28 protein-coding genes and 1 riboswitch are annotated in these 40,523 nt (G+C 64.4%); of the genes, 17 read left to right on the plus strand and 11 right to left on the minus strand.

The features are described 5' to 3' along the window. Positions 1 to 369: 369 nt before the first annotated feature. On the plus strand, positions 370 to 1,041 hold the full coding sequence (locus tag JHD67_RS13625) for a hypothetical protein (protein ID WP_199099807.1): 672 nt from the start codon (positions 370 to 372) through the stop codon (positions 1,039 to 1,041). A 596-nt stretch (positions 1,042 to 1,637) separates the two neighbouring features. Here JHD67_RS13625 and ahcY read toward each other — a convergent pair. After that, the gene (gene ahcY, locus JHD67_RS13630; protein ID WP_199099808.1) at positions 1,638 to 3,071 is read right to left on the minus strand and encodes an adenosylhomocysteinase; all 1,434 of its coding nucleotides are present in this window, start codon (positions 3,069 to 3,071) and stop codon (positions 1,638 to 1,640) included. A gap of 37 nt (positions 3,072 to 3,108) precedes the next feature. Then, positions 3,109 to 3,221, minus strand: a riboswitch (S-adenosyl-L-homocysteine riboswitch). A gap of 130 nt (positions 3,222 to 3,351) precedes the next feature. Between ahcY and JHD67_RS13635 the strand changes: the two genes are divergently transcribed. The 3 genes from JHD67_RS13635 to JHD67_RS13645 all read left to right on the plus strand — a co-directional run bounded on the left by JHD67_RS13635 (position 3,352) and on the right by JHD67_RS13645 (position 10,062). Then, positions 3,352 to 5,847, plus strand: a complete 2,496-nt coding sequence (locus tag JHD67_RS13635) for a prolyl oligopeptidase family serine peptidase (RefSeq protein ID WP_199099809.1) — start codon at positions 3,352 to 3,354, stop codon at positions 5,845 to 5,847. Positions 5,848 to 6,324: 477 nt separating this feature from the next. Continuing rightward, complete coding sequence (gene ppc, locus JHD67_RS13640) at positions 6,325 to 9,030, plus strand: phosphoenolpyruvate carboxylase (RefSeq protein WP_199099810.1); 2,706 nt, start codon at positions 6,325 to 6,327, stop codon at positions 9,028 to 9,030. 69 nt (positions 9,031 to 9,099) lie between these two features. Next, the gene (locus JHD67_RS13645; protein ID WP_199099811.1) at positions 9,100 to 10,062 is read left to right on the plus strand and encodes a glutathione S-transferase family protein; all 963 of its coding nucleotides are present in this window, start codon (positions 9,100 to 9,102) and stop codon (positions 10,060 to 10,062) included. A gap of 186 nt (positions 10,063 to 10,248) precedes the next feature. Here the strand turns inward: JHD67_RS13645 and JHD67_RS13650 are convergent, their stop codons facing one another. Beyond that, on the minus strand, positions 10,249 to 12,120 hold the full coding sequence (locus JHD67_RS13650; protein ID WP_199099812.1) for an ATP-binding cassette domain-containing protein: 1,872 nt from the start codon (positions 12,118 to 12,120) through the stop codon (positions 10,249 to 10,251). Positions 12,121 to 12,430: 310 nt separating this feature from the next. Between JHD67_RS13650 and JHD67_RS13655 the strand changes: the two genes are divergently transcribed. Continuing rightward, positions 12,431 to 13,690 carry a serine hydrolase gene (locus JHD67_RS13655; RefSeq protein ID WP_343214365.1) on the plus strand — a complete coding sequence of 420 codons (1,260 nt, stop codon included), beginning with the start codon at positions 12,431 to 12,433 and terminating at the stop codon, positions 13,688 to 13,690. Positions 13,691 to 13,732: 42 nt separating this feature from the next. Continuing rightward, positions 13,733 to 16,492, plus strand: a complete 2,760-nt coding sequence (locus JHD67_RS13660) for a serine/threonine-protein kinase (protein ID WP_199099813.1) — start codon at positions 13,733 to 13,735, stop codon at positions 16,490 to 16,492. Positions 16,493 to 16,498: 6 nt separating this feature from the next. Here JHD67_RS13660 and JHD67_RS13665 read toward each other — a convergent pair whose 3' ends face one another. From JHD67_RS13665 to JHD67_RS13680, 4 genes are read right to left on the minus strand one after another with little or no spacing between them, the layout of a single operon-like run. Further along, positions 16,499 to 17,116, minus strand: a complete 618-nt coding sequence (locus JHD67_RS13665) for a DUF2894 domain-containing protein (protein ID WP_199099814.1) — start codon at positions 17,114 to 17,116, stop codon at positions 16,499 to 16,501. Beyond that, on the minus strand, positions 17,109 to 17,756 hold the full coding sequence (locus JHD67_RS13670) for an OmpA family protein (RefSeq protein ID WP_199099815.1): 648 nt from the start codon (positions 17,754 to 17,756) through the stop codon (positions 17,109 to 17,111). Before JHD67_RS13670 ends, JHD67_RS13665 begins: the two co-directional genes overlap by 8 nt. Beyond that, positions 17,753 to 20,140: a DUF802 domain-containing protein gene (locus JHD67_RS13675; RefSeq protein ID WP_199099816.1), complete on the minus strand. Its 2,388-nt coding sequence runs from the start codon at positions 20,138 to 20,140 to the stop codon at positions 17,753 to 17,755. The genes JHD67_RS13670 and JHD67_RS13675 overlap by 4 nt, the downstream gene beginning before the upstream one ends. Positions 20,141 to 20,146: 6 nt before the next feature. After that, positions 20,147 to 20,845, minus strand: a complete 699-nt coding sequence (locus tag JHD67_RS13680) for a DUF3348 domain-containing protein (RefSeq protein WP_199099817.1) — start codon at positions 20,843 to 20,845, stop codon at positions 20,147 to 20,149. Between JHD67_RS13680 and JHD67_RS13685 the strand changes: the two genes are divergently transcribed. Beyond that, the gene (locus tag JHD67_RS13685; RefSeq protein ID WP_199099818.1) at positions 20,828 to 21,223 is read left to right on the plus strand and encodes a hypothetical protein; all 396 of its coding nucleotides are present in this window, start codon (positions 20,828 to 20,830) and stop codon (positions 21,221 to 21,223) included. The two genes, JHD67_RS13680 and JHD67_RS13685, sit on opposite strands and share 18 nt — an antisense overlap. 225 nt (positions 21,224 to 21,448) lie before the next feature. After that, positions 21,449 to 24,145: an ESPR-type extended signal peptide-containing protein gene (locus JHD67_RS13690; RefSeq protein ID WP_199099819.1), complete on the plus strand. Its 2,697-nt coding sequence runs from the start codon at positions 21,449 to 21,451 to the stop codon at positions 24,143 to 24,145. Between the two features lie 107 nt (positions 24,146 to 24,252). On the opposite strand, the gene JHD67_RS13695 is transcribed toward JHD67_RS13690, so the two are convergent. The 3 genes from JHD67_RS13695 to JHD67_RS13705 all read right to left on the minus strand — a co-directional run bounded on the left by JHD67_RS13695 (position 24,253) and on the right by JHD67_RS13705 (position 27,529). Next, positions 24,253 to 25,455, minus strand: a complete 1,203-nt coding sequence (locus JHD67_RS13695; RefSeq protein ID WP_199099820.1) for a DUF2252 family protein — start codon at positions 25,453 to 25,455, stop codon at positions 24,253 to 24,255. Between the two features lie 192 nt (positions 25,456 to 25,647). Beyond that, positions 25,648 to 26,298 (minus strand): PQQ-binding-like beta-propeller repeat protein, encoded by a 651-nt coding sequence (locus tag JHD67_RS13700; RefSeq protein WP_199099821.1) that lies wholly within the window; start codon positions 26,296 to 26,298, stop codon positions 25,648 to 25,650. A gap of 10 nt (positions 26,299 to 26,308) precedes the next feature. Continuing rightward, complete coding sequence (locus JHD67_RS13705; protein WP_199099822.1) at positions 26,309 to 27,529, minus strand: helix-turn-helix domain-containing protein; 1,221 nt, start codon at positions 27,527 to 27,529, stop codon at positions 26,309 to 26,311. A 110-nt stretch (positions 27,530 to 27,639) separates the two neighbouring features. Between JHD67_RS13705 and JHD67_RS13710 the strand changes: the two genes are divergently transcribed. From JHD67_RS13710 to JHD67_RS13735, 6 genes are all read left to right on the plus strand, one after another. Continuing rightward, complete coding sequence (locus JHD67_RS13710; protein ID WP_199099823.1) at positions 27,640 to 28,404, plus strand: DUF899 domain-containing protein; 765 nt, start codon at positions 27,640 to 27,642, stop codon at positions 28,402 to 28,404. Between the two features lie 91 nt (positions 28,405 to 28,495). After that, positions 28,496 to 29,236, plus strand: coding sequence for a DUF2182 domain-containing protein (locus JHD67_RS13715; RefSeq protein ID WP_199099824.1), 741 nt, complete (start codon positions 28,496 to 28,498; stop codon positions 29,234 to 29,236). A gap of 105 nt (positions 29,237 to 29,341) precedes the next feature. Beyond that, positions 29,342 to 30,265 carry a Dyp-type peroxidase gene (locus JHD67_RS13720; RefSeq protein ID WP_343214366.1) on the plus strand — a complete coding sequence of 308 codons (924 nt, stop codon included), beginning with the start codon at positions 29,342 to 29,344 and terminating at the stop codon, positions 30,263 to 30,265. Positions 30,266 to 30,518: 253 nt separating this feature from the next. Then, entirely contained in the window at positions 30,519 to 31,994 is a 1,476-nt protein-coding gene (locus JHD67_RS13725) for a M20 family peptidase (RefSeq protein WP_199099826.1), read from the plus strand. 171 nt (positions 31,995 to 32,165) lie between these two features. Continuing rightward, positions 32,166 to 34,529: a TonB-dependent receptor gene (locus JHD67_RS13730; RefSeq protein ID WP_199099827.1), complete on the plus strand. Its 2,364-nt coding sequence runs from the start codon at positions 32,166 to 32,168 to the stop codon at positions 34,527 to 34,529. 107 nt (positions 34,530 to 34,636) lie between these two features. Further along, positions 34,637 to 35,293 (plus strand): TetR/AcrR family transcriptional regulator, encoded by a 657-nt coding sequence (locus JHD67_RS13735; protein ID WP_199099828.1) that lies wholly within the window; start codon positions 34,637 to 34,639, stop codon positions 35,291 to 35,293. Positions 35,294 to 35,361: 68 nt separating this feature from the next. Here the strand turns inward: JHD67_RS13735 and metK are convergent, their stop codons facing one another. Next, positions 35,362 to 36,561: a methionine adenosyltransferase gene (metK, locus tag JHD67_RS13740; protein ID WP_199099829.1), complete on the minus strand. Its 1,200-nt coding sequence runs from the start codon at positions 36,559 to 36,561 to the stop codon at positions 35,362 to 35,364. Between the two features lie 329 nt (positions 36,562 to 36,890). Further along, positions 36,891 to 37,412 (minus strand): GNAT family N-acetyltransferase, encoded by a 522-nt coding sequence (locus JHD67_RS13745; protein WP_343214367.1) that lies wholly within the window; start codon positions 37,410 to 37,412, stop codon positions 36,891 to 36,893. Between the two features lie 415 nt (positions 37,413 to 37,827). Between JHD67_RS13745 and JHD67_RS13750 the strand changes: the two genes are divergently transcribed. The 3 genes from JHD67_RS13750 to JHD67_RS13760 all read left to right on the plus strand — a co-directional run bounded on the left by JHD67_RS13750 (position 37,828) and on the right by JHD67_RS13760 (position 40,344). After that, positions 37,828 to 38,043 (plus strand): DUF3820 family protein, encoded by a 216-nt coding sequence (locus JHD67_RS13750; RefSeq protein WP_199099830.1) that lies wholly within the window; start codon positions 37,828 to 37,830, stop codon positions 38,041 to 38,043. Positions 38,044 to 39,468: 1,425 nt separating this feature from the next. Beyond that, a complete protein-coding gene (locus JHD67_RS13755; protein WP_199099831.1) occupies positions 39,469 to 39,693 on the plus strand; it encodes a hypothetical protein in 225 nt (74 codons plus the stop codon). Between the two features lie 351 nt (positions 39,694 to 40,044). Beyond that, on the plus strand, positions 40,045 to 40,344 hold the full coding sequence (locus tag JHD67_RS13760) for a hypothetical protein (RefSeq protein WP_199099832.1): 300 nt from the start codon (positions 40,045 to 40,047) through the stop codon (positions 40,342 to 40,344). The last annotated feature ends 179 nt before the right edge of the window (positions 40,345 to 40,523 follow it).

Here is a 40,523-nt window from a genome sequence, read left to right on the forward strand (position 1 = left end):
AGCAGCGACCGCACAGCTCGCATGGCTATAAGCCGCCGGCCACCATCCGGCGAAACTGGTCCCAACCCGATATCATCCCCGCTGAACTCACTGCCTGATTGGACACAAAGTTCGTACGCAGGTCAGTCAGCAAATGCCGGGGCAGCCATTTGTCTACTACGAAAACATCTCCTTCCGTCGAGTTTCATGTTTAATCAATTTGCCTTCGCACATCGATCGCCCCGAGCCCAGGCTCAATGGACTCATAGATCGATATCACTCGCACGCATACGCACAGGTTCTTCTCTTTGACGAACCCACGTTCCCGAATGGGGCAGGCAGCATGCAATTTCTGCCGGAAGACTATCAGGTAAAGGACGGACTGGGCCGATGAGCCATGCTCCCATTGCCCGACTACTGATCGCTGGACTGTGGTCAATGTTGGGTACTAGCCAAGCATTTTCTCAAATAGCAAACACAAGGAATGATGAGGTCACACCCGCTTTAGCGATGGAAAAGCGACGCTATCTAATACCGATGAAGGGGTGTGCCGTTGAGATGGTGGCAAGAAAAGGCGGGCGATCTGGCGTCAATTCCGGGAGCCCTGATGCGGGCTTCTATGTCGACGGCAATTATTATTACCTATCTAATGATAAGGATCAAAAAGAACTGCTTATTGACATTAAATGTGTTAAAGGAAGCGCTTCTGAGTTATGCCCCAAATTGATGCCGCCGGAGCCCGAGGGAAACGTTCGTTATTACAGTATTAAAGTTATTAATGACGTTAACTCAAGATATTTTAATTACGTGGAGATATCGTCATATCCCTTGAATAGTGGCGATCCAGGTCAAGTGCGGCGGGTGTCATTCTGCATGGGAGACGGTTCTCGCACTCTGCTAAGCAGAGAGAGCATCTATGTGGGCTACGATCCTCGGGATGTGAGCGACACCGCAGGTCAGATACTACCTCCTACCTCAGAGGCCGGCTTGCCAGAGGTAATTGAAATCTTGCGTTCGATTCGTTTTGTTTCGCAAATCGAAAGTCCAACGCCAAAGTCATAGATTTTTCGCCAGAGTCCTGGCACACGCCTTCTCGCGACGCCATCACGCCGCGCTGTCGTTCTGAAAGGACTCCAAACAGGCCGGACTGGAGTTGGACCTAGTGTATGTGCACCTTCATTCGGGATAGTTCATTACAAAGTTGCCAACAAAGGAACAGACGCATCGTCGCCTAACGTAAGGCGCGCGTTAACATTGAGCTGAAAAAGTCAGAAGAAACCTGGAGAGGGGTTTTCGTACTATGAGAGCGAATCCTATCGTCGTGTTTCGTGTCTCATAAATCTCCCAGGACACATCAGTAGTGCGAACCATCCTTCGGCGTGGAGTTCGTCGATACGCCGCCTGCAGTCAACACCCCGGCCAAGCCGTAACGATGGCAATTCGAGCGGCGATCCTGACGGAATGGAGCGGTGGGACGTCGGGACGTCAGGAGAAACCCAGAGACTGGTCGGCACCGATGAAGCCACTAAAGAAACAGAAATTCTTATTACGTGCTGCATCGTAAAGATGCACCCACCCCGACTATTTCCAACTGCTGTGCTCTGAAACAAAAAAGGCCGCCCGAAGGCGGCCTCTTTTTCATCGCACAACAAGCATGCTCAGTAGCGGTAGTGATCCGGCTTGTACGGGCCGTCCACGGGCACGCCGATGTAGGCGGCCTGTTCCGGGGTGAGCTTGGTCAGCTTTACGCCGATCTGCTCCAGGTGCAGGCGGGCCACTTCTTCGTCCAGTTTCTTGGGCAGGCGGTAGACCTTCTTGTCGTAGAAGTCCTTGTTGGCCCACAGGTCGAGCTGGGCCAGCGTCTGGTTGGAGAAGCTGTTGGACATGACGAAGCTCGGGTGGCCGTGGGCGCAGCCCAGGTTCACCAGGCGGCCTTCGGCCAGCATGTAGATGCTGCGACCGGTCTGCTCGAAGGTGTAGCGATCCACCTGCGGCTTGATGTTTTCGCGCGTCACGCCCTTGGCGGCGTTGAGGCGATCCATCTGGATCTCGTTGTCGAAGTGGCCGATGTTGCACACCAGGGCATTGTTCTTCATCGCCGCCATGTGCTCGAGCGTGATGATGTCCTTGTTGCCGGTGGTGGTGACGTAGATGTCGCCCAGGCCCAGGGTTTCTTCGATGGTGGTGACCTGGAAACCTTCCATGGCCGCCTGCAGGGCGTTGATGGGGTCGATCTCGGTAACGATCACGCGTGCGCCGAAGCCCTTGAGCGAATGGGCGCAACCCTTGCCCACGTCACCGTAGCCGCACACCACGGCGACCTTGCCGGCCACCATCAGGTCGGTGGCGCGCTTGATGCCGTCGGCCAGCGATTCGCGGCAGCCGTACAGGTTGTCGAACTTGCTCTTGGTGACCGAGTCGTTGACGTTGATGGCCGGCACCAGCAGCTTGCCGGCTTCGGCCAGCTGGTAGAGACGGTGCACGCCGGTGGTGGTTTCTTCCGATACGCCCTTCCACTCGGCGGCGACCTTCTTGAACCAGCCCGGACGCTCGGCGTGCACGCGCTTGATCAGGTCCTTGATGACCTGTTCTTCGTGGTTGCCGCTGGGCGTGTTGACCCAGTTGTCGCCGTCTTCCAGCTCCACGCCCTTGTGGATGAACAAGGTGGCGTCGCCGCCGTCGTCCACGATCAGCTGGGGACCCAGTTCGCCCGGGTGGCTGAGCATGTCCAGCGTGCACTCCCAGTATTCCTCCAGCGACTCGCCCTTCCAGGCGAACACCGGCAGGCCGCCGGCGGCCAGTGCGGCGGCCACGTCGTCCTGGGTGGAGAAGATGTTGCAGGAAGCCCAGCGCACCGAGGCGCCCAGCTCGCGCAGGGTCTCGGCCAGCACGGCGGTTTCCTTGGTGACGTGCAGCGAGCCGGACAGGCGCACGCCCTTGAGCGGCTTGTCCTTGGAGTAGCGGGCGCGGATCTGCATCAGGCCGGGCATTTCCTCTTCGGCCATGCGGATGCGGCGGCGGCCCAGTTCGGCCAGCGAGATATCGCGGACCTTGAAGTCCTGCGTGGCGGTGTCTTTCGTAACTGCGTTCATGGCGTGGCTCCGGGTGTTGCGGTCGTAGAACCGCATCGTTAACCGGGCGCCGTTACAAGAAGATGCCGTCGAGCCTGGCCGTGGCCTTGGACAAACGCACGCGAGACGCGGTGTTGTCCGGGCCGAGCGGTCGCAGCGCCCCTCGATGGACCCTGGAGTATAGCGGCTGAGGCGCGGCGTTTCCGCTTGGGCGCCCCCGCTGGGGCATGACTGATGGAGCTGGTGCCGGCGCCACGGCTGGGCTAGGTTCGTAAATTCCTTCGATAACGGTTCGTGCCCCATGGATTTCAAGCTCCGTCACCTGGCGCTCGTTGCCCTGCTGCTCGTTGCGCCCCCGCTGGCCTTTGCCCAGGACGCACCCGGCGCCGCCAGCAGCGCCGCGCGCGGCTACATCACCCCGCCCGCGCCGCTACAGGCGCTGGTGGATGCGCCGCGACCGCCGGCACTGTCGATCAGCCCGCATCGCGATCTGCTCGCACTCACCCAGATGCCCTCGCTACCCGGCATTGACGTGGTAGCGCAGCCGGAGCTGAAACTGGCGGGCGTGCGCATCCATCCGCGCACGTTTGCGCAAAGCCGCTTCTCCTTCGGCACGGATCTTTGGCTGATCGATGTGGCCAGTGGCAAAGAGATTCGCCTGCAGGGGCTGCCCAGCCCGCTTTCGATCGCCAGCTCCAGCTGGTCGCCGGATCAGCGCTACCTCGCCTTCAATCAAGAGGACGCGGCGCAGGGACGTAACGAGCTATGGGTGGTGGAGATAGCCACCCATACCGCGCGCCGGCTCACCACGCTTCCGCTGAATACGGTGGCCGGACGCGGCTATCGCTGGATGCCGGATGGCAAGCAATTGCTGGTGCAAGTGCAGCCGCAAGGGCAGGGCGCGGCCCCGGTGAGCCGTGGCATTCCCACCGGCCCCAACACCCAGCAGACCCAGGCGGGCGGTGGCGTTAAATCCATCCGCACCTACCCGGATCTGCTGCGCAACGAAGATGACGCGCGCCTGTTCGAGTACTACCTGCGCTCGCAGACGGCGCTGGTCGACCTGGACGGCAAACTCACCCCGCTGGGCGCCCCCGCGCTCACGCTATCGCTTACCCCCTCGCCGGATGGCCGCTACCTGCTGCGCGAGCGCGTGGAGCGACCGTTCTCGTACCTGGTGCCGCTGGACAGCTTCCCGCGCAGCATCGAGGTGCTCGATCGCGAAGGTAACGTCGTGAAGGAGATCGCCAGCCTGCCGTTGGTCGAGGGCCTGCCCACCGGCAACGACGCGGTCACCACCGGCGTACGCGATATCCAGTGGCGCGCCGATGCGCCGGCCACCCTGGTGTGGGCCCAAGCCCAGGATGGCGGCGACCCTGCGCGCCAGAGTGAGGTGCGCGACGAAGTGCGCATGTTGGCCGCGCCGTTCGCGCAGGCACCGGTCACGCTGGCACGGTTGGGCGGCCGTTACGCGGGTGCGCAATGGGGCAATGGCGAGCTGGCGTTGATCGACGAGTTCTGGTGGAAAACGCGCAAGGTGAAGGAATGGCGCGTGGCGCCCGATCATCCGGAACAGGCACCCACGCTGGTGCACGAAGGTTCCTCCGAAGACCGCTATGGCGACCCGGGCAAGCCGGCCACGATGCAGGACGAGCGCGGCCAATCGCGCCTCATGATGGCCGCCGATGGCCAGAGTATCTATCGCCTGGGCGAAGGGGCTTCGCCGGAGGGTGACCGCCCGTTCGTGGACAAGGTGAATCTCGCCAGCGGCCAGAGCACCCGGCTGTTCCGCTCGCAGGCGCCGTACTACGAAGCCCCCCAGGTGCTGCTGGACAACGAAGGCCGCCGCGCGCTCACCTCGCGCGAATCGCCCAGCGAACCCACCAACTTCTATGTACGCGATCTCGCGGCAGCCAGCGCACCGCGGGCGCTCACGCACATCCCGCATCCGCTGCCCCAGCTCAAGGGCGTGCAGAAGGAGCAGATCCGCTACACGCGCAAGGATGGCGTGGAACTCACCGCCACCTTGTACCTGCCGCCGCACTACGACCCCAAGCGGGACGGCCCGCGCCCGATGCTGATGTGGGCCTATCCGGCCGAGTTCAAATCGGCCGATGCGGCCGGCCAGGTCAGCGACTCGCCGTACCGCTTCAACCGCATCAGCTACTGGGGGCCGCAGGCTTTCCTCACCATGGGCTACACGGTGCTGGACAATTTCTCCGTGCCGATCGTGGGCGAGGGCAGCAAGGAACCCAACGACACCTATATCCCGCAGTTGATCGCCAGTGCCGAAGCGGCCGTGGACGAAGTGGTGCGCCGCGGCGTTGCCGACCGCAACCGCATCGCCGTCGGCGGCCATTCCTACGGCGCCTTCATGACCGCCAACCTGCTCGCGCACAGCCGCCTGTTCAAGGCCGGCATCGCGCGCAGCGGCGCCTACAACCGCACGCTCACCCCATTCGGCTTCCAGTCGGAGGAGCGCAATTACTGGCAGGCGCAGGACGTGTACCAGGCAATGTCGCCGTTCAACTACGCCGATCACATCAAGGACGCGTTGTTGATGATCCACGGCGAGCAGGACAACAACCCCGGCACCTTCCCGATTCAGAGCGAACGCTTGTACGCCGCCATCAAGGGCCTGGGCGGCACCGCGCGCCTGGTGATGCTGCCCAACGAGTCGCACGCGTACCGCGCACGCGAGTCGATTCTGCAGATGTTGGCGGAGATGAATCTGTGGTTGGAGCGCTATGTGGGAAAGGCGCAGCCGGAAGCGGCTGACGCGAAGAAGCGAGGGTGACTTTCGCTTTTGATCTGGTGTTATCGCGACCTGGCGCGCTGCGACCGAAGGGAGTCCCGGTGGGAGGGCGGGCTTCCGTCCCCCTGCCGGCGGCCAGGTCGCTTTCTCTTGCGTGCCCCACAGAGAAGTAACCAAAGCGAAGGGCACCCCAGCGTGGCGCTTGCCGAGCTATTCGCTCGGCTAGTCCGTGAGGGGTGGCGACACTGGGGGCCACCATCCGACAGGCGCGTGCCGCCAAGGCGGCACATCGCGATGGGCGGAACCCACAAGCAAAGCATTCGCGATGTCGCATGGCAGGTCGAAAACCAAGTTTGACTTGTACAAGTTGAACCTGGATTTCCGCATAACGCGCACGGACTGCCGTGGATGGGGCGCCGCTGGCCTGCTGCGTGCTCTCCACCCAAAACGTTTGCGGCAGTGCACAAAGCATCTGCGCTTCGGGTAGTCTTGGACGTCCAAACCCGCAACGTGGCATCGATGAACCAGCACCGCAGTCCTGAGTTCGCCCCGCACGACGCGCCCCTGCGCGAAGACGTCCGCCGCCTGGGCGCCCTCGTGGGCCAGATGCTCGCCGAGCAGATTTCCCCGGCATTCCTCGATGAAGTAGAGCGTATCCGCATGGCCGCCATCGAGCGTCGCCAGGAGGATGCGCCGCTGAACGTGCTGTCCGGGCTGCTTACCGGGCTGGACACCACGCAGGCGGAAGCGCTGGCGCGTGCCTTTGCCACCTACTTCCAGGCGGTGAACATCGCCGAACGCATCCACCGCATTCGCCGTCGCCGCGACTACCAGCGCGAGGGCGGCGCGCCGCAGCCGGAATCGTTGCTGGATGCACTGACGCAACTGAAGGCGCAAGGCGTGCAAGCGGGCGAGTTGCTGGAGTGGCTGGAACGGTTGCAAGTGGAACCGGTTTTCACCGCGCACCCCACGGAGGCCGTGCGCCGCTCGTTGCTGGAGAAGGAGCAATCCATCGTGCGCGCGTTGGTCGACAGCTTCGACCCCTCGCGTACGCCGCAAGAGCGCAAGGAGGACGACGACCGCATTTTCATGGCGCTCAACGCGGGCTGGCAGACGGCGGAAGCCTCCACCATCAGCCCCAGCGTGCAGGATGAGCATCATCACGTCGGCTTCTACCTCGCCAACCCCATTTACCGCATCGTGCCGGCGCTGTACGAATCACTCGCCGATGCGCTGCAAGCCGTCTACGGCTTAGCCGTTCCGCTGCCGCGCCTGCTTGGCTTTGCCACCTGGGTGGGTGGCGACATGGATGGCAACCCCAACGTGGGCGCCGCCACCATCGCCAGCAGCCTGGCCACCCAGCGCGCGCACGTGCTTGAGCACTACATGGAAGACATCGCCGGCCTGGCGCGCTTGCTCAGCCAGACCGAAGACCGCGTGGATGTGGATAGCGCGCTGGCCCAGCGCCTGTTCCATTACCGCGTGCGCTTTCCGGAGGCGGCGGCCAAGATACGCCCGCGCCACGCGGACATGCCGTATCGCAGCCTGCTCACCATCGTCGGTGCGCGCCTGGAGGCCACCCACGATGACGATCATCCCGAGGGGTATGCCAGCGTCGCCGACCTGCTCGACGACCTGCACCTGATCGCCGCCAGCCTGGTCGATCATCGCGGCCTGCATGCCGGCGCCTATGCCGTGCAACGGTTGATCTGGCGCGTGCGCACCTTTGGTTTTCATCTGGCGCGCCTGGATGTGCGGCAGGATTCGCGCATGCACGACGATGCGCTGGCGCTGCTGTTGGACGACAGCGAATGGAGCGCCCGCGACGCCACCGCACGGGCACACGCGCTGCGCGACTATGCGGGCGGCAAGCAGGCGTTTGCCGTGAGCGAGGCGGCGGGCGTCGTCGACTTGTACGACGTGTTCGCGACCTTGGGCGATGCGCGCCGCCGATACGGCGCGGAGGCGCTGGGCCTCTATATCATCAGCATGGCGCGTTCCGCCGCGGATGTACTGGCGGTGCTGGCGCTGGCGCGCTATGGCGGGCTGGTGCAGGATGGACACGTGCCGTTGGATATCGCGCCGCTGTTCGAAACCGTGGACGACCTCGCCAACGCGCCGGCGACCTTGCGCGCCTTGTTGGACGACCCGGTGTACCGCGAGCACCTCGCCTCGCGCGGCGGTCGCCAGTGGGTGATGCTGGGTTACTCGGACAGCGGCAAGGATGGCGGCACGCTGGCCTCGCGCTGGGGCTTGCAGCGTGCCCAGGTGGAGCTGCTGGACGTGGCGGCCCAGGCCGGCATTCCCTTGTCGTTCTTCCACGGTCGTGGCGGCTCGGCCAGCCGCGGCGGCGCGCGCATCGCGCCGGCGCTGATGTCTTCGCCGCGCGGTTCGGTGGCCGGCGTGCTGCGTATCACCGAGCAGGGCGAGGTGATCCATCGCAAGTACGGTATTCGCGCGCTCGCCTTGCGCAACCTGGAGCAGACGGTAAGCGCGGTCCTGCGCGCCTCGTTGCGGCCGCGCATCCTGGACCCGCGCGAGGAGGTATGGCGCGAACGCATGGCCCAGCTTTCCGCGCGCAGCCGTCAGCACTACCGTGCATTCGTGGATCGCGAAGGCTTTGTCGACTACTTCCGCGCCGCCACGCCCATCGACGTGATCGAACGCATGACGCTGGGTTCGCGCCCGTCGCGTCGCCGCAGCATGCGCGGCGTGCAGGATCTGCGCGCCATTCCGTGGGTGTTTGCGTGGACGCAGTGCCGCTCGATCCTTCCCGGTTGGTACGGTCTTGGTTCGGCGCTGGAACACGGCGCACGAGCCTTCGGCGAAGCGGCGATGATCGAGATGGCCCGCGACTGGCCGTTCTTCGCCAACCTGATCGACGACGTGTCGATGGTGCTCGCCAAGTGTGACCTCGGTATCGCCGAGGCGTTCTCGCAATTGGCCGGCCCATTGCATACGCCGTTCTTTGGCTTGATTGGCGAGGAATTCGAACGCACGCGCGTGTGGCTGTTGCGCTTGAAGGGGGCTGACAGCCTGCTGCAGAACGCGCCGCGCCTGGCGGTGTCGATCGATCTGCGCAACCCCTATATCGACCCGATGAGCCTGTTGCAGGTGGATCTGCTCAAGCGCTGGCGCGCCGGTGGCGAAGACGACGAGGCCCTGCTCACCGCGCTGGTGGCCTGCGTCAATGGCGTGTCGCAGGGCTTGCAGAATACGGGTTGAGGTCTCTCGGGCACTTGAGTGCGTGCCGCCCGGCCGCATGTCGTTCTCACCAACGACATGGGAGTCGGGATGATCGAGCTATACCAACTACGCTGGTCGCACTATGTGGAGAAGGTGCGCTGGGCGCTGGATTACAAAGGCCTGCCCTGGCGCGCCATCGATATCGTGGCGTATCGAAAGGAGGAAATGCGTCGCTTCGATTGCGCGCAAACCGTACCCCTGATCCACGATAGCGCCACGGGCGTGGCGATCAGCGATTCCTCGCCGATCATCCGCTACCTCGATGAGACCTATCCCGAACGCCCTTTGTTTCCCAGTGATCCATCGGAGCGGGATAGGGTATGGCAATGGATGCTGCGCCTGGATTCCACCCTGGGCCTGTATGCGCGGCGCCTGGGCTATACCCAGTTGATCATGGAGTGCCCGCAGGTATTGTCGCGGCTGTTTATGCCCGAGGTCTGCGGCGGCCTGTTCACGCGACGTGGTTGGCGCAACCTGGCCGCGCCGGTGCTCGGCATGATGCTCACGCGGCGCTTTCGCTTCGACCGCAATCGCCAGGATGGCGTCTACGAACAACTCGAGTCGCTGCTGCTTCCCATCGCCGAGCGACTGAGCAAGTCCGCGTGGCTGGTTGGCGAGCGATGCAGTGCGGCGGATATCACCCTGGCGTCATTGTTGCGACCACTGCGCATCGTGCCGCATTTCAGTCACCATCCACGGCTGCAGGCGCTGTTCGCATGGCAGGCACGGCTCTTTCGCGTACATGGTCGCGAGCCCGCGCTGCTGTATGAAGCATGGATCGATGCGCAGCGCCGCCAGAGCGGGCGCATGCGCGGTCGGGTCAGTTGGCTGGCGGCGTCGGCGCCCGCCTCCGCACTGTCGGACGAGCCCTTGCGGGAAGCCGTGAACGACCTGCATCCGGTCAGCGCACTGACCCTCTTCAAGGCCTTGCCCGGTTATGTGCGGCTGCGCTGGTTCAGCGGCGTGCACACCGTGGCGTATGCGCCGGCCGTCCATGGGGACGTCGCCTAGCGCTGCCTTGATTTGATCGTCATTCCTGCGGAAGCAGCTAGCGCCTTTTCAACAGCCGCAGGGCGGGTCATCCAGCGTCTTTACGCGCAACGGTTGACGGGCACGGCATCCCAGCTTTCGCTGGGATGCCCAGTAACAAGTCGTTACGCCATGCCTTCCCCACGGCTATCTACCCTGGGTTGGCATTTAGCCGTCCAACTCGCTCCAGCGCTGGTAAGCACGCTCAAGCTCGGCTTGCACGCCGGCCAGCGCTTCATTCGCCTTGACGATGCTGTCGCTGTCTTGTTGGTAGAAGGTGGGCTCGTTCATCGCCTCGGTGCGCGCGGCGATGTCCGCTTCCAGTGTTTCGATACGCGCGGGCAGCTGCTCCAGCTCGCGTGCTTCCTTGTAGCTCAGCTTGCGCTTGTTTTCCGCCGGTGCAGGCGTCGCGGCCGGGGTGGCGGCGGGCTTGGTGTCCGTCGCCTTGGCGGGTGTGGCCGAGGAGCTGGGGCGCTGGCGCAGCCAGTCGGTGAAGCCGCCGACGTATTCGCCGATCTGGCCGTCACCTTCCAGCACCAGCGTGCTGGATACGACGTTGTCGAGGAACTCGCGATCGTGGGATACCAGCAGCAAGGTGCCCTGGTATTCGGTGAGCAACTCTTCGAGCAGCTCGAGCGTTTCCACGTCCAGGTCGTTGGTGGGTTCGTCCATCACCAGCACGTTGGAGGGCTGCGCGAACAGCTTGGCCAGCAGCAGGCGGTTGCGTTCGCCGCCCGACAGGCGGGTGATCGGCGCGCGTGCGCGTTCGGGGGAGAACAGGAAGTCCTGCAGGTAGCCGATGATGTGCTTGCGCGAGCCGTTGAGCTCGATGTACTCGCGGCCTTCGGCCACATTGTCCAGCGCGTTGAGCTTGTCGTTGAGCTGCACGCGATGCTGGTCGAAGTAGGCGATCTGGATGCCGGTGCCCAGTGTGGCGTGGCCGCGCTCGGGCTTGAGGTCGCCCAGCATGATCTTGAGTAGGGTGCTTTTGCCGGCGCCGTTGGGGCCGATGATGCCCACGCGGTCGCCGCGCATGATGGTGGTGCTCAGGTTGCCGATCAGCACGCGGCCGTTGTAGGCCTGGTGCACGTGCTCCAGGTCGATCACCTTCTTGCCCGATGCTTGCGCGCTGGCGAGCGTCATCTTGACGTTGCCGGACAACTCACGGCGTTCGGCGCGTTCCACGCGTAGTGCCTTCAATGCGCGCACGCGGCCTTCGTTGCGGGTGCGGCGCGCCTTGATGCCCTGGCGAATCCACACTTCTTCCTGTGCCAGCTTTTTGTCGAACAGGGCGTTGGCCTGTGCTTCGGCGTGCAGACGCTCTTCGCGGCGGCGCAGATAGTTGTCGTAGTCGCCGGGCCAGTCGGTGAGCTGGCCGCGATCGATCTCCACGATGCGTGTGGCGAGTGCGCGGAGGAAACTGCGATCGTGGGTGATGAAGATGATGCTGCCGTCGAACTGGCGCAGGAACGATTCCAGCCAGGCGATAGCTTCGATGTCGAGATGGTTGGTCGGCTCGTCCAGCAGCAGCACGTCGGGCTTGCGCACCAGCGCCTGGGCCAATAGCACGCGGCGCTTCATGCCGCCCGAAAGGGCGGCGAAGTCGATGTCGGCGGGGAGTTCGAGGCGGGTCAGCACGTCGTTGACGCGGCGGTCGAGGTCCCAGCCGTGGCGTGCCTCGATTTCGGCCTGCACATCGCCCAGGGCATCGAAATCACCTTCGGCCAGCAGGTGGTGATAGCGCGCCAGCAACTGGCCCAGGTCGCCCAGGCCTTCGGCCACCACGTCGAACACGCTGCCGGCGGTGTCTTGCGGCACCTCCTGCGCCATGCGGGCCACCACCACGCCGTTCTGGACGCGGATTTCGCCATCGTCCGGCTTTAGCTCGCCGGCAATCAGCTTCATCAGGGTGGATTTGCCTTCGCCGTTGCGACCGACAATACAGACACGCTCGTTCGCCTCGATGGAGAGGTCGACATGTTCGAGCAGGAGGGGGCCGCCGATGCTGAAATCGACGCGATGCAGTTGGATCAGGGACATTTCTCTATTGTAGCGAGCCGCCCCGCTTCTACACGCGACTCCAGGCAAATTCGGTGCCGGGATGGGCGCTTACATGACAAAAAGCCTTTCCCTTCATGACTTTTGCGGGCAAACTTGGTCGCGTCGTAGACAAAACCTTCACGGCGGAGTCCACGACGATACGGCGCCTCGGGCGCCGTTGCTATTTTATCGTCCGTAGAAACATGGACTTATCCAGGTAAATTCAAGTATTGTCTATGCCGTGGTGAGCACGCTGCTCGTCCAGGTCGTGCAGCGCGATGAAGCGGCGGGCCAGAAGTGAGGATTCGGGGTGGCTATCAAGTCCAAGACGCCGGGCAAAGGGGCAAGCTGGCTGCGTAGCCTGCTGGCATCGCTGATGCTTACGGGCGCGGCCTGCGCCATGAACGTGGCTCATGCTGGCTATGCGGCCATCGTGATCAACGAGGCCGACGGCCAGGTCATTACGGCCGTGAACGTCGACGATCCGAATCATCCGGCCTCGCTGGCCAAGATGATGACGCTTTACCTCACCTTCCAGGCACTGGAGAGCGGCAAGCTCAAGCTCGATCAGGAACTGCCCGTGTCCGCCTGGGCCGCCTCGCGCGCGCCCACCAAGCTCGACCTGCGCAAGGGCCAGACCGTTTCGGTGGAAGATTGCGTGCTCGGCATGATCACCAAATCGGCCAACGATGCCGCCACCGTGGTTGCCGAAAGCCTGGGTGAGAACGAAGGCCATTTCGTCGAGCTGATGAACGCGCAGGCGCTCAAGCTGGGCATGAAGAACACCCATTTCGCCAACGCCTCGGGCCTCCCTGATCCGAACGACACCACCACCGCGCGCGACATGAGCAAGCTCGCGATGGCGCTGTACCACGATTACCCGCAGTACTCGCATTACTTCTCCACCAAGCAGTTCATGTTCCGTGGACGCCTGGTTCGCGGGCACAACAATCTGATGGACAAGTACCCGGGCATGGACGGTCTGAAGACCGGCTTCACCAATGCCTCGGGCTTCAACCTGGCCTCCACCGCCGTGCGCGATGGCCAGCGTCTCTTCAGCGTGGTGATGGGTGGTCACACCGCCGGCACGCGCGATCGCCTGATGGCCCGCCTGCTGGACGACGGCTTCGAGGATCGCGAAACCCCGGCCATGCTGGTGGCCCAGGCGGGTGGCGCGTCCACCAAGCCGGGCGCGGCGTCCAAGATCCTGCATGCGCTGTCGCCGATCAGCACCGCCGAGGCGGAGACGGCCCCGGTGTCGCGTCGCCATCATCGTCGCGGGCAGGTTGGTGCCGTGGCCAGCGCTGGCTGCACCCCGCGCAAGGGCAGCAAGTGCCCGGCCAGCGCGGCGCCCAAGCGCAGCACCACCAAGGCCGCTGCCAGCCCCACCAAAACGGCCAGTGCCACCAAGACAGGCGGCGCCACCAAGACCGCTGGTGCTGCCAAATCGGGCGCTGCTACCAAGACGGCCAGCACGGCCAAAGCGGCCAGTGGCACCAAGAAGGGTGGCACCACCAAGGTGGCGAGCAGCACCAAGGTGACCCACAGCGCCACCCCCAAGCAGCCCTAAGCGGGCCTGCCTATACTGTCCCCCTGCGCCACAGGGGGACGCATGAACGAGCCGCCCAAGGACCGCTACGTGCAGGCCAAGCGCATCGCGCTGGCCGCGGTGGAGCTTTCGCCGTCGGCGCGCGAGGCTTTCATCGCCGCGCAGACGGATGGCGATGAAGCCCTGCTCGGCGAAGTGCAGTGGATGGTCGCGGCGATGGAAAGCAGCCGCACCGCCGACTTGCCCTTGATGACCCTGCCGGCGGTCGACCTGAGCGGTCACGACGCACAGGCCACCTCTGCCCGCCATTACCGCATCCTGCGCCGCCTGGGCGAAGGCGGCATGGGCGTGGTCTATCTGGCCGAGCGTCATGACGGTGACGTCGAGCAGCTCGTCGCGCTGAAAATGCTGGGCGCCGCCGCCCTGGCTTCGCCCTTGTTGCTGGAGCGCTTCACGCGTGAGCGCCAGATGCTGGCGCGCTTGCAGCACCCGCGTATTGCGCGCTTGCTCGATGGTGGCGCACTCGCCGATTGGGGGCCGTTCATCGCCATGGAGTACGTCGATGGCGAGCGCATCGATGCGTGGTGTGGGCGGCATCGCCTGGGGCTGCGCGAGCGCCTGGCGTTGTTTCTGAAGGTGTGCTCGCCGGTGGCATACGCACACCGGCATCTGGTGATTCATCGCGACATCAAGCCCGCCAACATCCTGGTCAGCGCGGATGGCGAGCCCAAGCTGTTGGATTTCGGCATCGCCCAGGCCTTGGAACTTGGCGAGGGCACGGCGGCTAATGATCGCCTCTATCTCACCCCGCGCTATGCCAGCCCCGAACAAATACGCGGCGAATGGCCCACGGTGGCTTCGGACGTGTATGCGCTTGGCCTGTTGCTGTACGCGCTGATCGTGGATCGGCCGCCGCCGCACGGCGAGGGTGTGCAGGCCGGCCCCTTGCCGCTGCAGCCCAGTCGCGACGCCGCGCGGGAACTGCCGTGGCGCCGCCAGCTGGCCGGTGACCTGGATGCCATCTTCGCGCGAGCCTGTGCCTACGACCCGGCCGAGCGCTATGCCTCGGTGGCGGCGCTGGCCGATGACATCGAGCGCCGGTGCGCGCATCGACCGGTGCAGGCGCGCGGGCGAGGCTGGGGCTACGTGGCCGCACGCTTGCTGCGTCGCCGCTGGCCTGCGTTTGCCGTGGGTGCGCTGGTGCTCGCCATGGCGGCCGGCTTTACCTGGCGTCTGTGGCATGCCGAGCGCGAAGCACTGGCGCAGGCGGCGGAGACCGAGCGTGTGGCCAGTTTTCTGGTCTCCGTGTTCGGTGCCTCCGACGCCAACCTCAACAAGCAATTGCGTCATGACCTGACCGCACGCGAGGTACTGGACACGGGTGCCGCGCGCATACGCAGCGAGCTCGGTGACGATCCGCGCGTGCGCGCGCGTTTGCTGGAAGCGCTGGGCAACGCTTATCGCCATATGGGTGCCGACGATGTGGCGGCGCCCATGCTGCGCGAAGCCGCCACGCTCGATCTAAGCCCCGCGGTGGATCAGCCCCTGGCGGCGGCGCGATGCCTGGAGGCGCTGGCCAACACGCTCGCCAACGGCGGCTTCTCCGCCAAGGAGGCCGAGCAGGCGGCGCGCCAGACCCTTGCCATTCGGCAGCGCGTGGCGCCGGATGAGGGCGAGTCCATCGCCAACGCCTGGATGGTGTTGTCGCTGGCGTTGGACGCCGGCGGCAACTACCGCGATGCGCGTGCCGCCGCGCAAACCACCTACGACATGCTCGCCAAGCTGCACGCACCGCCGCAGCGCATGGCCGTGGCACTCAACAACCTGGGCCTCATCATCTCGCACGGTGGCGATGCCGCCGAGGCCGTGGGTTTCTATGAGCGCGCGCTGGCGCTGGACAAGGAAGATGGTGACCTGCACACCGCGGGGCACTTGGTGCGCCTGGGCAACTACGCGCACGCCGTGGAGCGCAATGGCGACCTGCCGCGCGCGATCGGCCTGGGCCAGCAAGCACTGGCACTCAACGATCAACTGTTCGGTGCGGGCGCCGGCTACGCCATCCACTACGAAACCGAACTCACGCGCATGCTCAATGGGGCGGGGCGTTACGACGAAGCCCAGCACTACCTGGCGCTTGCGCTTGCCACCCAGCGCAAGCAGACCGGCGAGGACAGCCCCGAGTACGCCAGCATCCTGTTCCAGGTGGGCAATCTGCGTAGTGCCTTGGGCGATACCGAGGGCGCGCTGCGCGCCATGCGCGACGTGCTGGCCTACCGCGGCCGCATCCTGCAACCGGACGACCTGCGCGTGGCGCGCGCGCAGGAGGTTACCGCCACCGTGTTGATCGACGCCGGCCGCGCCGATGACGAAGCGGCCGCGTTGCTGGACAAAGCCGAGGCGTCCTATCGTCAGCACGACGCCCAGCCTGATCTTGCCTACGCCCGCGTGGCGCGTGCGCGCTGGCGTTACCAGCATGGCGACCGTAGCGGTGCGCTCGCTTTGCTCGATCAGGTCGACGCACCCGGGGCCACGGCCGAGTACTGGCCGCGTGCCCACGCTGCTGCCTTGCGTGCCGCTATCGCCCACGATGGCGGTGATATCGCCACCGCGCTGGGCAAGGACGAGCTGGCATGGCAGATACTCAAGGACCGCCTGGGCGCCGCGCATCCGCAAACGGCACGGTATGCCTTGCTGTGGTCGCATGACCTGCGCGAAGCCGGCAAGCTCGCGCAAGCCCAGGCCCTGGAACGGGATGCGCAGCCGGTATTCGAGCGCACGTTTCCCGCCGATTCCGTGTGGCGTACGGAGTTGGCGAAGCGCTGAGCGAGACTATTCGCTGCGTGCTGGCGCTTTGCGTGGGCGCTTGCGCGGGTTGGCGGGCTGGGGGGCATCGGTGGCGGGCGCGCCGGCGCTGCTCATCTGCTCCAGCCACGCCAGGTCGTCCACGTAGGCCAGGAAGTGGTGCAGGTATTCGGGCGACAGTTCGCTCATCAAGGCCATCGAACGATGCACGAGCGCGCTGGAGTTGAGCGGCCCCGTCGTTTCCGGCACCTGCTTCAACGAATCGCGCACCTGCTTGGCCCGACGCAGGCGGGACCATTGCTCGCGAAAATGATCCAGCGTCAGTATCGCGGGGTAGGCGGCGCGGCGCGCGGCGTGGGCCGCATCGAACGGTGTGGCGAGTGCGTCGAGCAGCTCACGCATGGGGCTGCGTGCGGCCGACGGGCGCTTGTCTGCCGGGGTGGATGCTTTCGCCACGCGCTCGGCGTAGGCCGCCAACAGGCTTGCGAGCCTGGCTTGCAGCACCTCGTGCGCCGCGCCACCGAGTGCGGCGGTGCGCCGTTCCAGCGCGTCGATCAGGTGGAAGCCGAGCGGATCCAAGCGATCGGCGCCTTGTTCGCGCCACGCCTCAATCTGCGTGCGGGCGGTGCTGCCGGCATTACTCATGCGCGGGTGCGGCCTCGGCGGTGGGCCTGGGCATGGGGGCGATTTCCACGCGGCGGTTCTTGGCGCGGCCTTCGTCGCTGTCGTTGGCGCTCACCGGTTGTTCCGCGCCGAACGCGGCGGCGAACACGGACGAGGCCGGTACGCCTTCCGCGATCAAGGCGCGCGTCACCGTGAGCGCGCGCTCGGCCGAGAGCTCCCAGTTGTCGGCGAAGTGACGGTTGCCATCGCGCACTTGCTGGTCGTCGGTGAAGCCGCTGACCATCAGGATCTCGTCGCGGGACTTGAGGTACTCGGTGAGCGGGCCGGCGAGGCTCTGGAGCAGTTCGCGGCCTTCCGGTTGCAACTGGTCGGAGTTGAGCGCGAACAGCACGCTGCCGCGAATGCCGATGCGGCCATTCACCAGCGTGACGCGGCCCGCCGCCAGCGGCACGGCCAGCGCCTGCTCCAGGCTCATGCGGCGCTGCGCTTCGGCCTGGTGCTGCTTCACTTCTTCATCCAGTCGGCTGGTGAGCTGCAATTGCACGGCGATCACGCCGACCAGAATCAGCACGAACGCACCCAGCAGCACCGACATCAAGTCGCCAAAGGCGGCCCAGATGGGTGCGTTTGACTCGCCCTCGAGCTCGATCTCCTCGTTCATGCCGTTTCGGCCTCGGCGGCGCGCTGGCTGGCGAGTTGTTGCAAGTCGTCCATGATCTGCTTCTGCGAGAGCACGCTCAGGTCGATCACCTCGCGTGCCTGCGCCACGTAGTAGGCCAACTGTTCATCGCTGCGGCTGAGGGATTTGTCCAGCGCCCCGGCAATCTGCTCCAGGCGTTCCATCAGCGCTTCGTTGCTCTGGCCGAAGGCCTGCACGGCGGCACCGAAGGCTTCGCCCAGGCTCGCTACTTCCACTGCGCTGCCGGTGAGCTGCGCGGCAGCGGCGTCGAGCTTGCCGGTCTGCGCCTCGATATGGTCGCTGAAGCGCGTGCCCACGCGTTCCAGCAGGTCGGCCGAAGTGGCCACCAGTGCATCGACCGCCGTGCGCTGTTCGGTGGATGCGTGGTTGACGGCATCCAGCAGCGTTTCCAGCGTGGCAAGCAGGCGGCTGCGTTCCTCCAGCATGGCGGTGTCGCGCACCATGCTGTCGGATAGCTTCTGGCGCAGCTCGCCCACCACTTCGGCGGCTACTTTGGGCGCTTCGGAAGCGGCCTGCACCAGATGCGCGATTTCCGCGATGGTGGCGCTGGCCTGGGCCTGCGTCTGCGCGGCGATGGTGCTGGCGGTTTGCTCCAGGGTGTCGCAGATGGCTTGCTGACGGGCGGCCGCGTGTTCGCTGGCCTGTTCCCACTGCCGGCCCAGCGAGGCGGTGAGGGTTTGGAAGGTGTCGGACCATAGCGCGAGACGCTGCTGGTCGCGCGACTCCAGGGCGGCCTGCTGGTCGGCGTGCGATTGACGCAGTTCGCCGACTACCTCAGCGGCCAGGCGCGGCGCCTCCGCGGCGGCCTGTGCGAGCTGGGCGATCTCGGCGATGGTGTCGCGCGCATGCGCCTGGGCTTGCGCGGCGATGCTGTCGGCGGTTTGCGCCAAGGTGTCGCAGATGGCCTGCTGACGCTGCGTGGTGTGTTCGCCGGCCTGCTTCCACTCGGCGCTCAGCGCCTGGGTGAGTTGGCCGAAGGTCTCGCTCCACTGGTGCAGGCGCGCCTGATCGCCCGACGCCAAGGCGGCTTGCAGTTGTTCCTGCGATTGCTGCAACTGGGCGATCAAGCCGCTGGCCTGCTGCTCGAAGGCGGCCGCGGCCTGCGACAGCGCTTGCTGGTGGTGCGCCGCCAGCGCCTGATGCGCGGATTCCTGGCGGGCGATGGTTTCCTGCCAGGCCTCGGCGGTGCGTGCGGTGCTGGCGTCCAGGCGGCCGGCCACCTGATCGATCATGCTGGCCGAGCGCTGCTCGAAGGTGGTGGTGAAATGGGCCAGTGCCTCGCGCAGCGCGTGTGCCTGGGCGTCGTTGGCCTCGCGCTGATGGGCGACGGCGCCGCTCCAATGCTCGCCCACGGCGTGGGTAGTGGCCTGGAAACCGCGTGTGAGCTGCTCAAGCTGTTGCTGCACGGCATGCGCCACCGTCTCGCGTAGCGCAGATGTTTCGCGCGCAAGCCCCGCCAGGGTAGCTTCGGCGATGGGTTGCAGCGTAGCGCTGGCGGCGCGCGCGCTTTCGGCCACGCTCCCTTTCAGCGACGCTTCCACCGAAGCGGCCAGGCGCGTGTGCATGGCTTCGGTGCGTGTGTGGAAGGCTTCCTGCTGCGTCAGCTGGCGTTCGTTGGTGCGGATGCTCTGCTGTTCGATGGTCGCCATCATAGTGTTCAGGCGCTCAACCAGCGTGGGCATCCACTCGGTCTGCTGTTGCAGCAGTTTGAATGCTTCCTCGCGCTGGTGCGCCTGGGAATAGATGCGCAGGGTGCTGGCGATCTTGCTGTCCAACTGCTGCACGGCCTGCTGGCGCTCACGGCGGCAAAGGGCGGAAAGCAGGCCCAGCATGGCCGAGGTGGCGACGCCCGCGATGGAGGTGCCGAACGCAAAGCCCAGGCCTTTCACCGGCGCGGCGAGCGAGCTGCGCATGGCTTGCAGATCGGTGGCGCTTTCCAGGGCGATGCCGGTGCCGCGCAAGGTGGCCATCATGCCGAGCAGAGTGCCAAGCATGCCCAGCAGCACCAGCAGGCCCACCAGATATGGCGTAAGTGCGGGTGCCGGCATCGCTACGCGCGCGCCTTCCACGCGCTGGCGCACGGCATGGCGCAGGCTCGGATGCAGGCGATCGAGCCAGCTGCCCAGGTCGGTCGGTGCGGTGTCCAGTCCGTGGATGGCACCGCTCAAGGTGGCCGTGGCCTGTCGGTAGCGGAGCAGCTCCAGCGCACCGGCCAGGTAGCCCGCGCCGATCAGGGCGGCGACGGCCACGCCCAGGGGATTGGTGGTCACATAGCCCGCGCCGATCCAGCACACCGCGGCGAGGCCCACGACGAATACAACGAGATTGAGCAGATTTCGCAACATGATTTCTCAGTGAGCCGTTCGAAGCGCGGCAAGCAGCGCTTCGATGGGTTGAAAACGAACGTCCAGTTCGGCGAGCAACACGCTCTGCATGTCCCTGCGGAAGAGGTCCAGCCACGCGTTGGGCGCGGCCTGATCCGATGACGATGCATCGGCAAGGTGGTTCAGTTCGGCTTGGTGCAGACGTTCAAAGCGCTCGCCAAGCAGCGTGGGGATGCGTGCCAGCAGGCCGTGCTCGCGCGGGCTCAGCACCGCTTCCATGACCGCATCCACAGCGCCCAGCCGGGCGGCAGTGTCGCCCTGCTGGACGAGCCTGTCGCGCAGGCGCCCGCGCAGCTTGCCGGCGGTGGCCTGCATGGCGCGCTGGTGGGTTTGGTAACGACGACGGAACACGGCGTAGTCGGCGCCCTGAACGCTGCTTTCGGCGCCCGTCAATGCGGGATCGCTGGTGATGGCGTCCGCCAGCGCCGCCCGCAGGCGTGCGCATTCGGCCGCTTCGGTGTCATCGAACGCGGGGCCATCGGCGGCGGCGCCGGCTTTGCCGTCCAGCGCCGTGGACAGGGCAATGGCGTGCGTCCAGTCGAGCCACTGGCTCAGCCGGTCCGGGAGGGATTGCCTGGATGGGGGAACCCCCACGTCCGTCAGTCTCGCAAGTAAGCGGATGAACGTGGGGCCACGGACTGCCGCCCGTTGAGCCATCTGCGCCATTCTGTTGGTCAAAAAACGACCATTTTACACCGGATTGGCGGGGTGTCTGCCTCCCATCCTTCGGCGTCCCGTCGGTGGGCGAACGAGGAATCGCTGTATGGCGTGCCCGCCGCCGTGCCGGGGTTTCGGGGGGCGCTTGCCTCGCAGGTTCTTTTTGACCTGAAACGCCCAGGCGAAGGGGGTGCGGTGGCCATCGCTCAGGTGCCACACGCTGCCTGGGAGGGTGCATGGGTACGGCCCATCCAGAACTTGTCCGACACGCGATGCATCGCCGGGTTCTTTCATCGGCATCTCGACGGCTTCACCTGGATGGCGCTGCTTTGCAGTGCCATCCCGTTGTGTCACTTCCCAGCTTTTACCGCGCGCTTCCGGGGCTAACGCCTGATACGGCCGTGCAGATATGCATTTAGGCATCGTCAGATATAGCTGGAAGGTAGCCAGTTTTATCTTGCTTCTTGTGGCCAGCAGCTTGCATCGCGCCTTGACCGGCGAAACCACGGAACGCCGGAACGTCTCCCCTAGTTGAGAGACATGGCACCCACCTCACTGCATGCAGAGCTGTCGCGCGCCAACGCCCCCCCCTTTGATCGGAGACGCAAGACTATGAACATTTCCTACCGAGTGATCTGGAACGCAACCCTTGGCAAGTGGGTAGTAGCGTCGGAACTGGCCAAGGCCAACGGCAAGTCGGCAAGCCGACAGAAGCGCGCTCTGTCGCTGTCCGTGGCGGCCTCGCTGCTCGCGCTGCCGATGCAATTTGCGATGGCACAGACGTCCGAGGTCGCCGATACCGCGGCGCCGACGTGTGCGTCACAGGAACTGAACCAAACCGCCGAGTGCACTGCGCAGCTTACGGGCGGCAATGCAGCCTTCGGTGGCTTCGCTGGCGCGTCCCTCGCCGTACCGACGGCCGCAGCCATGCTCGACGACACCTATGTCAAGGTTAATGCCGTCGGTGGTGGCAGTGCCGCTTCGAACACGGCTACGGGCTCGATTGCCATCGGTGCGAGTAGCAGCAGCGTCGGCAACGGCGATATCGCCATTGGTCAGAGCGCCTACGCGAATGGCAATGCCATCAACGCAACCGCTCTTGGTACGTTTGCCTCCGCTCAAGGCCAGGGCGCTACGGCGCTAGGCGGTCGCGCCTCGGCAGTGGGCGATCGCTCGGTGGCTATTGGTCGATACAGCGCAAGCAACGCGGTGGACTCCACGGCGATCGGCGGCTATGCCACCGTCACCGCGGGTTCCACCAACTCGATCGCCTTGGGTGCGAACGCAGTCGCTGATCGAAGCAACGTGATCTCGGTGGGCGCCGCCGGTAGCGAGCGCTCGATCATCAATGTCGCCCAGGGCGCGGCGGACACCGATGCGGTGAACATGTCGCAGCTCAACGCCACCAATGCTCGCGTTGGCGCCACCGAGTCGTCGATGGCTAACCTGGATACCCGCGTGGTTGATACGGAGAGCAAGGTCGGCACGCTGCAGGGCGATGTGTCGGGTCTGGACACGCGTCTGGGTTCGGCGGAAGGCGCTCTCTCCACCGCGCAAGGCAACATCGGCGCGTTGCAGGGCAGCGTGAGCAACCTGGATGGCCGCATGACGCTGAACGAAGGCACCATCACGAATCTGCAGACCAACATCAGCAACGTCACCACCCAGCTCAACAGCGGTAGCGTGGGTCCGGTGCAGCAGGCGGGTGCGGGCAGCAAGCTGACCGTGGGCGCCGCGCTGGACGGCGACGTGGTGGACTTCACCGGCACCGCCGGTGCCCGTCAGTTGACGGGTGTGAAGGATGGTTCGGCCGATAGCGACGCGGTGAACATGTCGCAGCTGAACGAGACCAACGCCAACGTTACCGCCGCCAACACGGCCATCTCCGGTCTGGGTTCGCGCATGACGACGGCCGAAGGTTCCATCGGCCTGCTGACCAGCGATCTGAGCGTGCTGAACGGCGTGGTGCAGACCCATGACACCAACATCACGAACCTGCAGGCCACCGTCGATACCATGACGAGTGATCTGAGCAGCGGCGCGATCGGTCTGGTGCAGCAGGCGAATGCGGGCAACAAGCTGACCGTGGGCCGCGATATCGACGGCGACGCGGTGGACTTTGCCGATAAGGATGGGAAAACCCGCTCGCTGAAGAACGTGACGGCCGGCAGTGATGACACCGATGCGGTGAACGTGTCGCAGCTGCGTGCCTCGGGCCTGCTCGACGCCAGTGGTGCTCCGCAGGTGGCGTTGACCTACGACAGCCCGAGCTTTGCCTCCATGACGCTGCGCGGCGCCAACGGCACCGTGATCAACAACGTTGCGGCCGGTGAGATTGCGCAGGGCAGCATGCAGGCGGTGAACGGTGGTCAGCTGCACACCCTGCAGCAGGGTCTGCAGACGCAGGTGGATCAGCTGGGCAGCAACGTTGCCTCGCTGGGCAGCAGCGTGCAGACGCAGATCGACCAGCTGAACAGCAGCTACGTGACGCTGGGGGATACCGTGCAATCGCAGTACTCGCAGCTCAACGCCAACATCAACACGCTGACGAACAACGTGCAGTCGCAGTTCGATGCAGCGGGCGACCTGGCCGGCGCGCTGAACAGCCGCCTGTCCTCCATGGAGGAAGATCTGGCCGGCGGCAAGCTCGGTGGTGCTGGCTCGGGTGAGGGCAGCGCGCAGCTGGGTTTGGGTGCGGATGCCTCGGGTAGCAACAGCACGGCCGTCGGCGAAGGCGCCAAGGCGAGTGGCAGCGAAAGCATGGCGATGGGCAGCGGCGCGGCCGCGACCGGTAACCAGAGCACGGCGATGGGCAACGGTGCCGTGGCATCCGCCAGCGGCAGCACGGCGCTCGGTAACGGTGCCAGTGCGACGGCGGACAACGTGGTGGCCCTGGGTGCCGGTTCGGTGGCCGATCGCGCCAACACCGTCTCCGTGGGTTCGGTGGGCAACGAGCGTCAGATCACCAACGTGGCGGCTGGCACGCAGCGTACGGATGCTGCCAACTGGGGCCAGGTGCAGGATGCCGTGGGCGGTGTGCAGGACTGGGCGAACAACAAGTTCAACGAGGTCAACCGCCGCACGAACGCGGTGGGTGCGATGGGTGCCGCTTACGGCCAGATGACCTTCAGTGCGCAGGGCATCAACACGGCGAACAAGGTCGGCGTGGGCGTGGGCAGCATGAACGGCAAGAACGCCATCGCGGTGGGTTACAGCCGCCAGCTGGCTCCGAACGTGAACGTCTCCTTCGGCGGTTCCGCCTCGGGTAACGACGCGTCGGTGGGTGCGGGCATGAGCATGGGTTGGTAAGCCATCCCACGATGGAGTAGGAAGAACGGCGCCTTCGGGCGCCGTTCTTTTTTGGCGGGTATCGGTACGCAACGGTCCCGGCGGCCTGTTGCGCGCCAAGCGCCCCTTCACAGTGCCAGCGCGTAACGTCGACAGTGCTCCAGATAGGCCTTTTCGTGGATGGCCAGCAGGTTGACCGTGTGTGTCCACAGCCAGCTGGGTGCATCGATGCGGCGGGAGCGCGTGGCCGAGATGTCCGCCAGCCAGGCAGCGCGAGTGGCGGCATCCATCTGGCGGCTATGCGCCTTGCCGACCACCGCCGCCAGATAGAATGCTGTTTGCAGCGCCTTGCGTTCGTTGAGTTGTTCCAGCTCCAACTTGAGATCCTGCGGCAGCAGCTCGCGGATAAACACCGCCTTGTTCTGGAACCGACCCGCCAGCATGCGTTTGCCCAGATGAGGCGAGAGCTGACGTGCGCCTGCCAGTACACGCTGTCCGGCCTGGCGCGGCATGGGACGGCCCGTTACCACGGGGGCCACCGCGGTCACGGCTTGCTTGATGTCCAACAGACAGTAGTCCGGGGCGTCACCCTTGCAGGGCGCGATTTCCAGCAGGGCGGCATAGCGCAGGCGACCGAGCGAGCTGCAACCTTTCACCCAATAGGCACCGTCCACCAGTCGCACCGCGGCATCGCTTTCGCGCGAATGCAGCATGGTCACCAAGGCGCGAACGGCTTCGCTTTGCGCCATCGCTTTCATCTCGCTGCGCTCGCTGGCGCTGAGCGGCCAAAAGCGCTTGCCCAAGGGGATGCGTGGCGAGGTGTCCTCGATGCGCTCTTTTGCCAGGGTTTGCCAGTTTGCGTTGCGCGAACGCCGTACGGCGCCCAGCACGGGCTTGGGCGCGGCCAGGTCCACGGTAATGTCGAATGCCGGATCAAAGGCATGCCGGTAGCCGGCCATGACTTGTTCGAGCATGCGCGCGGTAGTGACGCCAGGCAGATCGAAGCCGCGAAATGCGGAGGCGAGCGAGAGACTCAGCCGCACCAGGTCAATGGCCGGGTTGCCTATCACCGTCTGGTCAAGGTCGCGGATCTGCACCTCTACCTGACCTGCGTGGTTGGCGAGCGGGCCGAGGTTACCTACGTGGCAGTCGCCACAGATCCATATGGCAGGCCCTTCTGGCATGGCGCCGTGTTCCAATGCATCCAACCACTCATAGAACTTGTCGGTAGAGCCGCGTACGTAGCGATGCGAAGAGCGCGCCATCTTGAGATTGCGAAGCCGGTCGAGGGCTTCCGCTCGGCGCGTGGGCGTCGTGAATCGCTTCTTCATGAGGTCTCCCAATGCAGCACTCCGTAACGCGCGATGCTCAGCGCAGGCCAAGCATCGCGGAGTGGAGCGTCTGGGTGAGATGAAAGAGATGTCATGGCAACGAATTTCGTTCATGCGCAATTTGTTGCGTCGCCCTGCGCGCACGGCCTTCGTTGAGTGAGGGCAAGGCTTAGACCCTGCGGCGAGGGTCGGCTAGCTGGCTGGGCGTTTACGCCCGGGGCGCGCCACCACGCGCACTTTCGCGCTATTGCCGCCGCCACAGAAGAAGCGGTCACCACCGTCCGACTCCAGCCCGGATACCCATAGACCCGGTGGCATCTGGAGGCTTTCGCGTACCTCGCCCGTTTGGGCGTCTATATGCCGCAGCTCGCTCTCGTCGTTTTCCCAGGTGCCGTGCCACAGCTCGCCGTCGACCCAGGTAACGCCGGTCACGAAGCGATTGGATTCGATGGTGCGCAGGATGGCGCCCGTGTCGGGGTCGATCTGGTGGATCTTTCGTTCGCGGTACTGCCCCACCCACAGCGACCCCTCGGCCCAGGCGAGCCCGGAATCGGCGCCACCACCCGGCGCGGGAATGGAGGAAAGTACATGGCCCGTTTTAGGGTCCAGTTTTTCGATGCGATCCTCGGCAATCTGGAAAAGGTGGCGGCCGTCGAAGGCCGTGCCGGCGTGCGCCTTGGTCGGGATCGAGCGCTGCACGGCGCCGCTCTGCGGATCGAACGCCTGCAGCGCCTCTCCAACGGCGATCCACACGAGTTCTCCGTCGTAGGACACGCCGGCCACTTGGGAAACCCCGGGAAAGGGACCGTGTTCGCGGATAACGCGGGCGGTGGATCGTTTCATGGGCCACATCCTAGTCGGCGGCCAGTACGGAGGGGAGTAACAAAGTTGTCGGGACTCCGGTGATGGGCGGCGTCATCCAGCGGCGTGAACGTCCACGGCCGATGGATTGAACCTTGCCTTCCTCGCCCAGCGTATCCAGGGCGCGCTGCACGCTGCGTTGGCTGAGTGCCAGCGCGAGCGCCAATGCCGAGCTCGACCAGGACTCGCCATCCGCGAGCAAGGCGAGCACGGCGGCGTGCTTCTCGTCGACCGGTCGTGTGAGTACCGATACATGCGTGGCATCGTGCGGTGCCAGTACGAATCCACGCGTGGTCGCAAGCACGCTGGCGAGGGGGCGGAGCGCGCGGCGAAGGCGCCCCACTTCCACGCGCAGGCGCGCGCGGTGTGACTCGTCCGCATGCCGGGTGTGAAAGACGCGTTCCACCAGCGCATGTCGGGGCAAATCCTCCGGCCATGCTTCCGCCAATGCGTGGGCGATTGCAAAAAGGACCGGGCGCCGTTCGAGCGAGACGACCGTGCCTTGGCATCGCACAACATGGCGACACCCGTCGACGATCCATGCGTCGGAGGCCAACAAGGCTTCCACGTCGGCGAGTGGAAGGGCGTACTCCACGCCAGCCTTGCGCATGCGCGCCACGGGGGCCTCCAACTCGCGGATGGCGCGCTCGATCTCCGCCACCAATGCGGGTATGCCTGCGTGGCGTGCCGCGTAGGCGGCACGCGCCAGCGCACTGCGCGCTTGCTTGCCGTGGATGCGCCGCGCGGCGATGCCTGCCACCACCAGTTCGAATGCCGCCCGAGAGGCGAGTGGCAGGGGAGCGTTGTCGAGCTGCGGCAGTGCGCGCTCGGCCTGGTCGAGGTGGCCGATCAGGAACAGGTGGCGAACCTCCAGATAGCGCGCATGCGCCGCATTGGCGCGATCCCCGTGCGTTTCCAGCGTGATCCGTGCTGACTCCAGTGCCTTTCCCGGCCAGGCGAGATCGCGTGAAACCAGCGCGATCTCCGCCTCGGCCAGCACGCATCGCGCACGGGCCACGACTTCGTGCGGGCCAAAGGAACGTGCGGCGCGGCGCAGTAGGGACTTGGCACGGGGCAGGTCGCCCAGCTGCGCCATGGCGATGCCGCGCAAGGCAAGCGCCGGCGGATCATCGCGCAGCGCGACGCGATTGAGTGCCCCCAGCGGATCACCGCTCGCGAGGGAAAGCGCAGCTGCCGTGATCAATGAATCCATCGCAATACCGCCACACTTGTTACTCCCACCTATGGAGGGGCGCGCCTAATCTAGCTCCCGCACGTCGAATCGGGAACGGCTCAAACGTCATGGCAATGGGAGGTACGGCGATGAACACGCACACGGTGGGAACACGCGAGGAATGGCTGGCGGCGCGCCTGCGGCTGCTGGAGGCGGAAAAGGCCCTGACGCGGCGCGGCGATGAGCTGGTACGGCAACGCCAGGCACTGCCCTGGGTGCGCGTCGACAGGCGTTATCTGTTCGATACCGACAAGGGCACCGCGACCTTGGCCGATCTGTTCCAGGGCCGCTCGCAGTTGCTGGTGTATCACTTCATGTTTGGTCCGGATTACACGGCGGGGTGCCCCTCTTGCTCGGCGATTGCGGATGGTTTCGATGGGTTTGCCGTGCACTTGGCCCATCACGATGTGGCACTCGTAGCCGTGTCGCGTGCGCCGCTAGCGAAGTTGCTGGCGTACAGGGATCGGATGGGCTGGTCGTTTCCCTGGGCATCCGCGCGTGGCGGTGAGTTCAACGTCGACTTCAATGTCTCGTTCACCGAAGAACAACAGCGCACGGGCGAGGTGGAATACAACTACCAGCGCGGCGGCCACGCGATGGATGCGCTACCCGCGCCCGCCCCGGTGGTGGAGTTCGCGGCCAGCTGCGGCGTCAATGCTCCCACCTATGCGCGCGACCGGCCAGGCCTGAGCGCCTTTGCGCTGGAGGATGGCGTGGTCTATCACACCTATTCCACCTTCGCGCGTGGTCTTGATGGCTTGTGGGGCATGTACCAATGGCTCGACCGTGCCCCCAAAGGCCGCAATGAAACCGGCATCTGGTGGCGGCGCCATGACGAATACCGTGCCGGCTAGGCAACCTCAGCCCTCGTCATGCGAGCAGGCTCACGCAGCGGGCCGGGCGCCGCGATGGTCCTTCGCATGTGGGTACGGTGTGATGGGGGTGGTGTTTGCGTTATGCGTGGTGGTGACCACGGCGCAATGCCTTTCCATGTCCGGCATGGGCGCCATGCCCATGCCGGGTGGATGGATGATGTCCATGCCTTGGCTGCGCATGTGCGGGCAGGGTGCGCTGGGTGCCCTGGCGTCTTTCATGTTCATGTGGTCGACGATGACGGTGGCGATGATGCTCCCCTCGCTGGCGCCCCTGCTGCGCCGCTATCGCGATGCCTGCCATGCCGCGGGCGTGCCGTCTCCCGATGGATTCGCCGCACTTCTCAGTGCCGGCTACTTTCTGGTGTGGCTCATGCTCGGGTTGGTTGTGTATGTCGCCGGGTTAGTGATGGCGGGTGCGTTGATGCAGTGGCCCCTGCTGGCGCGTGCGGCGCCCGGGTTGGCGGGTATGGTGGTGATGGTCGCTGGCGCCCTGCAGTTCACTGCGTGGAAGGCGCGTCGGCTGGTGTGTTGTCGCGCCATGCCCGCAGCGAAGCACGCCACGGTGCTCGATGCGCGCTCGGCCTGGCGTTACGGATGGCGCCTTGGGTTTCACTGCGTTTCCTGTTGCAGCGGCATGACGGCGATTCTGCTCGTTACCGGTGTGATGGACCTGCGCGTGATGCCGGGCGTCACTGCCGCCATCACGCTGGAACGCCTGTCACCCTCGGCCCATCGTGCTGCCTGGGCGGCGGGGGCACTGACGCTGATTGCCGGCGCCACCATGACGATCCTGGCCACCCGCGTCTGGTGACGCGTTCGGGAAGGACCAGCGGTACGCCGCATGGCGGGCTGGTGCGCCTGGGGCCCTGTCGCACTATCCTCGGGTTTTTGAACTAGACCGACCCAGGAGCGAATGGTGCCTTCTGTAACGACGCAACCGATTACCGCGCAGCTGACCCATTCGGCGATCTTCCTGGTGGTAACGCTCAAGCAAGACGGGCGTGAGCGTGACCTCGTGCGCGCGCTTTGTGGCGATATGCCAGCGCTGCTCCGTGGCATTGGGTTTCGCCATCCGGATCGGCGCTTGTCGTGTGTCGTGGGTTTTGGCTCGGACGCCTGGGACCGGATCTTCGGCGCACCCCGGCCGGCGGAGTTGCACCCGTTCCGCGAGATAAAGGGCGTGCACCATGCGGTGTCGACGCCGGGCGATATGCTTTTCCATATCCGCGCCACTCATATGGACCTGTGCTTCGAGCTGGCGGCCCAGATCATGTCGCGCATCGGCGAGGTGGTCGCCACGGCCGATGAGGTGCATGGCTTCAAGTATTTCGACGAGCGTGACCTGCTCGGTTTCGTCGACGGCACCGAGAACCCCGTCGGCCAGGACGCCCTGGACGCGGCTGTTATCGGTGATGAGGATGCGGCGTTTGCCGGCGGCAGTTACGTGATCGTGCAGAAGTACCTGCATGACTTGAAGGGGTGGAACGCCGTGCCGGTGGAGCAGCAGGAGGGGATGATCGGCCGCAAGAAGCTTTCGGACATCGAGCTGGACGATGCCGCCAAGCCGGCGTATGCACACAACGTGCTCACCAGTATCGAAGAGAACGGCGAGCCGTTGGAGATCGTGCGCGACAACATGCCGTTTGGCGACGTGAGCAAGGGCGAGTTCGGTACCTATTTCATCGGTTACGCCCGTTCGCCGGCGCGTATCGAGAAGATGCTCAACAACATGTTCGTGGGCCTGCCGCCCGGGAACTACGATCGCCTGCTCGATTTCAGCACGGCCGTCACCGGCAGCTTGTTCTTTGTGCCGTCGCTGACGTTCCTGGCGGACCTCTAGAGGCTCGATGAGCCGGAGCGGTGCGGGGCGCTCAGGTTTCAAGGAAGCGCCACGGGCACCCGGCGTGGGCCTAAGGCCCTTGGCGCATGGGCTTTCGGCGTCGTGCAGGCGCGGTTGCCATACGGTTGACGCTCGAGGGTGCTCAGATCTTCGCGTTGCTCCTCCCGGCGCTGGCTCCGTAACGTCGGACGCCATAGACGTGGTCCATGCCGCACCTGTGGCATGAGAAGTTCCCTGGGGAGGGATAGTTCGCATGAAGAACGTGGTCAAGGTAGCGCTCGGGTTGGTGCTCTTGGTGGTGCTGGCGGTCGCCGCCGTGGTGTTGTTGCGGACCTGGGCGACACCGCCGTTGGCCGCGGCTGACGCCAAGGGTTCGTACACACCGCTCAAATTCGATCAAGACCAGGCCGTGGCGCGTTTCGCGGGCGCGGTGAAACTGCATACGGTGTCCACCGGCGAGGCGCCGCCGTCGACCGAGGATCTGGCCGCCTTTCATGCCTACCTTGCCGAGCAGTTTCCCCGCGTGCATCACGCACTCCAGGTGGAGGAGGTCGGCCACGGCGGCCTGCTCATCACCTGGAAAGGGCAGGACACGTCGGTGGCGCCGGTCATCCTGATGGCGCATCAGGACACCGTGCCGGTCGATCCGGATACGCGTGCACGCTGGACGCGCGATCCCTGGTCGGGTGAGGTGTCCGATGGCGTGATCTGGGGCCGCGGCGCGCTCGACGACAAGGCCAGCGTGGTGTCCATACTGGAGGCGGCCGAACAGTTGCTGCAGCAAGGCTTCGAACCCAGGCGCACCCTCTACTTTGCCTTCGGCAGCGACGAAGAGCGTGGTGGCGAAGGTGGCGCGGTGGCCATCGTGGCCTTGCTCAAACAGCGCGGCGTGCATGCGCAGCTGGTACTGGACGAAGGCGGGGCTTATACGAATGGCCTGATGCCAGGCGTGGCGGGCGATCTTGCCATGGTCGGCATTGCGGAGAAGGGCTATGTCTCGGTAAAGCTCAGCGTGCAGGCAGCGGGCGGTCACTCCTCGCAGCCGCCGCCGCAATCGGCCATTGGCATCCTCAGCCATGCGCTGGTGCAACTGGAAGCCAAGCAGATGCCGGCCAAGCTGGCGCCCACGGCGACTGCGATGTTCGACGCGCTGGCTCCGCTGCTGCCCTTTCCCGCACGTATGGCGGTGCGCAATCGTTGGCTGCTGGGGTCCGTGTTGATCGGTGAGTTGGAGAAGACACCATCCGGCAATGCGATGGTGCGCACCACCACGGCCGAGACCACGTTCAATGCCGGCGTGAAAGACAACGTGCTGCCCACCGTGGCCAACGCCACCATCAACTTTCGCATCCTGCCCGGCGATACGGTGGCCGGCGTGCTGGAACACGTGCGTCGCGTGGTGGCCGACCCCCGCGTAACGATCGAGCCGGGTCAGGAGCAGAACGAGCCGAGCCCGACCTCGCCCATCGACGGCGAGGGTCTGAAGCTGGTGCGCCAAACCATTCAGCAGGTATCGCCAGGGGTGCCGGTAGTGCCGTATCTGGTGACGGCGGCGACGGATGCCTCGCACTACGTGCCGGTATCCACCGAACAGCTGCGCTTTGTGCCGTATCACCTCACGCCCACCACGATCCAACGCTTTCACGGTATCGATGAGGGTATTCCGGTGAGCGACTACTTGAACTGCGTGCAGTTTGCCGCCCAGTTTATGCGTAACGCCGCGGGTTGAAGCGGTGCGGCGGGGCAGTGGGTCGCCACGTCAGGGGCGAGTCGCGCGGTAAGTAATCACAGTGGCTGCTTCGGCGGCATGCGTGCGCATGCTGTCGCGGGGAGTCGTGTCTTTGACCGTTGGCGCCATCAGCCGCGCGAACGACAGCAATGCAGCAAAGGGGAGAGTGCGATGGTGCGTGTGATCAAGCAGGGTGGTGGGGTGATGGCCAGGCATCCGCTGTGGGCGGCATTGTTGGTGGCAGGTGCATGGACGCCGATGATGGTGCATGCGCAGGCGGCAGCGGCTACGTCGCCGGACGCAGCGGTAAGCAGCAAAGGCAAGGCACCCTCCAAAGACGACGCGACCTCGCTCGGTGCCATCACCGTAACAGCGACCAAGCACGCCACGGCCATCGATAAGACGCCTATTGCCATCACGGCGGTGCCCGCCGAAGTTCTGGCTGACAGCGGCGCGCTGACCATCAACGACATGTTGAAGATGGCGCCGGGCGTGAGCGTGCAGAATGCCGGCGCGGGACAGTCGCGCATTTCGATTCGCGGCATCTACGCGGCGGGCGAGCCGACCACCGGCATCTATATGGACGAAACACCCATCACCGGTTCGGTGGGCACCACTAACGATGCCGGCGGTCACCAGCCCGATCTCAACCTGTTCGACATCGATCGCGTGGAAGTGCTGCGCGGTCCACAGGGCACCTTGTACGGCGCCAGTTCGATGGGTGGTGCGATCCGCCTGATTACCAACAAGCCCGAGCTGGATCGCGTGGATGGCAGCGTCGAGGCTGGCTACGCGGTGACCAAGGGCGGTGGCGCCTCGTGGCTGACCAACGCGATGTTCAATCTTCCGCTGATCCAGGACAAGCTGGCCGTGCGCGTGGTGGCGGACAAGCAGGACACGGGTGGCTATATCGATAACGTGGTGCTGGGCCGCACGCATGTGGGCGAGGCCAAGCAAGGCGGCGGGCGCGTGATGCTGCGCTATCAGCCCATCGACAAGGTGACGCTGGATGCCAGCTTCTCCGATCACATCACCAACGCCGAACCTAATTTCTGGACGCCTTACCCGGAACGCTGGGCGCTGCAGCCGCTGTACCCGGTGGACTTGCCTTCGCGCTACGGCTCGGAAATCGCCACGCTGGTGCCTTACCGTGACCACACCAAGATTTCCAACGTGACCCTCACAGCGGATTTGGACTGGGCGACGCTGAGCGTGATCAGCTCGTATTTCGATCGCGCCAGCTTCTACAACCAGGACGCCACGCCGCTGTTCCAGTACGCCAAGTACCTGCTGGGTGAGCTGGGTCTGGGCCATGTGTACAACGCCGATCAGTACATCCCCTCGTATCTGTATTACCCCGGACATACCACCAACTGGTCGAACGAGTTGCGCCTGAGTTCCAAGAGCAACGACACGCTGGACTGGACCGCCGGCCTGTATGAAGAACAGCGCAAGAGCAGCCTGTTCAGCGAATACACCTACGCGGATGCGGCCACCGGCGCGGCGCCGTCGCCGTCGCAGATCTTCTTTCGCCGCCATATTGCCGATGACCTGCGGCAGAAGGCCGCCTATGGCGAAGCCACCTGGCATGTCACCTCGGCGCTCAACATCACCGGTGGCCTGCGTTACTACAACTACAACAAGGACATCACCGGCTATACCGACCTCAACTTCAACTTCCCGTTGATTGGTGGCGGCACTATCCCGCCCGCCACGGTGAGCGCCGGCCAGAGCGGTTGGTTGAAGAAGCTCAATATCTCCTACGACCTGGCGCCCAATGTCATGGTGTACGGCCTGGCGGCCGATGGCATGCGTCCGGGCGGTGCCAATCAGCTGATCAACCTGCCGGTGAACCTCACCACCTACCAGGCCGACTCCCTGTGGAATTACGAGTTGGGCATCAAGTCCAACTGGTTCGACCGCAAGCTCTACCTCACGGCCGATGTCTACCAGATCAACTGGCACAACATGCAGGTCAGCGCGATCACCCTGGACGGCACCTCGGAGTTCATCACCAACGCGGGCGCGGCGCGCATGCGCGGGCTGGAGTGGGAAATGCTGTATCGCCCGGTGCCTGGGCTGGATCTCACCGCCAACTTCAACTACATCGATGCGGTGCTGACCAAGGACCAGGCCAGCAATAGCTACGAGGAGCAGGGCGTGCTGGGGCAGGCTGGTGATCGCGTGCCCAACACGCCCAAGTACACCGGTGCCGTGGCCGCCGATTATCGCTGGCCGCTCAGCCCGGGCCTGGGTGGCATGGTGCGGCTGGACGCAAACTATGTGGGCAGCTCGTACTCCACGTTCCGGCCGAACGACCCCACGCGCACGCGCATGGGCAACTACACCCTGGTGGACGGCCGCCTGGGCGTGGAGGACGCCAATGGGCGCTGGTCGGCGTATCTGTACGTCAAGAACATGTTCAACCAGCTCGCCTTTATCTCCACTGGCCTGCAGACCTATTACGCACCGTTCGGCGAGGCCTATACGGCGCCGCCGCGCACGGTCGGCATCGATGTGAAGTACAACTTCTGATCGGCATCCGGCCACGCCGGACAGGCTTAGCCATGCGGAACGGGACTGGACTTGCAGCGGGCGATGGGGGAGCCTCCACGGGTCACCCTCGCGCCCCGCTGTGTTGCATGGCCAGTGAATCCCAACCCAAACCCGTGCCCAAGCGGCGTGCGCCGGCCCAGGCACGTGCGCGGCAAACGCGGGAGCTGATTCTGGAGGCGGCCATCCAGTTGCTGGAAAAGCGCGGACTGCGCGCATTCAGTACCAATCGCCTCGCGGCGGCGGCGGGTTTCAGCGTGGGCACCCTCTACCAGTACTTCGAGAACAAGCAGGAGATTCTCGACGCATTGGCGCGCCACGAGCGCGATCGCCGCCTGGCACGCATGACCGAGGCGCTCACCTCGCGCGGCGCGGAGAAACTCAGCCTGCGTGATCGCATCCGCATCGTGGTGCGCACCGAGCTGCATGCCTTCGATGGGCGTCAACGGGCGCGCAAGATCATGTTCGACCTGGCATGGCGCAACCATACTCACCGCGACATGGATCGCCCGGTCACCACGCTGGCGGCCATGCTGGCTGCGGGAGAGGTGGCCGATGGCTCGCAAGGCGTGGTGCGGCTGTCGCCCACCGATGCCTTTGTGCTTACGCAGGCGGTGGCGGGCATCGTGCGCGCGGGCCTGGAGCGCGACGAGCACATGTTGGTCACGCCCGAATTCGAAGACGCCGTGGTGGAGCTGGTGGCGGGCTTTGTGGACGCGCGGCGGCAACCGCCACGGCCGGCCTAGCGAGCGCATCGTCACCAAAGAAAACGGGCCGCTTGCGCGGCCCGTTTTCGGTGTGAAGCAAGCGATGCTTACTTCAGCTTGGCATCGGCGCGTAGCGCTTCGGCCTTGTCGGTCTTTTCCCACGAGAAGGTGGAGTAGACCTTGCCATCCGGACCCTTCACTTCCTGCGGGGTGCGGCCGAAGTGGCCGTAGCTCGCGGTCTGCTGGTACATCGGGTGGATCAGGTCGAGCATCTTGATGATGCCGTACGGACGCAGGTCGAAGTGCTTGCGGATCAGCTTCTCGATCTTGTCGTCGGCGATCTTGCCGGTACCGAAGGTGGTGACCGAGATGGAGGTGGGCTCAGCCACGCCGATGGCGTAGCTCACCTGCACTTCGCAGCGATCGGCAATGCCGGCGGCCACGATGTTCTTGGCCACGTAGCGGGCAGCGTAGGCGGCCGAACGGTCCACCTTGGACGGATCCTTGCCGGAGAACGCGCCGCCACCGTGACGAGCCCAGCCGCCGTAGGTGTCGACGATGATCTTGCGACCGGTCAGGCCGCAATCGCCCACCGGGCCGCCGATCACGAACTTGCCGGTCGGATTGATATGGAACTTGGTGCCCTTGTGCAGCAGCTTGGCCGGCAGCACGGGCTTGAGGATGTACTCGCGCACGGCCTCGACCAGGTCCTTCTGCTTGACGCTCGGATCGTGCTGGGTGGAGAGCACCACGGCGTCGATCGCGGTCGCCACGCCATCCTCATAGCGCAGGGTGACCTGGCTCTTGGCATCCGGGCGCAGCCACGGCAGCGGCGAGTTCTTCTTCTTGCGGACCTTGGCCTGCTGCTCGACGAGGCGATGCGAGTAGTAGATCGCCGCCGGCATGTAGTCCTTGGTTTCGTTGGTCGCGTAGCCAAACATCAGGCCCTGGTCGCCAGCGCCCTGTTCTTCCGGCTTCTTGCGGTCCACGCCCTGGTTGATGTCCGGCGACTGCTTGCCGATCAGGTTGAGCACGCCGCAGGTCTCGCCGTCGAAGCCGACTTCCGAGGAGTCGTAGCCGATGTCGGTGATGACCTTGCGGGTCAGGCCTTCCAGGTCGACCCAGGCGCTGGTGGTGATTTCGCCGGCCACGATGGCCACGCCCGTCTTCACCATCGTTTCGCAGGCCACGCGCGCACGCGGATCCTGCGCGATGATCGCATCGAGGACGGCATCGGAGATCTGGTCGGCGACTTTGTCCGGGTGGCCTTCAGAAACCGACTCGGAGGTGAAGAGGAAATTGCTCATCGCGGGATATATCCTTCCTTACGGATAGAAAGATGAAAGGGGGTGGCGCATGATACACGGCCTCCCCCCGCTTTGCAGCCTCAGCTTGCGGGTTGGACATGACGATTTCATGCCGATTCAGCCATTTGGACGGCTTTCCACCCCTCCAGAGCTGGGGTAAACCGGGCCCGGGAGGGCGTCGGCCTGGGCGCAGAGTAGCGTAGGCCGGTCGCAGCGGCCGGGGAGCGGGGCGGTCCGGACGCCTGTCAGCCCCGTCGGGAAGCCCGTGCCTGGGTCGCGGCGACCCATCGGGCCGTCATGGCGCCTATCCGACATTGCTCGGGGCCTCCCTAGAGCTGGAGATGAAAGAACCGGTTGAAGGAACTGGGCAGGTAATCGGCGAAGGCGTCGCCCTCGGTGAATCCGCGCTTGCGGTAGAGCGTCAGGGCGGCCTCGAAGGCGGGGCCGCTACCGGTTTCCAGGCTCAGCCGTTTCAGGCCGCGCTGTCGAGCGACCGCGATGATGTGGTCGAGCATGCACGCAGCCGCGCCCTGGCGTAGATGATCGGGGTGGGTTCGCATCGACTTCAGTTCGGCGCTTGTGCCGTCCAGCGCCTTCATGGCGCCCACCGCGACGATCTGCTGACCGCGCCAGGCCGTCCACACGGTGACCTGCGGTATGCGCAAACCCGACAGATCCAGTGCGAAGACGCTGCCGGCCGGAGAGTGACGATGCATCTGCTCAAGGTGGAATGCCAGCAAGCGCTGTGTTGCTGCGCTGGACAAGTCGTCCTCGCGTATCGTCAACGAGACGGACGCACTCGGCTTCATCACTTCGTCGCTTGCCGCCGGGGCTATCGGGGTATCACTCACGGTTCTATCCGAGGATGGCAGCCGTGGCTGCGAAATGGAGACTCGGCGCTAGCCAGCCGAGCCGTCTTGGTAAAAGGGATGTGCGGCGCGCCTGCGATGACTGTGCGTCAGTGCGGAGCCGGCCGCAAGCGGCGCCGCGCCAGTCCCGCGAATGGAATCCGCTTGCCAGGCGGCCCGACAGGTCTAGCAGTGCTTCTGAGCATCACCCCTGCATTCGCACATGCAACACGGCGCGTTGTCGCCGGTCGTCCGCATGGCTTCGTTGCGCTGCCTGTGATCTCCAAGCGGGAGGCGACCGTGCCGCCTATACTGAGGGCTTCACAGCATCCCGAGGTTGGGATCAGGAGGCATGCATGACCAAGCTTGACAAGCGACGTGCCGGTTCTCTCGTCGAGCGCCCAAGGCGTGTCATCCAGTGAAGCCGGAAGACTTGCAGAGGCTGGTGACCATGACCATGCCCTACGGCAAATACCAGGGCCGCCTTATCGCCGACCTGCCAGGGGCGTACCTTGCATGGTATGCGCGCAAGGGCTTTCCCAAGGGCGAGCTGGGAAACCTGCTGGCACTGGCGCTCGAACTCGACCATAACGGCCTCAAGTCGTTGCTCGATCCATTGAGAAAGCGCACGTAGTGCCACTTGTGTGCACCGGATGTGTACCCAAGGGAGATCCATGGTTAAGCGCGCCTTGTTTGCTGTCTGTGTCGGAATTTTGGTTACGCTCCTGCTACTTGGTGCAGCGTTCGTTGCGGACTCCGCTGGGCTTGAATCCTTGGCTGGAGCGCTGTTCTGGCAAAACACGCTGGCTCAATCGTTTGTCCCGTTGGGCAACATAGGGACGGCAGGGCACCCGATATACGAAGGGTCTCCGCTCAATTTCATCGCCTTTCTCGCGAGCTTTCCCATTGGAGTGGCTGTCCATGGTGCGGCGGCGTTTATTCTCATGGACAGATTTCTGCGGAAAAGGTAAAGCATCCGCAACGTCCATTTCCGACCGCCACCCATAGCGGACGTCCCAAAGAATTCCACTTGCGGCAAGCGAGCATGTAAGTATCGTTCGGGAAAGTGAACAAGCTGGCTAAGGCCTATGAGCGAATCGCCTAATTCGACACTACTGGGAACTGCAGGAATTCACTGGCGTGCCTTTGTGCTGGCGTGGATTTTCCCCGTGATATTCCTCTTCGGCGGTCTTGCTTCCGATCAGCTGGGGTATCCGAACCTTTTTTTCTTTGCCCTGCTCCCGCTCTTCTTTTGGAGCTTCGGCCGAGCCAGTGGTCCTTGGAGGAGGCGCGAGATCAGCTATTGGCATGCGATATTTTTGGGGCTTGCTTTCCCCTTTATCATTTGGAGTCTCGCTGTGCTTACGCACGTGGCCCTTGCGAGCCACTGATGTCAGGGGCGAACGGGATTGAAATGCAGAGGTCCGCTTACGACCCACAGCGGACTGATCTTGGCCCGGGTCGCATGAGTGGTCAGATGAAATGCGTTCCGACGCTGGCTCTTGCGTCGACCTTGGTGTTTAGTGCCATGGCCGTGGCTCAAGCAGACAGCATTCAAGGCATAAGTCAGCATCAGGCCGACATGCTGCTGGCCGTGCTTCAAAAGAAGGCCGCTCCCCTTAGCCTGTCAGGACAAATTCGACCCCTGCCACCAGGTGACCTGGACCCCATATTAGCGACCACTGGCATTCACTGTGTTTTGCCTAGTACCAACGAGTTGTATTACAGCGTCCGATATATCGTCGGAACGGGCAGCGCTGCCCGCCGGACAATTTTTGCGTTTACCGTGTCGCCTGCTGGGCCATTCGGGCAGGGAGCAACCGATATCGCGCGCCTACTCAATGGTGGGAAGGTGACGCAATACTGGGTTTGGCACGCATCAAGGCCACCTGGTCAGGAGCGCCCCACTGACTCCGGGATTGTCGTTGACTTCGTTTCGCGAACCCCATCAGCGTGCGTGGTCCCTTGAGAGAGAATGTGCTCGATGCTTTTTTACGTCTGCTTCCGACTCGGAGCAGACAGTTCGGATGACGCAAAAATTGCAAAGCCAGGGACTGGCATGAAGCTGTTTGGATACGAAGAAGGGGACGACGTGCGCCAGGCGCCGTTGTCGCTCTCCGAAGCGAGCATATTGGCTAGCCCGGCAGAGTTGAGGGCCATTGCGAAAGTCTTCACTGACCTGGCTGTCGAAATGGAGGCTGAAGGTTTTGATCATGTGCACCTGACCGATAGACTTCCAGGCCTAGGCGACGGTCCGGAGCTGATCGTGGCTAAGGCCAGATAAAGATGTCGGCTTCCGACCCGGGCATAATGATCTCAGCGACATCAGGTCAACCGGTCAACGCAAACACTTGGATGAAATCGTTTTGCGTGGAATATCAATCTTCTACGCTTTCTTGGCAGCCTCTCTAACGATCCGGCTGTGCAAATAGTTCAGATTACCCCTTGGATTTAAGGCACTTCCAGCCTGCTGGCCATCGAGCGATGAATCTCAGCCTGGATGCCATGGCAACGCACGTTCTGCTGACACAGTGTCGGGGTGTTGCGTTGACCGGTTGAATCCGCAACCCAAAGCAGACAGTTAGCAAAAGCGGATTGGTCTAATGCTGTGACGGTTACATACGAAGGAACGCTGATGAATATGGTGTTGAGGACGGTCCGTGGGGCTATGAACGTCTTTGGTTCGGGGCTTTTGTTGTTGGTTGCGACCAGCCTGTGGGTGAGTGCTACCAGTGCGCCCGCGAGCTCATTTAAGGGTGAAAGTTGGGTGGGAGCCTTGGTGGTGCTGGGGGCGGCGCTGTTCAGCGGGTTTCTTGCTACCGTGTTTTGGAAACAGCGCGCGGGAAGACGTTCTTACTATTCCAGTGCAATTCTCAATGGGCTGTCCACCGTTGCGTTCCTGTCCGTAGTTGCTATCTGGGCGATGAATCATTGATCGGAGTCCAGCCCGCGCAATCGATTTTGGGGAACGCTACGGGTCCGCTTTCGACCCAGAACGGACATGCCGGATAGGCGGGGAACTGCTGGTAATGTTCGTGGCGACGCCGTAGAGGCGAGCTCTTTAAGGGGGATTGATGCGCGAGGCCATCGAGGACGTAGTCGGAGCGACCGCCA

Source organism: Dyella sp. ASV21 (genome assembly GCF_016428975.1).
GTDB lineage: Bacteria > Pseudomonadota > Gammaproteobacteria > Xanthomonadales > Rhodanobacteraceae > Dyella.

What these genes read in the sequence shown, in the direction of transcription:
- JHD67_RS13725 (WP_199099826.1), top strand. Translation starts at nt 30,519, where the DNA reads ATGAAGAACGTGGTCAAGGTAGCGCTCGGGTTGGTGCTCTTGGTGGTG.
- JHD67_RS13680 (WP_199099817.1), bottom strand. Translation starts at nt 20,845, where the DNA reads ATGGCGCAGATGGCTCAACGGGCGGCAGTCCGTGGCCCCACGTTCATC.
- JHD67_RS13635 (WP_199099809.1), top strand. Translation starts at nt 3,352, where the DNA reads ATGGATTTCAAGCTCCGTCACCTGGCGCTCGTTGCCCTGCTGCTCGTT.
- JHD67_RS13735 (WP_199099828.1), top strand. Translation starts at nt 34,637, where the DNA reads ATGGCCAGTGAATCCCAACCCAAACCCGTGCCCAAGCGGCGTGCGCCG.
- JHD67_RS13755 (WP_199099831.1), top strand. Translation starts at nt 39,469, where the DNA reads ATGAAGCTGTTTGGATACGAAGAAGGGGACGACGTGCGCCAGGCGCCG.
- JHD67_RS13625 (WP_199099807.1), top strand. Translation starts at nt 370, where the DNA reads ATGAGCCATGCTCCCATTGCCCGACTACTGATCGCTGGACTGTGGTCA.
- JHD67_RS13705 (WP_199099822.1), bottom strand. Translation starts at nt 27,529, where the DNA reads ATGGATTCATTGATCACGGCAGCTGCGCTTTCCCTCGCGAGCGGTGAT.
- ahcY (WP_199099808.1), bottom strand. Translation starts at nt 3,071, where the DNA reads ATGAACGCAGTTACGAAAGACACCGCCACGCAGGACTTCAAGGTCCGC.
- JHD67_RS13695 (WP_199099820.1), bottom strand. Translation starts at nt 25,455, where the DNA reads ATGAAGAAGCGATTCACGACGCCCACGCGCCGAGCGGAAGCCCTCGAC.
- metK (WP_199099829.1), bottom strand. Translation starts at nt 36,561, where the DNA reads ATGAGCAATTTCCTCTTCACCTCCGAGTCGGTTTCTGAAGGCCACCCG.
- JHD67_RS13665 (WP_199099814.1), bottom strand. Translation starts at nt 17,116, where the DNA reads ATGAGTAATGCCGGCAGCACCGCCCGCACGCAGATTGAGGCGTGGCGC.
- JHD67_RS13730 (WP_199099827.1), top strand. Translation starts at nt 32,166, where the DNA reads ATGGTGCGTGTGATCAAGCAGGGTGGTGGGGTGATGGCCAGGCATCCG.
- JHD67_RS13670 (WP_199099815.1), bottom strand. Translation starts at nt 17,756, where the DNA reads ATGAACGAGGAGATCGAGCTCGAGGGCGAGTCAAACGCACCCATCTGG.
- JHD67_RS13710 (WP_199099823.1), top strand. Translation starts at nt 27,640, where the DNA reads ATGAACACGCACACGGTGGGAACACGCGAGGAATGGCTGGCGGCGCGC.
- JHD67_RS13650 (WP_199099812.1), bottom strand. Translation starts at nt 12,120, where the DNA reads ATGTCCCTGATCCAACTGCATCGCGTCGATTTCAGCATCGGCGGCCCC.
- JHD67_RS13645 (WP_199099811.1), top strand. Translation starts at nt 9,100, where the DNA reads ATGATCGAGCTATACCAACTACGCTGGTCGCACTATGTGGAGAAGGTG.
- JHD67_RS13660 (WP_199099813.1), top strand. Translation starts at nt 13,733, where the DNA reads ATGAACGAGCCGCCCAAGGACCGCTACGTGCAGGCCAAGCGCATCGCG.
- JHD67_RS13700 (WP_199099821.1), bottom strand. Translation starts at nt 26,298, where the DNA reads ATGAAACGATCCACCGCCCGCGTTATCCGCGAACACGGTCCCTTTCCC.
- ppc (WP_199099810.1), top strand. Translation starts at nt 6,325, where the DNA reads ATGAACCAGCACCGCAGTCCTGAGTTCGCCCCGCACGACGCGCCCCTG.
- JHD67_RS13675 (WP_199099816.1), bottom strand. Translation starts at nt 20,140, where the DNA reads ATGTTGCGAAATCTGCTCAATCTCGTTGTATTCGTCGTGGGCCTCGCC.
- JHD67_RS13760 (WP_199099832.1), top strand. Translation starts at nt 40,045, where the DNA reads ATGAATATGGTGTTGAGGACGGTCCGTGGGGCTATGAACGTCTTTGGT.
- JHD67_RS13690 (WP_199099819.1), top strand. Translation starts at nt 21,449, where the DNA reads ATGAACATTTCCTACCGAGTGATCTGGAACGCAACCCTTGGCAAGTGG.